The organism is Capnocytophaga granulosa ATCC 51502 (genome assembly GCF_000411115.1).
GTDB classification, from domain to species: Bacteria; Bacteroidota; Bacteroidia; order Flavobacteriales; family Flavobacteriaceae; genus Capnocytophaga; species Capnocytophaga granulosa.
In genome coordinates this window covers 518,368-564,152 of sequence record NZ_KE150253.1, presented here as the reverse complement: position 1 = coordinate 564,152, position 45,785 = coordinate 518,368, and the positions used below count along the sequence as shown (strand labels likewise).

Annotated in this window: 40 protein-coding genes (1 of these 40 running past the window's edge); 16 read left to right on the top strand and 24 right to left on the bottom strand. The window is 43.0% G+C overall.

The window, feature by feature from the left end:
* The 5 genes from HMPREF9331_RS13210 to HMPREF9331_RS07480 all read right to left on the bottom strand — a co-directional run.
* On the bottom strand, positions 1 to 297 hold a 297-nt coding region (locus HMPREF9331_RS13210; RefSeq protein ID WP_016420389.1), incomplete at its 3' end, for a hypothetical protein.
* The gene (locus HMPREF9331_RS07495; RefSeq protein ID WP_016420388.1) at positions 281 to 904 is read right to left on the bottom strand and encodes a ribonuclease H1 domain-containing protein; all 624 of its coding nucleotides are present in this window, start codon (positions 902 to 904) and stop codon (positions 281 to 283) included. The genes HMPREF9331_RS07495 and HMPREF9331_RS13210, both read right to left, overlap by 17 nt.
* A gap of 2 nt (positions 905 to 906) precedes the next feature.
* Entirely contained in the window at positions 907 to 1,566 is a 660-nt protein-coding gene (locus HMPREF9331_RS07490) for a TrmH family RNA methyltransferase (RefSeq protein WP_016420387.1), read from the bottom strand.
* A 4-nt stretch (positions 1,567 to 1,570) separates the two neighbouring features.
* Entirely contained in the window at positions 1,571 to 2,722 is a 1,152-nt protein-coding gene (locus tag HMPREF9331_RS07485) for a heparan-alpha-glucosaminide N-acetyltransferase domain-containing protein (RefSeq protein ID WP_016420386.1), read from the bottom strand.
* 1 nt (position 2,723) lies between these two features.
* Entirely contained in the window at positions 2,724 to 3,368 is a 645-nt protein-coding gene (locus HMPREF9331_RS07480; RefSeq protein ID WP_040357162.1) for an MBL fold metallo-hydrolase, read from the bottom strand.
* Positions 3,369 to 3,530: 162 nt separating this feature from the next.
* On the opposite strand from HMPREF9331_RS07480, the gene darH reads away from it, so the two are divergent.
* The 9 genes from darH to HMPREF9331_RS07435 all read left to right on the top strand — a co-directional run bounded on the left by darH (position 3,531) and on the right by HMPREF9331_RS07435 (position 14,942).
* Positions 3,531 to 4,535, top strand: a complete 1,005-nt coding sequence (darH, locus tag HMPREF9331_RS07475; RefSeq protein WP_016420384.1) for a BtrH-related acyltransferase DarH — start codon at positions 3,531 to 3,533, stop codon at positions 4,533 to 4,535.
* A 41-nt stretch (positions 4,536 to 4,576) separates the two neighbouring features.
* Positions 4,577 to 6,592: a hypothetical protein gene (locus HMPREF9331_RS07470; RefSeq protein WP_016420383.1), complete on the top strand. Its 2,016-nt coding sequence runs from the start codon at positions 4,577 to 4,579 to the stop codon at positions 6,590 to 6,592.
* Positions 6,593 to 6,650: 58 nt separating this feature from the next.
* Complete coding sequence (gene lpxK / locus HMPREF9331_RS07465; protein ID WP_016420382.1) at positions 6,651 to 7,637, top strand: tetraacyldisaccharide 4'-kinase; 987 nt, start codon at positions 6,651 to 6,653, stop codon at positions 7,635 to 7,637.
* 523 nt (positions 7,638 to 8,160) lie between these two features.
* Positions 8,161 to 9,423 (top strand): SPFH domain-containing protein, encoded by a 1,263-nt coding sequence (locus HMPREF9331_RS07460; protein ID WP_016420381.1) that lies wholly within the window; start codon positions 8,161 to 8,163, stop codon positions 9,421 to 9,423.
* Positions 9,424 to 9,437: 14 nt separating this feature from the next.
* Complete coding sequence (locus tag HMPREF9331_RS07455) at positions 9,438 to 10,148, top strand: hypothetical protein (protein ID WP_016420380.1); 711 nt, start codon at positions 9,438 to 9,440, stop codon at positions 10,146 to 10,148.
* A 5-nt stretch (positions 10,149 to 10,153) separates the two neighbouring features.
* Entirely contained in the window at positions 10,154 to 12,016 is a 1,863-nt protein-coding gene (locus HMPREF9331_RS07450; protein ID WP_016420379.1) for a hypothetical protein, read from the top strand.
* Between the two features lie 12 nt (positions 12,017 to 12,028).
* Complete coding sequence (locus HMPREF9331_RS07445) at positions 12,029 to 12,946, top strand: hypothetical protein (protein ID WP_016420378.1); 918 nt, start codon at positions 12,029 to 12,031, stop codon at positions 12,944 to 12,946.
* Positions 12,947 to 12,948: 2 nt separating this feature from the next.
* The gene (locus HMPREF9331_RS07440; RefSeq protein ID WP_016420377.1) at positions 12,949 to 13,971 is read left to right on the top strand and encodes a hypothetical protein; all 1,023 of its coding nucleotides are present in this window, start codon (positions 12,949 to 12,951) and stop codon (positions 13,969 to 13,971) included.
* Positions 13,972 to 13,973: 2 nt separating this feature from the next.
* Positions 13,974 to 14,942 (top strand): hypothetical protein, encoded by a 969-nt coding sequence (locus tag HMPREF9331_RS07435; protein ID WP_016420376.1) that lies wholly within the window; start codon positions 13,974 to 13,976, stop codon positions 14,940 to 14,942.
* A 65-nt stretch (positions 14,943 to 15,007) separates the two neighbouring features.
* Here the strand turns inward: HMPREF9331_RS07435 and nqrF are convergent, their stop codons facing one another.
* From nqrF to HMPREF9331_RS07400, 7 genes are read right to left on the bottom strand one after another with little or no spacing between them, the layout of a single operon-like run.
* Complete coding sequence (nqrF, locus tag HMPREF9331_RS07430; protein WP_016420375.1) at positions 15,008 to 16,321, bottom strand: NADH:ubiquinone reductase (Na(+)-transporting) subunit F; 1,314 nt, start codon at positions 16,319 to 16,321, stop codon at positions 15,008 to 15,010.
* The gene (gene nqrE, locus HMPREF9331_RS07425; protein WP_009642965.1) at positions 16,305 to 17,042 is read right to left on the bottom strand and encodes an NADH:ubiquinone reductase (Na(+)-transporting) subunit E; all 738 of its coding nucleotides are present in this window, start codon (positions 17,040 to 17,042) and stop codon (positions 16,305 to 16,307) included. Before nqrE ends, nqrF begins: the two co-directional genes overlap by 17 nt.
* Before the next feature lie 20 nt (positions 17,043 to 17,062).
* Positions 17,063 to 17,710, bottom strand: coding sequence for an NADH:ubiquinone reductase (Na(+)-transporting) subunit D (locus HMPREF9331_RS07420; RefSeq protein WP_009642966.1), 648 nt, complete (start codon positions 17,708 to 17,710; stop codon positions 17,063 to 17,065).
* A 4-nt stretch (positions 17,711 to 17,714) separates the two neighbouring features.
* On the bottom strand, positions 17,715 to 18,458 hold the full coding sequence (locus HMPREF9331_RS07415) for a Na(+)-translocating NADH-quinone reductase subunit C (protein WP_009642984.1): 744 nt from the start codon (positions 18,456 to 18,458) through the stop codon (positions 17,715 to 17,717).
* A gap of 2 nt (positions 18,459 to 18,460) precedes the next feature.
* On the bottom strand, positions 18,461 to 19,687 hold the full coding sequence (locus HMPREF9331_RS07410) for an NADH:ubiquinone reductase (Na(+)-transporting) subunit B (RefSeq protein WP_016420374.1): 1,227 nt from the start codon (positions 19,685 to 19,687) through the stop codon (positions 18,461 to 18,463).
* A gap of 19 nt (positions 19,688 to 19,706) precedes the next feature.
* The gene (locus tag HMPREF9331_RS07405; RefSeq protein WP_016420373.1) at positions 19,707 to 20,210 is read right to left on the bottom strand and encodes a DinB family protein; all 504 of its coding nucleotides are present in this window, start codon (positions 20,208 to 20,210) and stop codon (positions 19,707 to 19,709) included.
* Positions 20,211 to 20,222: 12 nt separating this feature from the next.
* The gene (locus HMPREF9331_RS07400; RefSeq protein WP_016420372.1) at positions 20,223 to 21,578 is read right to left on the bottom strand and encodes a Na(+)-translocating NADH-quinone reductase subunit A; all 1,356 of its coding nucleotides are present in this window, start codon (positions 21,576 to 21,578) and stop codon (positions 20,223 to 20,225) included.
* 331 nt (positions 21,579 to 21,909) lie between these two features.
* On the opposite strand from HMPREF9331_RS07400, the gene HMPREF9331_RS07395 reads away from it, so the two are divergent.
* Positions 21,910 to 22,563: a hypothetical protein gene (locus HMPREF9331_RS07395; protein ID WP_016420371.1), complete on the top strand. Its 654-nt coding sequence runs from the start codon at positions 21,910 to 21,912 to the stop codon at positions 22,561 to 22,563.
* A gap of 172 nt (positions 22,564 to 22,735) precedes the next feature.
* Here the strand turns inward: HMPREF9331_RS07395 and HMPREF9331_RS07390 are convergent, their stop codons facing one another.
* Positions 22,736 to 23,506, bottom strand: coding sequence for a 3'-5' exonuclease (locus tag HMPREF9331_RS07390; protein ID WP_016420370.1), 771 nt, complete (start codon positions 23,504 to 23,506; stop codon positions 22,736 to 22,738).
* 140 nt (positions 23,507 to 23,646) lie between these two features.
* Here HMPREF9331_RS07390 and HMPREF9331_RS07385 point away from each other — a divergent pair, with 140 nt between their 5' ends.
* A complete protein-coding gene (locus HMPREF9331_RS07385) occupies positions 23,647 to 25,497 on the top strand; it encodes a M1 family metallopeptidase (protein WP_016420369.1) in 1,851 nt (616 codons plus the stop codon).
* Positions 25,498 to 25,593: 96 nt separating this feature from the next.
* On the opposite strand, the gene HMPREF9331_RS07380 is transcribed toward HMPREF9331_RS07385, so the two are convergent.
* From HMPREF9331_RS07380 to HMPREF9331_RS07345, 8 genes are all read right to left on the bottom strand, one after another.
* Positions 25,594 to 26,172 carry a porin family protein gene (locus HMPREF9331_RS07380; RefSeq protein WP_016420368.1) on the bottom strand — a complete coding sequence of 193 codons (579 nt, stop codon included), beginning with the start codon at positions 26,170 to 26,172 and terminating at the stop codon, positions 25,594 to 25,596.
* 123 nt (positions 26,173 to 26,295) lie between these two features.
* Positions 26,296 to 26,877, bottom strand: coding sequence for a porin family protein (locus HMPREF9331_RS07375; RefSeq protein ID WP_016420367.1), 582 nt, complete (start codon positions 26,875 to 26,877; stop codon positions 26,296 to 26,298).
* Between the two features lie 123 nt (positions 26,878 to 27,000).
* Positions 27,001 to 27,579 (bottom strand): porin family protein, encoded by a 579-nt coding sequence (locus HMPREF9331_RS07370; RefSeq protein ID WP_016420366.1) that lies wholly within the window; start codon positions 27,577 to 27,579, stop codon positions 27,001 to 27,003.
* Positions 27,580 to 27,772: 193 nt separating this feature from the next.
* Positions 27,773 to 34,852, bottom strand: a complete 7,080-nt coding sequence (gene sov / locus HMPREF9331_RS07365) for a T9SS outer membrane translocon Sov/SprA (protein ID WP_016420365.1) — start codon at positions 34,850 to 34,852, stop codon at positions 27,773 to 27,775.
* Positions 34,853 to 34,856: 4 nt separating this feature from the next.
* Positions 34,857 to 35,444, bottom strand: a complete 588-nt coding sequence (ruvA, locus tag HMPREF9331_RS07360) for a Holliday junction branch migration protein RuvA (RefSeq protein ID WP_016420364.1) — start codon at positions 35,442 to 35,444, stop codon at positions 34,857 to 34,859.
* Between the two features lie 418 nt (positions 35,445 to 35,862).
* Positions 35,863 to 36,213, bottom strand: coding sequence for a 4Fe-4S dicluster domain-containing protein (locus HMPREF9331_RS07355; RefSeq protein ID WP_016420363.1), 351 nt, complete (start codon positions 36,211 to 36,213; stop codon positions 35,863 to 35,865).
* A gap of 353 nt (positions 36,214 to 36,566) precedes the next feature.
* Positions 36,567 to 37,049 carry a 6,7-dimethyl-8-ribityllumazine synthase gene (gene ribH, locus HMPREF9331_RS07350; protein ID WP_009642978.1) on the bottom strand — a complete coding sequence of 161 codons (483 nt, stop codon included), beginning with the start codon at positions 37,047 to 37,049 and terminating at the stop codon, positions 36,567 to 36,569.
* 1 nt (position 37,050) lies between these two features.
* Entirely contained in the window at positions 37,051 to 37,866 is an 816-nt protein-coding gene (locus HMPREF9331_RS07345; protein WP_009642971.1) for a tetratricopeptide repeat protein, read from the bottom strand.
* 113 nt (positions 37,867 to 37,979) lie between these two features.
* Here HMPREF9331_RS07345 and recF point away from each other — a divergent pair, with 113 nt between their 5' ends.
* The 3 genes from recF to rpmF all read left to right on the top strand — a co-directional run bounded on the left by recF (position 37,980) and on the right by rpmF (position 39,889).
* Complete coding sequence (gene recF, locus HMPREF9331_RS07340) at positions 37,980 to 39,059, top strand: DNA replication/repair protein RecF (RefSeq protein WP_016420362.1); 1,080 nt, start codon at positions 37,980 to 37,982, stop codon at positions 39,057 to 39,059.
* 71 nt (positions 39,060 to 39,130) lie between these two features.
* Positions 39,131 to 39,670 (top strand): YceD family protein, encoded by a 540-nt coding sequence (locus HMPREF9331_RS07335; protein WP_009642961.1) that lies wholly within the window; start codon positions 39,131 to 39,133, stop codon positions 39,668 to 39,670.
* Positions 39,671 to 39,682: 12 nt separating this feature from the next.
* Complete coding sequence (rpmF, locus tag HMPREF9331_RS07330; RefSeq protein WP_009642973.1) at positions 39,683 to 39,889, top strand: 50S ribosomal protein L32; 207 nt, start codon at positions 39,683 to 39,685, stop codon at positions 39,887 to 39,889.
* A 54-nt stretch (positions 39,890 to 39,943) separates the two neighbouring features.
* Here the strand turns inward: rpmF and HMPREF9331_RS12950 are convergent, their stop codons facing one another.
* The 3 genes from HMPREF9331_RS12950 to HMPREF9331_RS07320 form a co-directional block, all read right to left on the bottom strand.
* Positions 39,944 to 40,105 carry a hypothetical protein gene (locus tag HMPREF9331_RS12950; RefSeq protein ID WP_155848678.1) on the bottom strand — a complete coding sequence of 54 codons (162 nt, stop codon included), beginning with the start codon at positions 40,103 to 40,105 and terminating at the stop codon, positions 39,944 to 39,946.
* 155 nt (positions 40,106 to 40,260) lie between these two features.
* Positions 40,261 to 41,238, bottom strand: coding sequence for a pyruvate dehydrogenase complex E1 component subunit beta (locus HMPREF9331_RS07325; protein WP_016420361.1), 978 nt, complete (start codon positions 41,236 to 41,238; stop codon positions 40,261 to 40,263).
* Between the two features lie 108 nt (positions 41,239 to 41,346).
* Entirely contained in the window at positions 41,347 to 42,474 is a 1,128-nt protein-coding gene (locus HMPREF9331_RS07320; protein WP_016420360.1) for a DegT/DnrJ/EryC1/StrS family aminotransferase, read from the bottom strand.
* 159 nt (positions 42,475 to 42,633) lie between these two features.
* On the opposite strand from HMPREF9331_RS07320, the gene HMPREF9331_RS07315 reads away from it, so the two are divergent.
* Positions 42,634 to 42,960 carry a hypothetical protein gene (locus tag HMPREF9331_RS07315; protein WP_016420359.1) on the top strand — a complete coding sequence of 109 codons (327 nt, stop codon included), beginning with the start codon at positions 42,634 to 42,636 and terminating at the stop codon, positions 42,958 to 42,960.
* Between the two features lie 663 nt (positions 42,961 to 43,623).
* A protein-coding gene (locus HMPREF9331_RS07310; RefSeq protein ID WP_016420358.1) for a TonB-dependent receptor plug domain-containing protein crosses the window boundary here: on the top strand, positions 43,624 to 45,785 show its 5' portion. It continues 511 nt past the right edge of the window; 2,162 of the gene's 2,673 nt are visible here — the first part of the coding sequence; the start codon lies at positions 43,624 to 43,626; its stop codon lies off the right edge, out of view.

Below are 45,785 nucleotides of genomic sequence, written 5' to 3'. Positions count from 1 at the left end.
GAACTTTACTCCCTTTTTGAAAGCGGGTGCAAAATTACAACCTTTTTTCGAAACTACCAAATCTTTTTTCAAAAATATTTTTTGGCCTATTTTAATGAACTCACTCCCTTTTCGAAAGCGGGTGCAAAAGTACAACTTCTTTTTAAACTGACAAAATATTTCAATGAATTTTTTTGAATTATTTTTTAAGTGGTTGATTGTCAGTATCTCCATAACCTCCGAAGGGAGAACTAAATGGGAGAAAATTGGTAGAAAGACAGTACTTTGGCTCTTTGTCTTATTATTTTTTATTTCCATAATCGGCGGGGATTTCGCCCCAAAGTTGGGTTTCCCACTTAAGAATAGGATTGGTATAGGTATGCGTATGGAGCCACTTCTCGGCACGTTCTATCAGTTCAAAGACTTTTTGGTTGGCCGCTTCCATAGGAAGTTTGGTCTTGCACCTCTTTTGTTTTACCCATGAGATAGCAATTTTGCTATCTGAATAAATGGTACGGCTATCCCCCGATAAGGCCAGCTGTGCTAGGGCATGTACAATAGCCAAGAACTCCCCTATATTATTGGTTGCCTTGGCAAAGGGGCCTTGGGAGAAATAAATTGTTCCAGTAGAGAGGTCTATAGCACGATAGTACATAGTTCCTGGATTCCCGCTACAAGCGGCATCTACCGCAATACTGTGGGGATTGTAGGGGGGCTTTTCCCCGAAAGTAGGGGCTACGGGTGTATTTTTTTTCCCTACATGTGCCCAATAGTTCTCATGGAATGCCTTTTGTGCTGCTTCTTTAGTAGGAAAGGACTTATATTTGGCTGTAGGATAGCCCGATATATTCTTCTTACACTCCTCCCAAGAAGAAAAAACGCCTACATTATAGCCCTCCCATACGGTATAGTATTTCTTTGCCATAGTTATTTGAGCGAATAGTAACGAGATAGTACATCGGTAAGGCTACGAATGGAATTTTTCGTCCATTGTAGGCGCAAAAGCAGCTGCTCTTCTTCTGAAAGTTGCCAATTAAGCGCTGAACTACGCAGTTTGGTTGTGAGGTATTGGAGTATTATGGCCACACTAACCGAGATATTAAGGCTTTCGGTAAAGCCGACCATAGGTATAGTTAAGAAGACATCGGCCTGGGAGATCACCTGTTGGGAAAGGCCATCTCTTTCTGTACCAAAGAAAAAGGCGCTCTTGGGGGTTATATCAAACTCTTGCAGAGGTACCGCTGTAGGGGCAGGCAGAGTGGCCACAATCTGATAACCCTGTGTCTTGAGAGTATCTATACAGGGCTGTACCTGTGCATACCGATGGGTGGTCACCCATTTCTCGGCACCCATAGCGATTTTGGCATCCAAGCGTTTGCCATATTTTTCCTCTATCATATGCGCTGTCTGTACGCCAAAGACCTCACAGGTGCGAATCACTGCGCTGGCGTTGTGCATCTGGAAAATATCTTCTATGGCTACGGTAAAGTGTTGGGTTCTATTGGAGAGAATCTCAGTGAACCGCTCCTTGCGCTCCTGGGTAATAAAATCCTCTAAATAAGTGAGTAATCGCTGTTCTTCGGTCATTGTTTTAGTATTTCTGTTTGACAAAAATTGCCCCTATTCTTCTGAGAAATTGGTAGATTTTTGCTTTTATAAAGTCTATCTTTTCATCTATTAGAGCCTCTTTGCGCATGTATAAGAAAGTAATAAGTATGGTTACTATCACAAAGAGAATCGCTCCTATGATTGCCTGCCATGGGGTGAGTTGATCGTGAAAATAGCGATATAGCCCCATTCCTGTAAAGCTTCCATATAGGATTATATAATGAATCACATAGATAGAAAGGGTATTTTGTCCTATTTTCTGCAATGTTGGGGAGGTGATCACATGTCGAAGAATCATAAAGAGAGCAAAAAAGAGTAGCACATTGCCTATACGCTTTATCAGATAGTCTCCATGGGCAATCAGTTGTAAGGAATGTATCTGTAGGGTATCGGCTATTTTACCCATCCAATAGGGAAAAGTAATCAGTATCACTCCCAAAAGGATATACCATATTATCATATTGCGATACAAGTGGGGATTTTCTCGATTTTTATAGAAGAGAAAGCCCATAAAGCCTCCTAAGGAAGCATAACCAAACCAAGGAAATATGGTAAATACCGAGTCATTTTCCTTGGTAAAATAGTTAGCCAAGGCCATTGGCAAATATTCGTAGGTTAGGTGACTATAGATTGGTTCAAAGAAAAAGGCCACAAAGGTTGTCCCCAGCAGCATGATCGACATACGCAATCGGTTTTTCCTTCGGTAGGTGAGCAGATAAAAGGCAATAAGAAAGAGCAGGGAAAGGCCTATGCAGTGGAGCACATCTACTCGCCTGACATTCATATCGGTATAACCAGGGGTGAAGAGGTTAAATATATTGGCACGCAGCAGGTAGGCAATGATGATTAGGTTGATGCCTCGCCTTACCCCTTTTTGTACACGCACATGATTCCAACCCATTTTGGCTGGATTCTGTTCCTTGATCAGCAAGTAGGTAAAAATAAAGCCCGAAACAGTAAAGAACACAGGAGCCGTCATACCTCTGATATAGTGCCAAGTGGCATAGAACAAGTTATTCTCATCACGATACTCAGGTGCGAGCAAGCCGTCTATAAAATGCCCTTCGAGCATCATACAGATAGCAAAAGCCCTGATAATATCTATAAAAATCAGTCGCGAGGTGGTTTGTTTCATTTTATTGGATTTGCAAAAAAGGATTCAGGCGCTTCTCTTCTCCTATAGTAGTGGGCGCGCCATGTCCACTATGTACCTCCGTTGCATCGGGTAGGGAGAGCAGTTGGGTGCGAATACTATGTAGGAGTTGGTCATAATCCCCCTTGTAGAGGTCGGTACGGCCTATGCTTCGGCGAAAAAGCGCATCGCCTGAGATAATCTTGTGTTGGCTTTCTATATAAAAGGCTACACTCCCTGGCGAATGTCCTGGTACGAAGCGTAGCGTAATGGGCGTATCCTCCAAATGAAGGATGGTATGCTCATCTACAAACACATAATCTCCGTCAAACTCAGGAAAATCAAAACCAAAAAGGCGTGCATCCAAGGGGTTACGCTCCAAGACTTCTTGTTCGTTAGGATGCAGATGCACAGGCAAAGCAAAAGTATCACAGGCCCATTGTAGACCAAAGACATGGTCTATATGTGCATGGGTTAGTAGGATTTTCTCCACGGTAAGCCCTTTTTCCTTGATAAAATCTCGGAGCTTTACCTGCTCTGAGTGAATAGCACAACCAGGGTCTATTAGGAAAGCCTTGCCTTGTGCTCCATATAATATATAGGTGTTTTCCGAAAACGGATTGAACGTAAATGACTGTAATGTAAGCATTTTTGCAAAAGTAAAAGATACATTTTTCGAAACTGCAAAGATACTATATTTTGCAATTACAAGCAAAATCTTTGTCCTTAAAAAATTTTGCTAAAAAACCGCCTTTGCTTTTTCTCTTATCCAAGATTTTTTTTGTACTTTTGCCTTTCTTATCATCTGTATATGTCAATTGTATTCCAACATAACCAATCCGCGCATTGTGAGAACGGTACAGCTTCTAACCTATTGAATTACTATGGGTTGAAGCTCAGTGAGCCTATGATCTTCGGGATTGGCTCTGGACTATTGTTCTTTTATTTTCCTTGGCTGAAAGTCAATCAGGCGCCTGCTATCAGTTATCGCACCATGCCTGGACATATTTTTTCCAAGGTTGCCCGTAGGCTGGGGTTTCGTGTAAGGCGTGAGCGGTTCTCCTCTCCACAGAAGGCACAGCAGGCCTTAGATGAGAAACTACAGGCGGGCATGCCTGTAGGCTTACAAGTGGGAGTGTATCATCTGACCTATTTCCCTGATGCGTACCGCTTTCACTTCAATGCGCATAACTTGGTCGTATATGGTAAGGAAGCAGATACCTACCTTATCAGTGATCCTGTAATGGAAGAACCTACAAGGCTTAGCTCTCAGGAACTTGAGAAGGTACGCTTTGCCCAAGGCACCCTAGCGCCTAAAGGACATATGTATTTCCCTACACACCTGCCCAAGCAGATAGACTTAAAGGAGGCCATTGGCAAGGGTATCAAGGATACTTGCAGCCAGATGCTCGCCCCTGTACCTATTGTTGGGGTCAGGGCGATCAGGTGGGTAAGCAAAGATATATTGCGCTGGTATGACAAGCGAGGGGTCAAAATCACCAATCACTACCTTGCCCAAATGATCCGTATGCAAGAGGAAATAGGTACCGGTGGGGGTGGTTTTCGCTTTATCTATGGGGCTTTCCTTGAGGAAGCCGCCGAAGTGCTCAAGTGCGATGCCCTAAAGGAATGTTCCCAAGAGATTACGGCCATCGGTGACCTATGGCGTGATTTTGCAGTGGAGGTAGCACGCTTATATAAGAACCGCAACCAGGCGCATCGCGCCGCTTATGAGGGGCTTTCACAGAGGCTCTCTCAGATCGCTCAGCGCGAAGAGGCTTTTTATAAAAAACTTAGAAAAGTGGTGAGTCGTTAGTGATTAGTAACTCAAAATTCAAAACTTAAAACTTAAATAAGATGACAAAGAAACAATATAGTGTAAAAGAAGTATTTGACAGTCACATCAAGGATGGAGTGGTAGCCAAGCATACAGGCTTTCTCCTGCTGTATGACTTGGTGCGCTACTTCCGTCCTAAGCGTGTGAGCCATAACATTTCTCTTTTGGAACTTATCGGCTATCTGCAGGAGAACCCAGAGCAGTGCAAGATCTTAGGAGCGTATATCAAGGACTTACTCTCTGGACGACAGTTCGGCCGAATGATCTCTGAGGTGGGAATTCTACAGGATTCGAGTTTCTTTTATGAACTCAACAGGCGCTTTTCGGCCAAGATACTCCCCTTTCAGCCTGAAAAAGATACCTTACAATATATCCTCAACCAAGTGTTCTACCTACAGACAGACTATCTGTGGATCGAGCGCATAGACCGCAAGGAGTTTCGTCTGCTCTTTGAGCTTTTAGGCTTCCATGATCTTTTTGCTCAGGAAGAACATCAGCATAACAGCCTTACCCAACTCTGTGAAGCCATTGGGCTAATCACTCAGCGTATGAGTGGACGCACCTTGGAGTCGGATATTATCCATATGGTGCCTGAATACAGCTATTTGGAAAGTCCTTTTCTGAGCTTTGAACGAGAGTTTGACAGCATGCGTGAGCCTATTCTCCAAGGCGAACCCCTCAATGAGGAAAACCTTAACTACAAACAGCTGATGGTGCTCTTCCATCAGTGTCAGGATTTTGTTCAACAGGCCTACAAAAATGCTTCCAAATATGGGATCACCATGCGTGTCAATCAGGGACTCTTACGCCTCAACCAACAACTCTCACGAGTAAAAACCCTAATAGAACTACTGGTTGTCAGCAGCAAAAAGGATAAGATAGACAACACTATTTGCATGGCACTCAAGCTGATAGAATACAACTGCTATAAAAACAATATACGCACCTTTATCAAGGAAAGTACCCAAACGGTTACCTACGAGATCACCCAGTTCAACGCCTCCACAGGGGAAAAGTATATCACCGATACCCCCAAGGAGTACCTCAAGATGCTCCGAGCCAGCCTCGGTGCAGGGTTTATCGTTGGGTTTTTATGTATCTTCAAGGCGCTATTACACGAAGTACATGCCAGTGCTTTTGGTCATGCTTTCCTCTATAGCATGAACTATGCCTTTGGTTTTATCCTGATCTACCTGACAGGCTCTGCACTGGCCACCAAGCAGCCTTCTATGACCGCCACTACGGTAGCTCGTGTAGTAGAAGAGGGTATGAGAAAACAATGTAAGGAAGAGGAAAAACACAGCGAGTTTGCCATGTTCTTCGCCCGCTTGTGGCGTTCGCAATTCATTGCCTTTGTAGGGAATGTCATTATGGCCTTTGCCGTTGCCCTGCTCTTGGTATGGGGCGCGGAACGACTTTTGGGAATGAATATAGTGGCACATAGTTGGGACAAACTCCTAACAGACGCTTCCCCTATACACTCCAAACTCATCTTACATGCCGCTATTGCTGGAGTATTCCTCTTTATCTCAGGTATTATTGCAGGAAATGTCTCCAACAAGCAAAAGCACAACCAATTTGCTTACCGTATAGAGGAACATCCTATCCTAAAACGCGCCTTAGGGGTCAAGAGAACCAAAAAATTAGCTGCTTGGCTTGACCACAAGCGCCCAGGGATTCTATCCAACTTCTGGTTTGGGGTATTCATGGGGAGTACTGCCTCTATAGGAACTTTCTTTGACCTTGATTTGGATATACGCCACATCACTTTTGTAAGTGGAAACATTGCTATGGGGCTTTATGGCGCTGCTTTCCACCTAGTCTGGAGCATGTGGATATGGATTTTCGTTGGCTTAGTTATCGTAGGGTTTATCAACTTTATTGTAAGCTTTGGCCTCTCTCTTTGGGTGGCTTTCCGCTCTAGAAATATCCCTGATTCGGAGATCTTCGCCCTTATCAAGGCTGTATGGAGACACTTCAAAAAGGCGCCTATGAGCTTTGTACTCCCTAAACGGTCGTCAGTGGTTAGTGGTTAGTAGTTAGAGATTAGTGGTTAGTGGTTAGTAACTTAAAACTTAAAACTCAAAACTCCCCATGCGTTTCCTTCTTTTTCCTTTTGCTATTCTTTATGGAATAGCGGTGCGTTTACGGCACTTCTTATATGATAGGGGGTGGCTTTACTCGAAACAGTACCCCTTCCCTACCCTATGTGTGGGCAACTTGGCTGTAGGGGGTACGGGAAAGACCCCTATGGTGGAGTACTTAGTACGCCTTTGGGGAGAGGAGCAAGTGGCTATTCTTAGCCGTGGATATAGGCGTAAAACAAAAGGCTTTGTTCTTGCCGACGCTTTGTCTACAGCCCTTACCCTAGGCGATGAGCCTTTCCAGTACCACCGCAAATTCCCCAAGGCAACCGTGGCAGTATGCGAAAGTCGCCAAGAGGGTATCGAGCGACTGCTCCAAAACCCTCACTTTCGGGTGATCCTCTTGGACGATGCTTTCCAACACCGCAAGGTACAGGCTGGGCTAAACTTGCTACTGACTTCCTACGACAAGCTCTATACCAAGGACTTTCTACTGCCCGTAGGCTCGCTTAGGGACATCCGCTCCCGTGCACGCAAAGCACAGATTATTTTGGTTACCAAGTGCCCAGAACTATCTGAAGAAGCACAACAAAAAATCATACAACAGCTCCACCCCCTACCCCATCAGCAGGTATTCTTTACCCGCATTGCCTATGCTACAAAGGTATGTCGGGACGGAGACAGCCTACCTTTGGAAGATTTCCTTTCTGCACCCTTTACTCTTGTAACAGGTATTGCCAAACCTACTCCCTTGGTTACTTTCTTGCAAAGCAAAGGAGCTCACTTCACACACTTATCCTATGGTGATCACCATCATTTTTCAACAAAAGAAATCGCTTTCTTAAGCCAACAAGGACGCCTGCTCACCACAGAGAAAGATTATGTACGCTTGGGCTTTGCGCTCCCCCAACTCTACTACCTCCCCATAGAAACCCAATTCCTCAACGAGAAAGACAAGGAAATGTTTGACAAAATAGTTTTGAGCTTTGAGCTTTGAGCTTTGAGTATTCCTTGGGGCCTTATAAAAACATAATTTAAGTTTCGCAAGTCGTTTTTAGGCTATTATTGCAATTATAAATAACTAATAATCAATTATTTGTAAAAACCTCCCCCTTGCCCCCTCCGAGAGGGGGAATAAATTTGTTGAAAAAGATAAAAATTGTCTATCAATCTGGAAAATGTCCTCTCTCTAACTTCTTGAGAATCATAAACTATCTCATTCCCCCTTTGGAGGGGAAAGCCAGCGAGTGTTCACAGCTGGGTATGTGAGGGAGTGAATATCAATAAGTTACAGAACTTGCGAAACTTAAAAACATAATTATCAAAGGAGTAGAGACAATTGTATCTCCCTATTCTTCAAGAAACAACAAATTGAGTATTAGAAAGTTAGTGAATAACATTTAACTATTGATTCGTATTACTTATGCTCCATTTCAAAAAATACAAATAACTCTTTTAAAAATTAAAAAAAAATCTTATTTTTGCCATGTAATAAACCCAGATTCAATAATCACTTTATTATGGCAATAATAGACTTAGTCAGTTGGTCTCCACAAGGGAATAAAACTATATATGCTTGGCGATTTCCTCAAACCAACTTATCTACTTATACACAGCTAATTGTACAAGAATCACAAGAAGCTGTTCTATTCTCCAAGGGGCAAATTGTAGGCAAGTTTGGCCCTGGTAGGCATACCCTCAACACAGAAAACCTTCCTATTCTCAGGAGTTTATACGGAATCCCTTTTGGAGGAAAGAATCCTTTTACTGCTGAAGTTTGGTTTGTAAACAAGGTTCAAACCTTCAGTATTGATTGGGCTGTAAGCCAAATGCCGATTCATGATCCTGACTATAACACCCAACTTCCTTTGGTAGCTGGGGGGCGTTATGGGTTAAAGGTCAATGATGCTGAAAAATTCTTGATACGCGCCGTTGGGGCTAAATCAGAATATACACAAGATGACCTTACTGAACAGTTTTTCGGTGAGTTCTCCACTAAAACCAAATCCCAAATTGCTCAGTACGTCATCAAACATCGTGTGGGTTTCAAGTACTTATCCGCTTTTTTAGATGAGATTTCCGACTATCTGAAAAATGTACTCAATCCTTTTTGGGATAACTTGGGCTTAGAACTCTTACAGTTCAATATCACCTCTATCGATATAGACAAAACCACTGAAGAGGGGCGCAAAGTAGCCGAAGCTATTGCAACTCAGGCCTCTATGTCTATCACAGGACATACTTGGCAACAAGAACAGATGTTCAATACGGCTAACAATGCCATTGATGGTTTCGGTAGTGGCAATGGAGGACTCCTAGGAGGACTTATGGCCATGAGTATGATGGGGGGAATGGGCGGCAATGGAGCCGTGGGAGGCAGCATGATGCAACCCCAATACAACCAACCCAATTTCCAAGGAGGAACAGGAAATATCCAAGGACAGGAACAGGAACAAGGACAAGTCAAGATGGTTTATTGTTCCAACTGTGCCAAGAAGTTCCCAAGCACTTCACGCTTTTGTCCACATTGTGGCGATCCCTATAATCCCTGCCCCAAGTGTGGAACTGACAATGACCTCTCAGCCAAACGCTGTGTGAGTTGTGGCACCCTACTGCAACAGGGCAATAGTACTTGCCCTCATTGTAATGCCCCCTTAGCCGAAGGGGCTACTTTCTGTGGAAACTGTGGCAAGCAAGTACAATCCAGTGATACTTGTAGCCGTTGTGGTACACCCCTTCCGCCTCATGTGAAGTTCTGCCCTAAGTGTGGTAACAAACGATAATAATCACTATAATTATGGATACAAAAAAAACACTTACCCTTTTGGTGCTGCTCATCGGTGAGGCTATCATCATAGCGGGATTTGTGCTATTCGCTGGGCACTGGGAGAATAGTATTCTAGTACTAAACATCTTAGTAGCCTCCCTTATCTACGGGCTTTGCTTTGCAGAGGTGTTATCACCTTGGGGCAATTTTTCCAATCCCTCTCAGCAGAAGGTAGGCTCCTTAGGACTGCGTTGGTTCTCTATTGGCCTCTATGCTATCTGTGCTATAGGGGTCATGGTCGCGGCTAATCTCTTTTTCTTATGGACTTTCTTCCTACAATTGTTAGTACAAGGAGGGCTTATCTCACTGCTACTGTTGAGTGTTGTAAGTTTCCTGTTGGCCTCTGACAAGGTAGCCGAGGTACATACTCAACAAGCCCTACAACGCAATGGTATTTCGAATATGAAAAAGGCGATCCAAGCGCTAAAAAATAGCACTGAAAAGGTAGCAAACCTGCCTGAATCTCTTAGCAAGCGTATCCTTTCCCTTGAGGAAAACCTGCGTTTCCTCTCCCCTGCCCATACAGCCGAGGCTCAAGAGACAGAACAACTTTTTATGCAAACCGCCGAAGATATGCTACTTGCTATGCCCAACTATGCTCTCAATAAGGATACTATAGAAGGCCAACTCCTAAAGCTCGAACGCTTATTCCAAGATAGAAAAAAACTTTATTCAAATTAACATATATGACTGGCAAAATTTTTCCCGAATCCAACAATATCTACCAAGATCAAGCTAAGATATTATTCAATTATTACAGCCAAGTGGCTGAAAAAATCGTTGCAGAAGAGGAACGAATAGAAAAACAAATCGCTATCCTAGAAGAAGAAAAAGCAGCCCTACAACAGAAAATAGCTGGCCTATGGGTATGGTTTCTCTCCATCATCCTATTCTTTGTCTATTTTATTAAGAAAAATGCCTTTGAAAAGGAAATTGCGGAAAAGGATAGCCGTATCGCTGAGTTCCAAAAGCAGCATAAGGAGATCTTCCGTGACTATAAGGTAAGCAAGTTGGGTGTGGCTTATGTACCCGTGGCTGACCAGATTAAGTATGAGGACAAGAGTTTTATCGTAGATTATACCGGCCGTGTAGCCGAATCGGAAGTAACCCTACAGATACCTCGCCAAAATGACCTCTTGATAGAGACCATCGGTACGCTAAATAACCTCTCCTCCGAGGCTCCTATTGTGGAAACTTCCGCTGATACTGAGACTATAGAAACCGATGCTTATTCTACTTCCCTACAACAGCTCAACCAGTATGATTATTTCGGAAAGTTAGAGCGCTCCCTTAGAACCATCTCTTATTGTATGGATGAGCTGGACACCTCTTCTGTATCCCTACCTTTGGTAGCCGACAAAAGCGAATACCTACAACAGCTCAACGAATTTACTACCGATAATATCCCGCCGAGCTCCCCTGTCATCGAGGTATTCAATAAGGAAAAATACACTCAGAGCGTAAACAAATTCCAGGAAATCAACAAATTAAAAGATTCTCTTTCTACCAAAACACAACAATTCGAGGAAGTCCTCAAGAACCTAATGATGACCATGGCCAATTCTGTACAGGCTATCTCCGCCCTTAAGGTAGCCTCAACCGATAAGGTGATCAATGAATCCAATAGAATACTATACCAAATTCTTAAGTCTCCCTACAACCACTATTCGCCTATTTTAGAACATGAGGAGATTGAGCGTATCCGTCAGGAAAAATTCGACTATAGCGATTCTATGCAGGGTTATCAGCCTTTCCAGCTCAAGCCTAGTTCACGTGTACACTACAACCTGCTTACAGGTATGTGGACAGCCGAGGATGGTAGTACCACTCATATGCCCTTCGGAGTTCACCAAATCTACGAGGAGATTGTCGCTCCCATAGTACAAAATCTTATGCAAGAGAACCGCATAGAGCGCCTTAAGATATACAACCATATCAAAGACCAAAAAATGAGCTACCTCAATAAGTGGCATCAGGATGTAGAGGCCTTCTATAGGGCAAGCCGTGCCGAAAGCTCCGATATTATCAACCTTATGCAGGAAAGTCTCCGTGAATATGTAGCCGCCTACAATGCCTTGACTAGCCTACAACGTACTGAAGATAGTATGGTTCAGTCCAATGATAACAATCTGGACACTACCATTGTCAATGTAGCTGATAATTCCGCCGAGACTGTTGCTGCCTTTACACTACAATCCGAAGAGTTTGCCAAAGTACAAACCGATTTTGAAGACTATATGGAACGTCTCAATGAGGATATTAAGCGAAGAGCCGAACGATTTAACCATATAGAATACTATGATGCCAAGTTGCGCGACGGCCATTCCAACGAAATTGCAGTAGCTACTGATGAAGTACGCCTCTTAGACAAACGACGCAAACCGCTCGCCCTTGTCAATCCGCTTTTTGCCAAGACTTCCGAGCTGCCACCAGTTCCCAAAGTGGAGGAAATCACCTACGAGCATATCTCATTGAACCTTCCTGTCATTGCTAAGAATGCTTTGGAAACCCTTGAGAAAAAACAAGAAAATAAAACAACTAACTCCTAAACAGCTAAATATATGGCACATATAGATTTTGTATTAGATACCAAGCCTATGGCTCAGGAGATAAGCTCTATCTCCAATCATATCAAAGGTACCACGGCTGCCGTTGCAGCCATGCAGACTGCCGTTGTTTTAGCTGAGCAAAAGGCCGCAGATCAGGTATGTAGCAACGTCAACAAAGGATTCTATACCATGATGCGTTCCCAAATTTCTCAGAAAATAGCTACGCTACAGAGTCAAGTGGATTCTTTCCTTATGCAGCTCAATGCACAACGTAAACAGCTCTTGGCTATCAAAAAACAAATGGAACGCGATTATAACATGCTCTGTAGCCGATACCTGAAACTCTTCAATGGACTCAATCAAAACCTCCATCAGCGTGTCTTTGAATTGGACAAGCCTACCATCAACTTTGCTGTACGCGAAGTGGAGCGTATCTCCAACAGAACCAAATACCTCACCGCTACCGTTCCGCTCTCTCAGGTGGAATCCTTGTCTGATAGCCAAAAAATATTGGCCTCCAATGTAAAATACCGTGGTGCTAAGGTGATAGAGTCCATGAAGAATTTTCTATCAAGCTCCATCGAACAGAAAAAAATAACGGATAAAGTACTGCTCGAAGGCAATACCCAATCCGAGAACCTTGTAACACCCGTACTCATAAGCGAATACTGTTTTGATAAGTATGGCACTAAGAATCTCACTATATGGATAAGTAACACCTTATTAAGTCCTCAAGCACAGACTGCTGTAAAAAACACATTAGGCCAGCAGTTAGAAACCCTCTCGTGGGTAAATCATACCGAGACTGATAAGGAAATAAAGAGCGAATTTAGCAAACTCGTATCAAAGAGTACTTCTTCCCAACGAGTGAAAGATATGACCCTCAAGCTGTTTGCTGATACCTCTTTCCAAACCATTAAAAAACAATAGCTATGAGTTATACAAGAAATTTTACAAAGAAGATAGATGTCCATTATTCATGTGATGTAGATTATCCAGCTTCAGAACATGGAGGTACAACTACCTATCATGGTATCGCCACCGAGATTGTATCTATAGAGGTAACGGTAGATACCAACCCTTTCGATCAGAGTGTTATCAGCTGTAACAATATGGTCAATACCCTCACCTCCTCGGTGGCTGCTACCGAAGCTGCTCAGATTGTGTCCATCAACAAGAATGCCGAAAAAGTGGGGAACACTATCATCAACGGCTTTTTCAATACCATTCGCTTAGAGATAGACCAGCAAATCGTACAACTCAATAACCATATTAAGTCAACTCTCTTACACCTACGCGAATTTAAAAAACGCTGTATCGAGAAACAAAAGCAGATGGAACGAGATTATCACAATATAACCAGCCGCTATTTGAAAATCTTTGAAGATCTCAACCATGAGCTTTCTAACCGTATCCACCAAATTGACAAACCTGTTTTTTCCTTTGCTGAACAATGTCAACAACAGCAAAATCGTACCATAGGGAACGACATGGTCAGTACAGTGGCTGTCTTTGGTAATGAAACAGGAGAATTACAAGCACGTATCAGTGCCTCTGTAACTAAGAAGCGCACCCTCGATGCTATCGGAAAAGCAAATACTTTCTTACTCAAACAAAAACAGTTGGAGCATACAGTCAATAAAAATATCCTCAAAGAAAATATTGATGCCATACAATATGCCCCTATCTGTCTCGTAGAAACACATGACGCTCAAAACCAAATAGATAAAAAAATATACACCTCTGACCTGCTTGCCAATATCCCCCCACAAGAACTCACAAATGGCTTTCAGCACAAAGCTTGGGGAACCTTATCTGATAAAGAAAGTAGCCAGATAAGCAGATACTTCAATGCAGAACTCAACCAACAATACTCCGATACAGATACACATACCTCACGTATAAGAGAGAATATTCTCAAATTGCTAAACTTCAATCATATAAAAAGTCTATAATTATGGAATTAAAAGAAATTCGTTTCAATGAAAGTAATATACAACTAAAAGATAACTTAGTCAAAGGAAGTATCTTACCTGAAAAGGTGGCTGAACTCACTCGTACCATTACCATACAAGGCAATACCCTCATAGAAGGCCCTGTATATGCACATAAGTTAGAGATACAAAATGGCGACTTAGAGATACAAGGAGCCGTCTTTACCCAATTGGAACTCTACATCAATAGTGAGGCCAAGGGGAATATCTCTTTTGCTAAAAGTGTTGGCTCCGCCAATTCCATTGTATCACGAGCCTCTAATGTCAAATTGATTTTTCATTCGGATATCAATGCCAAGAGCGTCACCCTCTACAATGCTTTTGTGGCAGGAAGTATCTATGCCGATGAGGTTATCTTGGAAAACTCTGTTGTATGTGGCGGGGTATTCTCTACCCAAGAGATAGACTTAAAGAACTGTATTGTAGGCACTTTCAATGCTCCTTCGGTACGAGTAGAAGGGCTGTTATACCTGTTGCTTCCTAGTGCTTTTTCTATAGAAAAGATGCTTACCACTGCTGATACGAGACTTTATAACCTAAGCCTAGCCGACCTCGGCGCCCTATACAGAGGACTCGAACAAGCGCCTAATTCAGGAAAAATAGCCATGGATACCGAAACAGATGAAATAAAATCTCATCTAGCTGATGAGCATGTACAGAAAACACTACGTAGCTATACCGTAATTGGTAAGGTATTGGCGGCTGACCTACTTGATACCGATAAGTTCCAAAACCATTTCCTCCTTACGGCTGCCAGCCTCGGAAGTCAATTGCTCAAAACCTATGACTTAGGCCCTAACAAAGAGGGAGAACCCTCCCTGCTGACTATAGAAAACATTCGAGATTTCTTCTTTGATATCCTCAATGGAAAAATTGATATCCAAGAGATCAATAGCAAGTTCAATATCTCTGATATAACAGGCAAATTCTAACTTGAATAATGCAAAAAATCCGACCCATTGCTGAGTCGGATTTTTTTATTATGAAAAAAATAGTTTTAACCTCCAAAGTCATCAAAACGAATGTTTTCGTCAGGCATACCGAAGTCTTGCCCCATTTTCTGAACGGCCTTGTTCATCATCGGAGGACCACAGAAGTACAATTCTATATCTTCTGGTGCTTCGTGTTTGCTCAAGTATTGTTCTATTACAGCGTTGTGAACAAATCCTAAGAAACCATCGCCTTCTTTGTCATTGATGTCTTTCTTCACTTTCCAGTTGTCTTCTGGTAGTGGTTCAGAAAGCACGATAAAGAACCTGAAGTTAGGGAACTCACGCTCTAGTTCACGGAAGTGCTCTACATAGAAGAGTTCTCGCTTAGAACGACCTCCGTACCAGTAAGTTACGGTACGTTTTGTCTTCAAGGTTTTGAACAAGTGGTATAGGTGCGAACGCATAGGCGCCATACCTGCTCCCCCACCTACGTACAACATCTCAGCATCGGAGTCATTGATAAAGAACTCTCCATAAGGCCCTGAAATGGTTACCTTGTCTCCTGGTTTGCGAGAGAAGATGTAAGAAGAGGCTACCCCTGGATTTACATCCATCCAGCCGCCTTTAGCTCTATCAAAAGGAGGAGTGGCGATACGTACGTTAAGCATGATTTCTCGTCCTTCGGCAGGGTAAGAGGCCATAGAGTAAGCACGCTCTGCTGGTTCTGGGTTTTTCATCACCAGTGGCCATAGCTTGAACTTATCCCATTCCATCTTGAACTTCTCAGGCTCACCTGGGTGTTCTACTGGGTGTGCAGTAATGTCAATATCGGAGTATTTTACCTCGCAAGGAGGGATTTCTATCTGGATATATCCCCCTGGTTTGTAGTCCATATCTTCTGGGATTTCCACTACAAACTCTTTGATAAAGGAGGCCACATTGTAGTTTCTCACTACAGTTGCTTCCCACTTCTTGATACCAAACACTTGTTCAGGTACCCCGATTTTCATATCTTGTTTTACTTTCACTTGGCAGGCGAGGCGTACCCCCTCTTTGAGTTCTTTTTTCGTAAAGTGAGGAGTTTCGGTAGGGAGTGCTTCTCCCCCACCCTCATACACGTGGCATTCGCACTGCAAGCAAGATCCCTTACCCCCACAAGCAGATGGAAGGAAGATCTTCTCATTACCCAAGGTAGAAAGCAAGGAACCACCTATGGGAACTTCTATTACCTTATCATTGTTGATGGTAATCTTCACTGGCCCCGATGGGGTTAGTTTTTGTTTTACATAAAGCAAAATCGCCACTAACAAGAGGATTATCACTAATAATCCTACCACCGTTACCGTAATAGTTGTTAATATTTCACTTACTAAAATCATTACTTAAGTCTTTTGTGTTATTGGCTAATTTATCAGTTTTTACTTCTTGTTGAACGGTTGTAGTCTCTTTCTTAGGTTCTTCCTTCTTGCTGCTACCACCGGTGAGCATACCACCAAAGCTCATAAAGCCAATGGCCATAAGCCCTGTGGTAATGAAGGTAATCCCTAAGCCTCGCAAAGGTGCTGGTACATGAGAATAACGTATTTTCTCACGAATGGCAGCCAAAGCCAAGATCGCAATAGCCCAACCCAATCCTGAGCTGAATCCGTAGGCTACAGATAGTCCAAAGGAGTGGATAGTTTCCTCACGAGATTGCATAAAGAGTGATCCCCCTAAGATCGCACAGTTTACCGCAATAAGTGGCAAGAAAATACCCAAGGAGTTATACAAGGAAGGAGAGAACTTCTCTACGATGATCTCAACCAACTGTACCATGGTAGCTACCGTTGCGATAAAGAGGATGTAAGTGAGGAAGCTCAAGTCATAAGAGGCATATTCCGCTCCGAGCCATGATAAGGCACCTTCTTTGAGAATATACTGGTTAAGCAAGTAGTTCATAGGCACGGTAAGAGTTTGTACGAAAACTACAGCCGCTCCCAAGCCTATAGCGGTAGATACCTTTTTGGATACCGCCAAGAACGAACACATACCCAAGAAGGTAGCGAAAACCATATTCTCTGAGAATATAGATTTAAATATCAGTGTTAAATATTCTAACATTTTCTTTTCGTTTTAAGTGATTAATGACCTTCTTCTATAAGGGCTTTGTTACGTGAACGCTGTACCCATACTACAATACCATAGGTTACCAAGGCCATAGGGGCCAAAAGCATAAAGCCGTTGTTTTCATAACCCAAGGCATACACTCCTGTCTTCTTGATAGGGTCGCCTAATACTTGGAAACCAAGTATAGTACCAGAACCTAAGAGTTCTCTGAAGAATGCTACGATAAGCAAGGCGATAGAGTATCCTCCTGCGTTTCCAAGAGCGTCAAGGAAAGACTTCCCTGGAGGATTCCCCAAGGCAAAAGCCTCAAAACGTCCCATCAAAATACAGTTGGTGATGATAAGCCCCACATATACCGATAGCTGTTTGCTTAGGTCATATACATAGGCTTTGAGCACGAAATCCACCACAATTACCAAGGCAGCCGCTACGATGAGCTGGGCGATGATACGAATCTTAGGTGGTATCACATTTCTAAGCAAAGAAATGGCTACGTTCCCCATGGCCAATACGAAGGTAAAAGAAAGGCTCATCACGATTGCCGCTTTGAGCTGTGCGGTAATGGCCAGCGCGGAGCAGATCCCCAATACCTGTACCGTTACGGGGTTATTATCCCATAGGGGATCAGTTACTAATTTAATATCTTTTTTTGTTAGTCCCATAGTCTTATTGGTTTAAACTTTTAATATAGGCTACATAAGGGGAAAGTCCGTGTGCGATCATCTCTGCTACCCCGTTTCCGGTAAGGGTGGCTCCAGCGATAGCATCTACCTTTCCGTCCTCTTTACGTTTGTTTTCTGGGTCTGCGTTGCTCTTTGAGATCTGAACACTCTGGAAGGCGCCATTGGCATCCAAGACATGCTCTCCTATGAAGTCATCCATGAAGAAGCGTTCCTTGATATTGGCTCCCAAACCGGCAGTCTCTCCTTTGTGGTCAAAGAACACCCCTTGTATCACAAAGTCCTTATCTACGGCTATATAGCCCCAGATAGCATCCCACAATCCACGCCCATTTACAGGAATGATATAGAGGGTCTTTCCGTCTTTTTCTCCTACATAGAGGGGAAGTCCTGAGCGGTGTCCGTTGAAGTTGATAAGGTCTTCAGCTCCTTTTACTTCCTTAGCAGTATTGCTCTGAGGATCTATAAGGTACTGTGCCTTTACATATTTGTCAAACTCAGTATTGGCCTCTGCGGTAGTGAGGAAAACTACTTTACCTTCCCCAAGGGCGCCTTCGTTATGATTCACACCCATGGCATAAAGGATATTTTGCTTTTTCTCCAATTTCTTGTTTTCACTGATCTGGCCGCTAAGTGCGGAAGAAATTCCCGCTAGCAAAGCCCCTACGATTACCACCATGACAATGGCGAAAATCACTGTATATGAATTACTTTCTGTCTTGACTGCCATAATTATGCGGTTTTAGTAGTTAGTTTTAAGCGTTTTTTACGGCGAGACACATTGGCCTGTACCACAAAGTGGTCTATAGTTGGAGCCAATACGTTCATCAGCAAGATAGCGAGCATCACCCCTTCTGGATAAGCTGGGTTGAAGCAACGTATCATAATGGCAAAGAAGCCTGCGAAGAAGCCGTAAATGTATTTCCCTGTATTGGTCTGTGCAGCAGTTACTGGGTCTGTAGCCATAAATACTGCTCCGAAAGCCAAACCTCCGATAAGCAAGTGCTCATAAGCTGGTAAGCTCCACAAAGCGTAGAACTGGGTGCCTTCCATGCTTGGTGCCAAGCAGTTAAAGATACTTCCCATTACAAAAGCCCCTACAAAGGTACTGAGGATAATACGCCAAGAAGCAATCTTGGTATAGATAAGGAACAAAGCACCTAAGAGGATAAGCAGTGTAGAGGTCTCCCCTACCGAACCTGGGATAAACCCATAGAAGAGGTCAGATAGCTGGTAAGTACCTGTCTGCCCTTGGGCTAAGTTTCCTAAGATAGTCTCTCCTGATACGGCATCAAGTTGTGCGCCACCTGCAATTTCCTTGGCTCTACCTAAAGCTCCTTCTACCCATACCTTGTCTCCTGTCATATAAGTAGGATAAGCGAAGAAAAGGAAGGCACGGATCGTAAGGGCAGGGTTTAGGATATTCATACCTGTACCACCGAATACTTCCTTACCAATAATTACTCCGAAAGCTACTGCTACAGCAAGCATCCAAAGAGGAATGTCTATAGGTACGATAAGGGGTACGAGCATCCCTGTTACTAGATAACCTTCCTCTACTTCGTGCTTGCGAATGGTTGCAAAAATAAACTCAATTCCCAAACCTACAAGGTAGGAAACAATTACCAAGGGAAGTACTTTCATCGCCCCTATACAGAAGTTTGCCCCACTCCAGAAGTCTCCACTGAAAAAGGACATACCTGCCTGAGGTTCTAGCGTACCAAAAGCCACTTGGTGTTGGTATCCTGCATTGAAAATACCAAAAATCAAGCAGGGAATCAGCGCCATAATCACGGTGTTCATAGTCCGCTTTAGGTCATCTGCTGCCTTAATGTGGGTACCCCCGTGGGTTACCTCATTAGGCGTATAAAGGAAAGTGTGGAGCGCATTGAAGGTCGTTTCCCACTTGGTTCCCTTATACTTTTCTTTTAGTGTATGTAATTTACTTTTTAAACTCATTTTATTATGAATAAGTTAATTATTTCTTTTTTATGGATTTGCGAATTAGTTTTAAAGCCCAATCATAATGACTTGATGTTGCCGAAACTAAGTAAGAGCCTAAGGAAGTACTCCCCGTCCAGTGATACTTTTTCTTAGTGAAAAGCTCCTCATCTGTGTGTTTCTGTATAAGTTGAAACACTTTGTTATGAGTGGCTTCAAAAAGTGAGCGTATCTCAGTAAGTGACACTCCTTGACACTGCTCCCATATCTCTCGGTTGAGCTTAGGGGTGTCAGAAAAAGTATAGCCTTCTTTGGGTATTTTGGGTTTCTCACCTCTCATCCCTACCTCATACCAGTTTAAGAATAATAAATGCCAATGATACAAGTGACCTATGACATCACGAATATTCCTATTCATAGTACCTTCGGGAAATTCTTTTTCTCGCTCTTTGTCAGATAGTGCTTCTATCAAAGAAACTAACTTTTGGTAGTTTTCTTTGGCTAAAGCCTCTAAATCTTGCTTCGTTGTAGGTCTTGCCATATATAGTAACTTTTATCCCAATTCGTCCATCATCAAATCCAAACCGTTTCTAATGATTTGCTGGTGTGGCTGTTTGGACACACATACAAACTCGGTCAAGGCAAAATCCTCAGGGGCTACTTCATAAGCTCCTAAGTTTTCCAATTCGTCCAAATCCTTATACAAACAGGCTTTGAGCAGCTGCATAGGGTAAATATCTAGTGGGAATACCTCCTCATACATACCTGTTACTACAAAGGCACGTTGCTCCCCGTTGGTATTGGTGTTGAGGTTGTATTCCTTATCTGGGTGTAGCCAAGAGAAGGTCAAAGCACGAGTGAGGGAAATCTTGTTAGAGATTGGTTTTGCCCAACCCAATAGGTCGTAGTCATTACCTTCTGGAATAGCTGTAATCTGGTCATCATAGAAGCCTAAGTAAGTGTTTTCACACACCTTTCGACCGGTAAGCACATCTCCGCTGATGATACGGGTAGCGGCAGGATCTTTTACCCCTGCTCCTACTACACTCTTGATTTGTGCCCCTGCAATAGCCGTTACATAGTGAGGACTTTCCATAGAAGCCCCTGTAAGCGCTACTGTACGGGTAAGGTTTAGGTGTCCTGTAAGGAAAAGCTCGCCTATAACTACCAAGTCCTGAGGAGCAATCACCCATACTACTTCTCCCTTGTTGATAGGGCTAATTTTTGCAATTTGGGTGCTGACATTACCTGCTGGGTGTGGCCCTGAGACGTTGTGCAATACGATATCCTTAAGACTGCGGAAAGGAGAAAGAGAACTGTCCTTGAAGACAGATACATGCACCTTACCAGTGGTAAGTTTGGAAAGGGCAGTAAGAGCCGCCTGCAATTCCTTTTCCTTGCCCTTGAGCACATAGTCATAATCAGGGGCTAGCGGATTGGTCTTGCAAGCCGAGATGAAAATCTCCTTAGGTTGGCTGTCAGGGCTAGCAATCACGTCGTACGGACGTTGCTTAATCAGCGGCCAAGCACCTGACTCGAGCAAGTGTTCCTTGATTTGCTCTGGTGAGAGTGAGTTTACCTCCTTCTTTCCAAAATCCTGGAAAGACTGAGTAGCATCGGGAGTAATTCTGATTTCCAGAATTTTACGGCGTTCTCCACGGATAATCTCCGTGATAGTACCACTAACGGGAGAAGGGAAGAGTACCCTTTCATCTCTTTTGTCGTAGAAAACGGCGTCTCCGGCTTTGAGTGTTGCCCCTTCGCGTGCGATGAGCTTAGGGATGACGCGGTGGAATTCAGCAGGCTTAATACCATACACAGCCGCCAGTGGAGCAGGTTTCGTAATGGCATCAGCTTTTCCTTTCAGCTGAATATCCAATCCTTTTCGAATACGGATGTCGCTTGACATAGGATATAAATTAGTTAGTTTCTTAAAAAGTCGTGCAAAAGTATTATTTTTTTTTGAATTAATTAGTATGGAAACCAACTTTTAACAGCCATGTTTTGTTATTTATACTCTTTATAAATTAGTAAAGAATGAAGCGTGAAGAGCGAATAGTTTTTTCTCTCTTTACTTTTCATTCTTCACTAATCTCTGTTATTGTTTTCTTAAATTCAATCCCTCACAACCCATTGAAAACAAATGTGTTACATATAAAACCCAAAAAAAGATGTAATCCATACCTTCTTGTTTGAAAAAAAAACCTATCTTTGCCCCGAAATTTAAAATACATTTTAAGATGAAAAAAATTATTTTATCAGCTTTAGCTGTATTTGCATTTGGCGTTGCCAATGCTCAAGAACTTACTTCTTCTAAAGGAGAAAACTACTTACCAAAACAAGGTGATTGGTCTATCGGATTTAATGCCAATAGTGCTTTGGAATTTGTAGGAAATGCTTTCAATGGTAGTACTGGTAACAAAGTAGCTTTCAACAGCAATGATGCTACTCAACTTCCAGGATTCGATAAAAGTGTTAGCTTCGTAGGAAGAAATTTCACGTCTGATACTACTGCAGATCGTTACACTGCTAACCTTCTTTTCTCTTTTGAAAAACAAAAAGATGTAGATGCAACTAATGCATTTGGTCTTTTGGTAGGTTATGGTAAAGAATGGAGAAAAGGCTCTACTCGCCTACAAGGTTTCTATGGAGTTGATGGTCTTGTTGGTTTTGGTTCTCCTGCTAAAAAGAACACTAGCTTCCTTATTGGTGCACAAGGTTTTGCTGGTGCTGAATACTTTGTATTCCCTAAAGTAGCTTTAGGAGCACAATACTCATACGGAGTATTCTTCAAATACAAATCAGTAAACGATGCTTCTACTATTAACTTCAACATCGGTACTCCTGATAGTGGTTTCGGAACAGCTTCTGTACTCCTAAACCTTTATTTCTAAGAATTAGTTTTTTCTTTATAGAAATTAGGAAAACCGCTTCCCAAAAGGAAGCGGTTTTTTTATTCGTCTTGTGAATCAAGGATTAAAATCCCTATATAATCTCATTGATCCATTGTGTCTTAGAAAGTCTGTGAGTAAATTTCAACTATTGATTAGTGGCATTAATCATTAATCATTGCCCCATTTTCCTAAGTCGTATTGCTGTGAGTACTTTCTTGGTATAGAGAGGAAAATCGGCATTGAGCATCCAGCCAAAATAGCCTGGTTCTTCCTCCAGGATTTCCTCTACCTTGCGCCCTTTGTGTTTGCCAAAAGTAAATATCTCTTCTCCTTTTTCATTATAGGCAATAAAGCCCGCAAAATCAGCTATTTGCTTTCGGGTAGTGAAGTCACTGAGCTGTTTGATGTCATTGGGCAGGGTATCGGCATAGGTATCAAGTTGTGCCTTGAGAATCTCATAGGTCGCTGTAGTGTCGGCCTCGGCAGAGTGGGCATTGTCCAAGGATTTCTTGCAATAGAACTTATAAGCGGCAGAAAGGGTGCGCTGTTCCATTTTGTGGAAGATCGTTTGTACATCTACCGTTACACGGTTCTTGAGGTCAAAATCTACCCCTGCACGCAATAGCTCCTCGGCCAGTAGGGGTATATCAAAGCGATCGGAGTTATAGCCCGCTAAATCGGAGTCTTTGATCATTGTATGTATCTGCTTGGCCAGCTCCTTGAAGGTCGGGGCTTGGGCGACCATAGCATCGCTGATCCCATGAATATCGGTAGAGGCAGGCGGAATGGGTACGGTAGGATTCACCAGCCATGTCTTACTCTCTCTATTACCATTAGGATATACCTTAAGTACAGAGATTTCTACGATACGATCGCGGGATACATCGGTGCCTGTAGTCTCTAAATCAAAGAAACAAATCGGGCGGGTAAGGTTCAGTTCCATTAGAATGTTTTTACAAGATAAGAGAGTACAAAAGTAAGGAAAAAAAATCACATATACACCCTTAAGTTTTTTATTTTTCACTTTAAAATGTGCTATAAAATTCGTAACTTTGTGTCCATAATTGCAAAACTGTATAAGTGATGAATTACCAACGCATGCTCTCCCTTGTGGCGCTTTCTTTTGTAGGCACCCTCCAAGGGCAAAACGCTCCCTATTGGCAACAACATGTAGACTACAAAATGGAGGTCAATATGGACGTAAAAAACTACCAATACACGGGAAAACAAGAACTCACCTACACGAACAATTCCCCTGATACGCTCAAGGTGGTTTTCTATCATCTTTTCCTAAATGCTTTCCAACCCGATAGCGAGATGGACGCCCGCCTCAGGACTATCCGCGACCCTGATAGTCGTATGGCTATTAACAAAGGCACTAAGGAAAACCCTCAATATGAAAGCCGTATTGCCTCCCTTAAGCCCGATGAGATTGGTTATCTAAAGGTAAGTAACCTCACTCAAGATGGCTCCCCTGTCAAGTATCACACTGAGGGGACTATTCTAAAGGTAGAACTCAACAAACCTATTGCTCCACACAAAAGCACTACCTTCAAGATGGACTTCGCAGGACAAGCCCCTGTGATGATTCGCCGTACTGGTAGAAACAGCCCCGACGGAGTAGCACTCTCCATGAGCCAATGGTATCCTAAAATAGCCGAATACGACTACCGCGGCTGGGATACTACCGAATATATCGCTCGTGAGTTCTATGGCGTATGGGGTAACTTTGATGTGAAAATTACCCTTGATAAGGACTATATCGTAGGTGGCTCTGGCTACTTGCAGAACAACAATGAGATTGGTTTTGGCTACGAAGATACTGGAGTGAAGGTTCCCAAAGTAAAGGGCAAAACCCGTACTTGGCACTTCTATGCGCCTCAGGTACATGACTTTACTTGGGCAGCTGACCCTCAGTTTATCCATGACAAGCACGATGCTGGCAATGGCATCACCCTACACTTCCTATACAAGAAATACCCCGAAGTGTGGAAGCGTATCCAGCCCGATATGCTCAAGACCTTTGACTTCTATAATAAGTTTGTCGGCAAATATCCTTGGCGCCAGTACTCCTTTATCCAAGGAGGTGATGGAGGTATGGAATACGCCATGTGCACCCTTATAGAAGGAGAAGAGGCATACGAAAGTCTTCTTAGCACTGCCGTACATGAGTTAGGTCACGCTTGGTTCCAGCACATTTTGGCCTCTGACGAGACACACTACCCATGGTTGGACGAAGGCTTCACCTCTTATATTCAGGACTTAGCCTTGAGCCGTATCACTGGAGTGGCACCTTTCACTAGCTTTTATAGGTCTTATGATAGGTATGTCAAGTCTAAGTTTGAAGAAACTCCTACCCATCACTCCGACCGCTTCGATACCAATTATGCTTATTCGATTACCGCTTATGTGAAGGGAGCACTTTTCCTCCGCCAATTGGAGTATATCATAGGAGAAAAGAATGTAGAGAAAACCCTTCAGCTTTATTACAAGAGATTTGCCTTCAAGCACCCACAACCTCATGACTTTATCCGTTGTGCAGAAGAGGTTTCAGGCATGCAATTGGATTGGTACCTCAATGAGTTCATGCAAACCCCTGATCATGTGGATTATGCAGTAGAGAAAGTGGAAGCTAAGGGACAACAAACCCAAATCACTCTACGCCGCGTGGATCGTATGCCCCTCCCTGCCGATGTATTTGTAGTAGATAAGAGCGGTAATACACATTACTATTACATTCCGCTACGTATGCAATTTGGTGAAAAGGAAAATCCTTATAGTTATGAACGCAAAGTGCTTCCTGCTTGGGGTTGGGCTTATCCTACCTATAGCTTTGAGGTAGCTATTCCTTTTGAAAATATACAAAAAGTAGTGATTGACCCCTATAATATCACCACTGATATCAATAGAGACAACAATACTTTCCAACCATAGTAAGGGTATTAGTTTTTATATTACAAAAGAGAAGCCGTTCCTGATTTTTGGAACGGCTTCTTGTATTTCTGCCCCCCTTCGGGGGTCAGGGGGATATTAGAACTTATACCCTACCCCTACTTGGATTACACGGTTGTTAGCATAGTTTTTGGAATCTCCATTTTTTTCCAAATTCGCCAACCCCCAGTTATAAGAGGCTTCAAAGAACAAACCATTGTTTGGCAAGTTGTATTCTACGCCTAAACCAATACCATAATCAAAATGTTTATAATCATCTTTATCTACAGTGGTTATCTCATTTCCTGTTTTTAATTGTTGGCTAAGGATATAACCTGCATAGAGTCCTGCTTTAGGGCGAAAACCAGCAAAGTCGTACTTAAACCATACAGGGAGGTTGAGAGCATGTTGTCTAAGTGCACCATCTCCTTCTTTGGCTTTAGCTCCTTGGTTAGAGTAAGTAAGTCCTGCATCCATAAGGACTACATCGTTAAAGGCAAATTCTGCCAAACCTCCTACATAGAAAGCAGGGCGAATTTTAGATTCTTGCTTTACATCCCCTGATTTAAGAGCTACATCAGCAAGGTTAAGCCCTGCACGAACGCCAAATTTTGTTTGTGCGTTAGCTCCTGCTATGGCAAGGGCTGCAAACGCTACAGTCATTAAAATTTTTTTCATTATTTTAAGTATTATAGGATTTTAGAAATATAGAGTTATTAGCTATATTTCAATCCTTGATTAACTGACACTAATGTCTCAAAAACCATGCCAAAGTCACTTTTCTCTCTTCCCAATAAGGAATTAGAACTTATACCCTACCCCTACTTGAATCACACGATTGTTCTCATAGTTCTTAGCATCTCCATTTTTTTTAAGATTCGCCAAGCCCCAGTTATAAGAGGCTTCAAAGAACAAACCATTGTTAGGGAGGTTATACTCAGCACCTAGACCTATACCATAGTCAAAGTGGTTGTAATCCTCATCTTTTATGGAATAAGAAGAGCTTGTATTACCTTTTAATTCATGATTAAGAATATAACCTGCATAGAGTCCTGCTTTAGGACGGAAACCAGCAAAGTCGTACTTGAACCATACAGGGAGGTTAAGGGTATGGTCTATAACTTTTCCGTCTCCTATTTTTGTCTTATATCCTTGATTAGAGTAGGTAAGACCTGCATCCATAAGGACAACATCATTAAAGGCATACTCTGCCAAGCCACCTACATAAAAAGAAATACGAGGTACTGTTTCCTGCTTGATATCATATTCTTTAACAGCCTGATCCGTGTGGTTAAGCCCTGCACGAACGCCAAATTTTACTTGTGCATTAGCTCCTGCTATGGCAAGGGCTGCAAACACTACAGTTATTAAAATTTTTTTCATCTTTTTAAAGGTTATGGGATTTTAGAAATATAGAGTTATTAGCTATATTTCAATCCTTGATTAACTGACACTAATGTTTCAAAAAACATGCCAAAGTCACTTTTCTCTCTTCCCAATAAGGAATTAGAACTTATACCCTACCCCTACTTGAATTACACGATTGTTAATGTAATTTTTAGCGTCTCCATTCTTTCGGAGATTCGCCAAGCCCCAGTTATAAGAGGCTTCAAAGAACAAACCATTGTTAGGCAAGTTGTATTCTGCTCCTAAGCTGATACCATAGTCAAAGTAGTTGTAAGCACCTCTATCTCTTATTACTGTCCTACCTCCCCATTCTGCTTTACGCTCAACAATATAACCTGCATAGAGTCCTGCTTTAGGACGGAAGCCTGCAAAATCATACTTAACCCATATAGGAAGGTTAAGGGTGTATTGCATATCCTTATCGTTACCTTCTTTAGCCTTATACCCTTGGTTAGAATAAGTAAGACCTGCCTCCATAAGAACGACATCGTTAAAGGCAAATTCTGCCAAACCTCCCACATAGAAAGAAGGACGAATTTTTGTCTCATCTTTTACACCATCTGTTTTAGAAGCTACATCAGCAAGGTTAAGCCCTGCACGAACGCCAAATTTTACTTGTGCGTTAGCGCCTGCTATGGTAAGAGCAGCAAACGCTATAGTCATTAATATTTTTTTCATTTTTTTAAGTATTATAGTATTTTAAAAATATAAGGTTAATACCATTAATGCAAATCAATAGTTAAAATACTATTCACTAACTATCTAAGACGCAATAAATTGCGTCTTAACGAATTAGATTATACAAATATTTTTCAACTATTGATTTGCATTTATCATTAGTCACTTGTCATTTGTCACTCGTCACTTGTCACTAATTAAACGTATATCTCACTGTAATTCCCGTACGTATGGTCGTCATTGGGAAAGAGGTAGAGATGGCGTATTTAGAGAAGGAATAATCAAAATAGAAGATTCCTGACAGGTTCTTAGAGAACGAGTAATCTGCCGTGAAACGACCTAGCCAAGAGGTTTGCCCGTTGGTTACTTGGTTATCATTGAGTTCCATATTGCGGATCACGGTAAAGTCACGACGTAGGGCAATATCGGCCTTGAGGTTCAGGTCACTCTTGATAATCACATCGTGCCCATTGAAGCGGGAGGCAAAGCTGATATCCTTGATACGATAACCCAAGCCCAATCGGTATTCTCGGCGCATAAGCTCGGTGAGATAGTTGTTATCCAAGCTGATAGAGATGGTACGGTCGCGACGTATTTCTCCCATTACACTCAGAGAGTTCTGCAATTCGGCATCTATACGAATCAGCGGAGAGAACTGCTCTACGAGGTTCACATTGGTAAAGAGCTTTTCGTTGCGGAAATTACCTCCTTGGTCTAACTGGTCTGGATTCTTGACATATTCCAGATTGGTACGGAAATCACTCAAGGCATAGCTGGCACGATAGCCATGGGTGAGGGAGAAGCGGCGGAAAGTATTCTTGAAGCTCTCAAGGCGCATCAGTCCTGAATAACGCACTGTCCAAGCAGGAATTGGGAAGCTGCGGAAAGCACCCAAGGTTACCCCTTCGGCATCTCGCCCGGTATAAGCGGCATAGAAAGCAGGCATCAGCACTGCTTGGTTGTTCTTGCCATAGCCCTTAGGAAAGCCATCGGCATCAAGGTTGTTAGGGTCAGAAAGGTTGATACCTCGCTGTGCGGCTAAGCGCCTTGCAATGACGATTCTATTATCCTTGAACTTCTCAAAGGCCTTAGAGCTATACTCATCCGATGCCATGAAAGAGGTCAATATCATATTATCGGAGATCATAAAGTTCCCCGTAGTATTGCCTATTAGCGGATTATAATACCCTGGTACGGCATTGAAGGTCTCTTCAAAGTTGTCTATATACTCACGATCGGCCTTCAGGTCTATTTGCAAATCATTGGCGGGCTGCAAACTGGCCGTTAGGTTAAGGGTCTTGTTGGTAGAGCGGATAAACTGTTCGTTGAAATCATCAAAACGAGTGAGCCAACCGCGACGACCTGCTTCGTAGCGAATGTCATCTTGCCAACCGAAAACAAACGGCAACGAAGGTTGGGAGGTACCAAAGAAGCCTACCTGTGGCAAATACCCTGGGAGCATAGAGCCGTTAGTCTCGGTATAGCTTACCCCAATACGCTTGATCATGGTAGCCAAGCGCAAGAGGTGATCCTTACCGGTAGATTTCTGGCCAAGTCCCTTGTTCTTCACTCCTAAAGAGGAATAGAAGCGGTCAAAAGTCATATTGGCCGTTAGGTTGTGGGTATTGGCATTCTGTACTTTATTGATCTGATGTCCCGCCACTTGGGTCAAGGCCTCAGAGCCTCGTTGCCAATCAAAGTCTCCTGTATAAGAATAGGAGGCCTTAACAAAAGATAAGTAAGGTAGCTTATCCAACGGCAATTCGTAATTGACCTTGAAAGCCGACATGAAGTGGTTCGGTGTTCCCTGATTCCAGAAGTCATGCCATAGGGTGAGTTCCTTGTTCAGCTCTCGCTCACCTATATTATTATAGCGGTAATAATTACGTACTATATTGCTATTGGTAGCATCATAGCTTACCTTGAGTGACTTGGTCAGTGAATAGTTGATACCATATTGCCAATCAAATAGGTAGTTGCGCTGTTGCAACTCAGGAAGCGGCACCTGATTATCAGGATTCACGCCTAGTGGATACACCTCACGGAAACGCTGACGTGCAAAGGCACGAGTAATGGTAGGCCCTATATAGATATTATTCGGCAAGAAATTGAAATTCACCTCCGATAGCCACTTGAGGTACTTGCTGGCGCTTACCTGCTGGTTGCCTTTGAAGGGTTCCCATTTCTTCTGTTCGAAGGCATGGGCATAGAGCGCCCCTGTACGTACATTTTGTTCTCTTTGGCTTTCTATCTCAAAATCATGGTGATCCATTTGGTTATAGGCATAGTTAAGCGTAAAGTTCTCTATGGAATACACTTTGGCCTTTTCGCCTTCACCGAGGTTCTTCTTCACCCCGATAAGGCTGATACCACGCCTTAGGGTATAGTCCTCGGCTTGTTCTTTGATAAGATCTTTTTGAGCTTGGGTCTGTGCGGCAGCTATGCGGTCTTTGAGCTTGATATCCTCATACTGAGGATCATACTCAGGAGTAGCCACAGAGGAAGAACGGTTAAGCCCTACAGGCATCTGTACATTCCACTTCTTAGGGAAGAGCTTACCTGCATTGATATTCATCATAGCATCAAGCTGTTTTACTTCCTCACGGCTGCGCTCATTAGGCTTCTGCTCTACAGTACCAAAGCCTACAGTACTGATTTTCCCCGTAACAGACATATCCATAAAGTCGGCTGCATTGAGATCCACAGCGGCAATACCTGCCCAACCGCCTTTGTTCTCGAGCTCGGCCATACGTAATTCATTGAACCATACTTCTCCACAGACGTGGTTGCTCGTTGCGTTCTTAATCCCTACCATGATGATTTGCACATCGGCCAAGGAGGGATTCCCCTTGATCGCATAGCGGTTTTGCCCCATTACATGAGGAGTGGTCGTAGGTGAGGCGATATGGTTCAGTGCCGCATCATAATAAGTAAGGTTGGCCAAGTTACCGCTATTGATACCTTTAGCCTTCATCTGGGTGAGGGCATCCATAGGAATATCAAAGCTATTGGCAGCAGGCCATATACCTTCGGCCAAGTAGGCTCCTGCGGGGGTTACCTGCAATGGTAATTCCACCTGATAGAAGTTTTCCGATAGGTCTGAACCCAAGCGAACGAAAGCCACCAACTCGCCATCGGCAAGGGGTTGGTTCTTATAGCGCTCGGCATGGACAAACATTTTGATACGCTTGTACTGGCGCAAGTCGGCATGGAGGTTCTTATACACTCCACGAGCATCGCGTGGCGATAAGTCACATACGGTATAGGAAAGTGATTGCTCGTTTTGGCTGACAATCGTATTGTTCTGGTTGATTTGCTCGCGATATACCCCAGGAGGCATACGGTAAGGTATCGGCTGACGAGTACCATTCTCTATGAGATTCACCGAACCTATTTCAGTGCTGGCACCAGCATCAGGAGCCGAAAGGTCGTCCTTGAGCGATTTGGTATAGTGTCGCCAGTCGCCTCTCACCAAGTCCAAAGTACCAAAGCGGAGTACTACATCGGAGGCAAAGCCTGTGAGGTACATACGGATATGGGTTACTGAGCGTAAGTCTCCCCCGCCACCATACTCACGGCGATTGGCGTCCTTGATAGGAATCTTATATTGTATCCATCGGGCAAAAACAGGCTGACCATCAGGGGTTTCTGCATATACTTCCTTGATATCACTCACATAGCGGTCTGTACGCTGTACATTGCCATGGATAGGCACGCGGTACTCATAATAGCTATTGACAGTACTCATGGTGTTATCCTTGTTCACGTCCTCCGTATCTGGGTTGAGGGAGGCAGCTTGGCTATTGCCAGCCACTGGGGAGTTGCCTTGTGTACCATTATAATTATAGTATCGGTTAAGCACCCCACCTGAGCGGGAAAGATAATACTCATAGTTATCCAAGGCTGGGTCAGTAGGCGAATCCACCAAGTTATTGGCATAGATGGCGCGTTCCTGCTCATCGGTAAGTCCGTCCAAACCTATATCCTGCAAGGCGCGGTTTTCTTGGTTGCTATCAAAAGCATAAAGCAATGACTGGGATACAGGTGTTTTCCCCCAAGCGGTAGTATAGGTAGGTGACTGTATAGAGAGCCCTGGCAAACCATTCTCATACTGCTTGCGGCCGTCCTTGAGGATATCCTCGGAGATATTTCCTAAGTCAAACACCAATTCTCCTGAAGCAGAAGGGGTAAACTCGCCTGAGGTATAAGGGTCTAGCACCCAGAATTGTATATATTCTATATTATTCTCTTCAAAGTTGGTAGCCGAGATACCACGCATGATACCTCCCCACTTGTCAGAGGCCGCTAGGCTGCTCATCGCTTGTGGGTTGTTGTTGTAAGAGCCTTTGGCATTGGGGTAGTAGGCCAAGTCCAAAGTGTTCTGTACCAGCAAGTCTCCCTGAGCCAATTCTCGCTCTGGGAAGATTTCCTTAACATAGACACGGCGGGTGCTGTTCTTAGAAATCTCCGAAGCATTCACATCGCCTGGCTTGTTGTTGCCGTAGAAAACAGGGTCTATACTATACCAAGCCAACTTAGCGCGTCCGTAGCCGTTCTTAAGGTTGTCCACATCTTCAGGGGCATTCCCATAGAGGGTCTGGTTCGGGTAGCTGCCTTGACCAAACCTCAGTGGCGTGCTGGCCAATGACCACGAACGCATACCGCGAATATCCACTGTAGTCTGAGCGGCCTCAAAGTCGTCTAAGTAAGCCGTTGCCTCTCCATCAAAGTCGGAACTGCGAGGGCTGCTAGGGTGCAAGAAGGCCATCTCTCCACGAACGGAGAGGTTGGAAGCCACATCGCTCTGCAAGGAGGGTACCTTATTGAGCAAGCGAGTAAGGAAAGGCAGTTCCGTAGAATAGCTTCCTCCAAAACCAAAAATGGTGTTATTCACTGGCTCCTGTCCATAATTGGCCTTGCGGGTGTAGGGGCGCTCGTGCATGTTGATCAGCGAGGTTCCCACTACAAACTTATCACTGAACTTATGCTCCACATTCACTCCCATAAAGCGGCGACTCTGTCCGCCGAAGATAAGATTATTCTCCACTGATACCTGTATCGGTAAGTTAGAGTTTTCTATCGTTGGGTCTATGATCTGTACAGTACCTTGTTGGTAATTAACGGTATAGTCTATACCCTCCTGTAGGATACGCCCACCCACGGTTACACGTACCGAACCACGAGGGACATTGTAGGCACCCAAGGAAATACCACGGCCTCCCTTGGACTTATAGCGTCCCTTAAGAGTAAATTTGTTGCGCTCGGCATCCTCCAAGGCCTTAGCCTTTATATCGGTATAGAGGGAACGGAACACATATTTCTTTTGGTTGGCATTCCATGCGGTAGAAGTAGACTGATAGGCAGTAGGGTCATTATAGCGACTGCCCCCGCCCAATTTGTCATAGAGATATTTCCCGAAAGGCTCTACCTTGGTGAAGATGATTTTCCCATATTCGGGGTCTATGGTGATACCATCGACAAAGTCAAAGAAACCATCTCCCCCATTTTCAGGGTCATTGTAAGCATTGAGCCTATCAAAGTTAAAGAGTTGAAGTAGTATCTTGCGGGTGAGCTCTCTGTTCCAAGTAGCTTCATCTACAGGGGCTATGTAGTTCACTGGCGAAGGGTCATTGTAGAAGATGTTCATGCGGAAGTTATCAGGGTTGATCTGCACCGCATTGAGCGAATATACGTTTTTCATCATCAGGTTCCAGATAGGATCACCTGTAACCAAACGATTACTCTTGAGCATCTTCAGCACCAAACAGTTATTGGTGATCTTGTTCTGCCCCGCTATATAAGCATTGGTTGTAGCCGAGATCCCATCGTTGGCAAACTCCCCTACCTGATATACATTTCCTTCGTAGGTGTATTGGTAGGCAACAGCCAATATTTCATCGTTATTAAGTCGCTGACTCAGAGAGATATACCCCAATTGCTTATTAACCTTGAAGTCGCGACCTTCTTCCAATTTCTGAGCATTTTCCAAAACCGCATAGTCAAAGCCCTCATTGACCAAGGACGACATAGTGCCAAATCCCGAACGAATAGTCGCTACATCGCGAATCTCCTTGGTAAGTACTGATTGAGGAGAGTCTATACGAGTAGGGTCGTACTTATTGGCCTCATTGGTAGGCCTATCCCCTATGGAACCACGGAAGAAACCTACAGGCGCATTGCCCGCTATACGGGTATTCTCTGCCTTGGCTTCCCCTAAGTCCTGCAAAGCTACTATGTTACGAATGTTAGAGGTACGATTGGAGCGGTTGGTTGCCCATACCTCCACACGTACGATTTGCACCTTGCTACGTATATAAGGATAGTTCTCCAAAGCACGGTCATACTGGTCTCTGAAGAACTGGGAAAGGAAGTAGTTGCGATTCTCATCATAGTCAAGCGCACGGATTTCAAAATCCTGCATAGTACCGCCCCCTTGAGCTGTAACTGTCTGGGACTGAGAGCGCTGTTCGGAAAACACCCCTGTTATGGTAGTACGGCCAAACTGGAGTTCGGTCTTCACCCCAAAGAGGCTCTGCGCTCCTGTGATAAGGGAGCTATTCAGTGGCAAACTCACATTCCCCAGTTCCACCTTGCGTACTATATCGTCCTCATTGGGCGTATATTCCAGCTTGAAGACATTCTGAAAGTCAAATGTCGCTTGGGTGTCATACATCGCATTGATAGAGAGGCGGGTACCTACCTTCCCTTGTATGCCCAAGCTGATACGCTGGTCAAAATCAATCCCATAGGAACTGCGATATTCAGGACTTATAGAAGGGTTATCGTTCTTGGTATAGCGCAAACCCAAATCAAAGGCAACATTCCCCTGCGGGATAATATCTATATTATTCCCCCCGAAGATAGATTCGAAAAGCTCCGACTTCACATAGAACTCAGGGAGCAAATCCCGCTGGGCATTATTGGGTGTTTGTCCTTGAGCGGTAGGCTGCATAGCCCTACTTTTCTCCCTGAAATACAAGCCCATACGCTCACGCATCACAAGGCTCTCGTACTCTTGGGGTGTTAGGAAAATAGGGGTAGAGATGTCATACTCCCCTACCTTCTCGCTATACACATATTTGTCCAAAGCCGCATTGTACTTATACTTGCGAGAGATTCTGTCGGAATCCTTCAATAACAAACGGCGCAGGGAGCGACTGGTTTTGATCGTATCCTTTTTCTTTTCTGTGGTATCTTTCTCTTGAGCAAAAGCCTCAAAAGCATGAAGCATGAAGAAAAAGAAAAATAACTTTATAAATAATTTCCCGTTCATCTTGTTACAATTGTTTTAAGGCTTGTTTGATAAGCTGTTCTACAGAAAGTTCTTCGCTGGATTGTGAGAGGATTTTTCCTACTACCCCTTCGGCTGTTTTTCTTGGATAGCCCAATACTTCCAAGGCTGCCAAAGCCTCTTCCTTATGGGGTTGTCCCTGTGGTAATGTAGGTAAGGAGGGATCTTCAGAAAGCTTGAGTACCTTCTCCCTGAGATCCAATATAATACGTTGTGCCGTCTTAGCCCCTATCCCCTTAGCCGACTGTATAGTGCGCACCTCATTGTTGATAATGGCACTGCGCAACTGTGTAGGCGAAAGCGAAGAGAGCATCACCCGTGCCGTAGCAGCTCCCACCCCCGATACGGAGATAAGCAGGGTAAAAAGTTCCCTCTCACTCTTGTCAAAGAAGCCAAAAAGAGTATGAGCATCTTCCTTCACCTGTAGGTAGGTATACACCTTAACCCGCTCCGAATCAGGAAGTTGCGAGAAAGTATTCAAAGAAATGTTCACCCAGTAGCCCACGCCATTACAGTCTATGACTATATAAGTAGGCGTTTTCTCCACCAAGCGACCTTCAAGGTGTGTTATCATAGTTTTTTTGCGTTGTTTATTTCTCTGCGTTTAGCAAGCAATATTCGTCATTTTTCTTGAGACTAAGAATAGTTTTAGGAAAAAAATAACAAGATAATGATTAATGCCAGCAATGATTAATGATTAATTTAAGTTTCGCAAGCTCTGTAACTCACTGATTTTCAAAACCTCCCCCCTACCCCCCTCCAAAGGGGGATTTACTAAACAGTGGATTTTCAGAGAGTTAGACAATAGAAAACTCTTCATTTTGACTAACAAATTTATCCTTTTCCAACGTGCTTACTCCCCCTTTGGAGGGGGCGGGGGGAGGTTTGTTCTGTTGAATATTGATTTACAATTAATTACAAAACTAATTATAATTCAAAAATAACTTGCGAAACTTAAGTCATTAACCATTATTGGCATTAATCATTAACCATTATTCATTATGTAAAAACGCTTTTTTCTGCAAGAGTTCTTCCTCGGTTTCTTTATAGTTTTCGTCGGGAATACAGCAATCCACAGGGCATACGGCGGCACACTGTGGTTCCTCGTGGAAGCCCAAGCATTCGGTACATTTGTCGGGGACTATATAGTAATAGTCATCGCTAATGGGTTTTTGCACCTCATCGGCATTGACATGTTTTCCATTAGGCAGGACGATATTCCCTCTAAGGGTCGTCCCATCGCTATAGCGCCAGTCATCAGCGCCCTCGTATATAGCATTGTTAGGGCATTCAGGTTCGCAAGCCCCACAATTGATACAGTTATCAGTAATAATAATAGCCATTTTTTTATTTTTTAGTAATAAATTAATGTTCAATCATTCTCCCCCTCTTTTTCTATATCTATGATGGAAACCTCCCCAAGGGGGCAGAGGGAAGTTCCCTATCCAAAAAAATCACAAGAGCAAGACGCCCTTACCTTTTTCAGGGGCAAAGATACGATTTTTCTATGAGTTTTGAATTTTGAGTTTTGAATTTTAAGTGAATCTCCATTAGTCACTTGTCACTCGTCATTAGTCACTCGTCATTAGTCACTCGTCATTAGTCACTTGTCATTGGTCATTGGTCATTAAAAAAGTGGGTTACAGGATTCAGTTAAAACCCTATAACCCTTTTTTTATCTATAACCCTTTATCCTTTATTTCTCTAAATCAATCATTTGGATAGCTGTAATAGCGGCTTCTATGCCTTTATTGCCATGCTTGCCGCCACTTCTGTCTATGGATTGTTGCAGCGTATTATCGGTCAGCAAGCAAAAAATCACAGGAACAGGTTGGGTAGCATTCAGGTAAGCGATCCCTTGAGTCACCCCTTGGCAGACGAAGTCAAAGTGCTTGGTCTCCCCTTGTATCACACAGCCTATAACAATGACAGCATCTACACTTTTGCTAAGGAGCATACGCTTAGCACCATTGACCAGTTCAAAGGCGCCTGGCACCTGCCACTGAAGGATATCCTCTGGCAATATACCACAATCCAAGAGGGTCTCTACGGCTCCCTTGCGCATGTTTTCGGTAATCTCTCCATTCCATCGAGAGGTGATAACCCCGATAGATTTGCCCTTCACCTGTGGAAGAGCAGCCTTATCATAGGTAGATAAGTTCTTGTTCTCTGTCGCCATATTATAGGTTCGTAAGTGCCTCTACTTGGCTGATTTGCACATCTACAGAAGCTGCCTCTTCAGAGTTAGGATAATCAGTCTTGATGCGTTCCAAATAGGTTAAGGCCTCTTTGTAGTTCTTTTGATCTTGCGCCACTTGTGCTGCCTTACTTAGATAGATAGGTGCCGTAAGGGCATTATCGCTCTTATCTATTGCCTTTTTATAATAATCCATAGCATCTTTAGGTTGGTTAAGAGCTACAAAAGCATCTCCTATATTACCCAAAGCCAAAGCACTAAGGATCGGATCGGAAGAGGAGAACTTGTCCAAATGGGTTACCGCTTCCTTATATTTGTTCAGTTGCAGATAAGCCATACCTGCTGCATAGTTAGCCACATTGCCCGCTTTGCTAGAGCCATGATCCTTGATAATCTTCAAAAAGCCTGCATGGGTCTTATCTCCATTGAGCGAAAGGGTAAAGAGAGAATCACGGGTAGCAGTGGTATTGGCATCAAGCGCCTGGTTGAATACACTCTGAGCAAAAGAGAGTTGTTCGGAGATTTCTCGCTCGCGAGGTTCGCTTACAAACTGTTTGTAAAACATATAACCTAACCCCACTACCACTACAGCAACGATTGTAAAGAGAATGGTACGCTGATGCTGGATCACCCATGCCTCAGTCTTGCCTGCCTTTTCGTCTAAGGTATCGAAGACCTCCGCAGTGGTACTTTCATGTGATAATTGTTCGCTACTAACCTCATTAGCAGCCTCTTCCTGTTGTCTTTCTTTCTTTGTTTGTCGGCCTGGACGATAGTTATTCTTCTTGTAAACTGACATAAAATTTTTGCATTAAAAAGATTTTGCAAAAATAAAATTTTTATTTGTAATAGAGGGTGTTTTTCTCAAGAATTTTTAATAATTTGCGCATGTTTTTGTAAGCCCCTTTTTTGATGTACCTAAAACGACTTTACATACTGAATTTCAAAAACATAGAAAGCAAAGAGTTCTCTTTTTCTCCTCAGCTAAATTGCTTTGTGGGCGACAATGGAATCGGAAAAACCAATTCTTTGGACGCAATTTACCACTTAGGAATGACCAAAAGCTACTTTTCTTCGAGCACTTTACACAACATTCGCTTAGGAGAAGATTTTTATCTGATAGAGGGTACTTTCCTTAGAGAGGGACGAGAGGAACAAGTGGTCTGTAGCGTCAAGAAAGGACAGAAAAAAGTGGTCAAGCGCAACGGCAAGCTCTATGACAGACTCTCCGAGCATATCGGCACGTTCCCTATCGTGATGGTCTCCCCTTCTGACCGTGACCTCATTCACGAGGGCAGCGAAGCCAGGCGCAAGTTCCTCGATGGCATGCTCTCTCAGGTACGACCCCTCTATCTGCAAACCCTACTGAGATACAACCAAGCCCTCACCCAGCGCAATAGCCTGCTTAAGCTCATGCACGAACGGGCATATTTTGACCCCGATACCGTAGCCATCTACGATGACCAACTCTCTCTATATGGCCAAGAACTCTTCAAGGAACGCAAGGCTTTTTTAGAGGAATTCCTCCCTATTTTCCAAAAGCAATACCAGAGCATCTCCCAAGGGAAAGAACAAGTAAGCGTTAGCTATCTTAGCCCGCTGGAGGGGCAGGATTTCAAGCAGTTACTCTCTCAGAGTATCTCCCAAGACAGGGCTGCCCAATACACTACTATTGGGGTACATAAGGACGATTTGGTCTTTACCATAGAGGAACAGCCCGTTAAGAAATTCGCCAGCCAAGGCCAACAGAAATCTTTCCTTATCGCCCTGAAGTTTGCCCAATTCCTTAGTATCTATGAGCATACCAAGGTCGCTCCTATACTGCTATTGGACGATATTTTTGACAAACTTGATAGCAAGCGTGTAGGACAGCTCCTTCGAATGGTTACCCTCCCTCCCTTCTCTCAGGTGTTTCTCAGCGATACCGACAAGGAGCGCACCGAACAGATGGTCAAGGAGATTACCACAGAATATCAGATTTTTACACTCTAAAAATTTATCCACAATTATTTTTGGATAATTAAAAAAATTCCTATCTTTGCACCCTCAAACTGCATATAAGAATGAAAGATAAAAAACGCGACTTAAAAGCGTATGATATTCACTTTGCAGGACTAAAAGATGGAGAACATCTCTTTGAATATCAGATAGATAACCACTTTTTTGAGTTGTTTGACTATCATGAGTTCAACCAGGTGAACCAGAGAGTAAGTGTACACTTAAAGAAGAAAAGTACCCTCTTGGAACTACACTTCTTAAGCCAAGGCACTGTTAATGTCAATTGTGACATCACTGATGAGCCTTTTGACCTCCCTACTGAGGGTGCTTTAGACTTAGTGGTGAAGTTTGGGGATAGCTACAATGATGATAATGATGAGTTGCTTATCCTTCCCCAAGGCGAACACACCCTTTCGGTAGCCCAGTACATCTATGAAATGATTGTGCTCTCGGTACCTGCCAAGCGTATCAATTCGCAGGCTGAGAACCTCGCCGAAGTGTTAGACACCATAGATGCTTTTAGCCCCAAAGAGCTTGAAGAAGCAGCAGATGATTCCCAGACAGACCCACGCTGGGACGAATTAAAAAAATTGTTGAACAAATAAAAAAATAAGAAAATGGCACATCCCAAACGAAGACAATCCTCTACCCGAAGAGACAAAAGAAGAACTCATGACACAGCTGTAGTTCCTCAAATAGCTAAGGACCCAACAACTGGCGAACTACACCTTTACCACAGAGCACACTGGTTTGAAGGCAAGCTCTACTATCGTGGCCAAGTCCTTATAGACGCTACCGCTGGCAACGAAGCTGCTGCAAGCTAAAAATATAAGTAAAAGATAAAAGGTAAAAAGTAAAACAATACTTTTTACCTTTTTTTATTCTTCAAAAGAATCAAATCCTACCAATACGCAATACATCTCCACATTAAGAAAATAACACATCTCCACATTAAGAAAATAACACATCTCCACATTAAGAAAATAACACATCTCCACATTAAGAGACAATACACCTCCCCACATTAAGAGTCTGTACATTTCTATATTAATACGCAATAAATTGCGTCTCTACACAAGCGCCAGCCAAGACAATTCCTTCTTTAGCATAGTCTTCCGTAGAGACGCAATTTATTGCGTCTTATCGTTTATCACTAATCACTAGTCATTTGTCACTAGTCACTAGTCGTTTGTCACTATTTATAAAGTACCTTCTTCACTGCTTTGATTACGTCCTGAGCGTTAGGCAACCATTCTTGTAGAAGGGCTGGTGAATAAGGAGCAGGGGTATCAGCAGTAGTGATACGTTGGATAGGTGCATCTAAGTAGTCAAAGATATGTTCTTGTACTTGGTAAGTAATTTCAGAAGATACACAGCCAAAAGGCCATGCTTCTTCAAGGATTACCAAGCGGTTGGTTTTCTTCACTGAAGCAAAGATAGTCTCCCAGTCCATAGGACGAATGGTACGAATATCTATAATCTCACACTCTATACCTTCCTTAGCAAGCGCATCGGCAGCAGCGAAAGCCTCTTTGATAATCTTTCCGAAAGAAACAATAGTTACATCTTTCCCAGCACGCTTAACATCGGCTACGCCTAGTGGAATGGTATATTCCTCTTCTGGCACTTCACCTTTGTCCCCGTACATCTGTTCGGATTCCATGAAGATTACAGGGTCATTATCACGAATGGCTGATTTGAGCAAGCCTTTGGCATCATAAGGCGTAGAAGGTACTACCACTTTAAGACCTGGACAGTTAGCAAACCAATTCTCAAAAGCCTGTGAGTGCGTAGCTCCCAATTGTCCAGCAGAGGCAGTAGGCCCACGGAATACAATAGGAATATTGATCTGTCCGCCTGACATTTGGCGCATCTTAGCTGCATTGGAGATGATTTGGTCCATGGCAACCAAGGAGAAGTTAAAGGTCATGTACTCAATGATAGGACGGCAACCATTCATAGCCGAACCTACTCCGATCCCAGAGAAACCACTCTCTGCAATAGGTGTATCTATGATTCGCTTAGGGCCGAACTCGTCCAACATTCCCTTGGAGGCTTTGTAGGCACCATTGTACTCGGCTACCTCTTCTCCCATCAAATAAATAGAAGGATCACGACGCATTTCTTCACTCATCGCTTCGCAAACAGCTTCTCTGAATTGTATTGTTCTCATTACTTTTATTTTTAGTTCTTAGCAATTAGTGGTTAGTGGTTAGCCACTATTCACTTTTCACTATTCTTTCTTCTGTTAACTAGCTGCAAAATTACGTATTTTTTTACTTTATACAAAATCAATAATCAACTTTGTGATAAAATTTATTTGTTCTTCGTCCAATTCCGTGTGCATAGGCAAGGAAAGTACTTCCTGTACTAGGAGATTGGTCACGGGAAAGTCTGCCTCCTTATAGCGAGGATCTGTATAGGCTTTTTGCTGATGCAGTGGTATAGGATAGTAAATTCCAAAAGGTACACCATGGGCAGATAAGTGCTCAGCTAAGGCATCACGCTTACCATTGGTAATACGTATGGTGTATTGGTGAAACACATGGGCAGTATCCCCTTCGGGAATCTCTGGAGTGATGATATTGGGGTTGGCTGCCAACCTTTCAGAATACATACGGGCAAAGCTACGGCGCTTCTTATTATAGGTATCTAGGTGAGGCAGTTTGGCTCGCAATACACATGCTTGCAAGGAGTCCAAACGAGAATTGACCCCTACCACATCGTGGTGATAACGCACGTACATACCATGATTTACAATACCTCGCAGGGTATGCGCCAGCGCATCATCATTGGTAAAGATAGCCCCGCCATCGCCATAGCAACCCAAGTTCTTGGAGGGGAAGAAACTTGTAGCCCCTACCTGCCCTATAGTACCGAGCTTCTGTTTGTGGCCATCACTCCAAGTGTAGTCCGCCCCTATACCTTGTGCATTGTCCTCTATCACAAAGAGGTTATGCTCTTTAGCTATCTGCATAATCACCTCCATATTGGCAGGGCGACCATATAGGTGCACAGGAACGATGGCTTTGGTTTTAGGAGTAATCGCTTTCTTAATAGCCTCTATATCTATATTGAACGTATTGGGTTCCACATCTACCAGTACAGGCGTAAGCCCTAGAAGAGCTATCACCTCCACAGTAGCGGCAAAAGTAAAGTCGGCTGTGATGACTTCATCACCAGGTTTAAGGCCTAAGCCCATCATAGCTATCTGGAGAGCATCAGTACCATTGGCGCAAGGAATCACATGTTTTACCTGTAAGTATTGTTCCAATTCCTTCTGTAGCGCTTGCACCTGAGGGCCATTGATAAAGGCCGCACTGGAGAGCACCTCATCAAAGGATTGCTGTATTTGTGCTTTCAAGGGTTCATATTGCCCTTGCAAATCTACCATTTGAATTTTCTTCATGGTCTTGGTTGTTTATCGCCCGCAAAGATACGAAATAATGATTAATGTATGAAATTAATGATTAATTTTTTTGTGTTAAGGATTATAGGGATTTGGTATAATTTTTGTGGTCTAGTATGGGGAATAATTTGTACCTTTGTACTCAAAAACAAATAACTTATGGCTTACATAATCACCATAGACAGTAACAGCAACATCGCAAAAAATCTTATACAGTATATAAAAACATTTGATTTTGTTACTGTTACAGACGAATCTACTAAGAAAGCCCCTACCAAAACAAAAGCTAAAACAGGACTTAAAAAAACTGCTTTTTCCCAAGAGGTTTTGGAAGCTGCTGAAAAACTCAAAATGACCCCAGCTGAAATTGTAGAAGCTGCTAAAAAATACCGTATGACTCCTGATGATTATGCACTTAGTATGGTACTTTCTGATGAAATTAATGGTAATATATCACAGCATTTGAGAGAAAAATTTAATCTTTAATTCTTTGTTTCAGAAGAAGAAATGATTGCCAATACCTACAAGAAAAAACCTAAGAAATAACCTACTCCCTCGTAAGGTTATTTTTTTATTCCTCGATCTCTTACGAAAACCTCTATCTGATTATCCATACAAAGAGCCCCTCCCGAACACAATAAAACAACTACAACAAAGACAGCACTTTCTTCTAAAAAAAGAAAACAATAGAAGAATTGGCTGAAAGAGCCCAATCTATCATAAGCAAGTATGATATACCTTACACTAAGAACAATCAATAATACGAATCCTTAGTTAAATATTATCCGCTAACTATCTAAGGCGCAATAAAATGCGTCTCTACACATGCGCTGGCTAAGACAATTACATAATAGATATAGTTTTCCGTAGAGACGCAATAAATTGCGTCTTAATGAATTGGACTATACGATTGCCTTTCTACTGATTCGTATTAATAACTAAGGAATAAAGAATTATAGGGTTTTAGCTGAAATCCCTCACCTTTATAACCTTTTATTTATCAATTTATACAGCGATTTACAAAAGAATATAATTTAACTACACAAATTCCTCTTCTGCTAATTATAAAATACTGAATATTTAATAAAAAGTTAAAAAATGATTTAGACCGATTTAAAATAATATCTTTGCTCCCGAAATTTTTACTTCATGAAGTATCTGATTTGGAGCTTTTTAGCATTATTTTCCGTTACATTATACGGCCAACAGCAGTTGCTCTCTGGCATCGTACAAGACGAGCGGAAGGAACCTCTTCTAGGGGTGAGTGTTGTGGATAAAAACACCAAAAAATGGGCTATCACGGATGAAAACGGTAAGTTTTCCCTCCCTTTCCTTAAGGAATACGACTTGGACATACAATTCTTAGGTATGGAAAGACGTACAATCAAAGGGAGTGATATCTCTATTACTATTACCCTAAGAGAAGAATCTCTCTCCTTAAAAGAAGTAGTGGTTACTGCCGACAAGGTCAAGGACAAAACCAGCTCAGCTATCACTCTTGACAAATATGCCATTAGTCAGTTCCAATCGCTCTCCCTATCCGATGTGCTGCAACAACTCCCTGGGCAACCTATCAAGAATATTGCGCTGGAGAGTCCCAAAGATATCCAACTGCGTACTGCCCTCAAAAACCAGAATAACGCTTTTGGAATAGGCTTCATTATGGATGATATGTATATCTCCAACGATGAGAATATGCAGACCTATGCTTATACTCAAAAAGGAGGAAGCAATAACGCTGCTTTTTCTCATGCCAATAGCTCCATTGACCTACGTACCATCCCTTCTTCCAATATAGAAAAGGTAGAAGTGATCAGTGGTATTGCCGATGCTAAATATGGTAATGCGACTTCGGGCTTGATTATCGTAGAGCGCAAGGCGGGGGTATCTCCCCTACAGCTCTCTGCTTCTATGGTAGGGGGAGGTAATACCCTGAGTGCACTAAAGGGCTTCAAATTGCCTAGAAACTGGGGTAACCTGAGTCTATCCTTAGACTATCTCAACTCTAACAGCGATCCTCGTAATGATCTGATGTCCTTCAACCGCCTCACCACCACAGCAATATGGAGTACTTATAACTCCTCTCAACGCTTAAAAAATACACTAACCCTCTCGGCAAGAAGTAACTTGGACGGCAGCAAGCAGTACAAAGAATTGGACGAGATGTTCCGAAATGGCTCCTCTAAAAAAGAATACGGCTATACACTAAGTAACCGCACTACCTTGCAGCTAGAAAGCTCTTGGATAGACCAACTAACAAGCTCTGTAAGCTTCTCTTATACAAAAACAGATTCTACCAAGGAATACTATGTCAATGGAATAGGTAATGTAGTTCCCTTGGCTGACCATACCTCTTTCCACCAAGGAGCCTATACGCCTGTCTCCTATATGTCCAAGGAGCGCACCATAGGCGAACCTATTAATGGTGCTCTAAGCCTGAATGCTTCCAAAGATTTCTTCTATCATAATTTCCGTCATCTCGTATCGGCAGGAACGGGCTTCACCTATAGTGATAATATAGGCGAAGGAAAGATCTTTGATACCAATTCTGCTTCTATGCTCTCTTCTCTAAACCCTAACAAAGGAGGCACAGATAGCGGACAAGGTGTACGCCCGCTGAACTTTAATCGTTATGTGATAGCCAATAAGCTCTTCCACTTCTATGTGCAAGACAATATCACCTATACCTTCAACAACCGCCAATGCTTAGCAACTAATATAGGACTAAGATATGAGAACCAAAATGGGTTTTCTTCACTTAGCCCCCGCTTGAACATGGCATTCACCCTCTCCCCCTCCGTAAAATTAAGAGCAGGAGCAGGACTAGCCACCAAGGCTCCTTCCTTACAAAACCGCTTCCCTGGCAATGTATTTTTTGACATCTTAGTCAAAGACTTGCGTACTGGTGACTATGCCGTCAATTATATACAAACCCATGTCATAGAACGTCCTGAAGTGTCCCTCAAGCCTGCCAAAGCTTGGAAATATGAAGTAGGTACTGACCTTACCTTGCCTTTTGCGCGCCTTAACCTTACAGGATTCCTTAACTATAACTACGATAGCTTTGAGAACAACCCTCACTTAGGCCTTTATCCCATTCCTGAGCTGAGGTTCACCCCCAATACGAACCCTAAATTACCGCCTTCCTATACCATTATAGGTTACAAAGATATGCTCTTGGAGTACCAAAGCACCTCAAATACTGCCAAAAATACAGATATAGGAGTAGAGATAATGGTACATTTTAATAAGATTGAAGCTATCAATACCCAATTTACCCTTTCTGGAAGCTATATATATTCCGAATCTGA

Coding starts and splice junctions, on each gene's coding strand:
- HMPREF9331_RS07370 (WP_016420366.1), bottom strand. CDS start 27,579: ATGAAAAAAATATTAATGACTATAGCGTTTGCTGCTCTTACCATAGCA.
- HMPREF9331_RS07410 (WP_016420374.1), bottom strand. CDS start 19,687: ATGAGTTTAAAAAGTAAATTACATACACTAAAAGAAAAGTATAAGGGA.
- lpxK (WP_016420382.1), top strand. CDS start 6,651: ATGCGTTTCCTTCTTTTTCCTTTTGCTATTCTTTATGGAATAGCGGTG.
- HMPREF9331_RS07395 (WP_016420371.1), top strand. CDS start 21,910: ATGAAAAAAATTATTTTATCAGCTTTAGCTGTATTTGCATTTGGCGTT.
- HMPREF9331_RS07335 (WP_009642961.1), top strand. CDS start 39,131: ATGAAAGATAAAAAACGCGACTTAAAAGCGTATGATATTCACTTTGCA.
- recF (WP_016420362.1), top strand. CDS start 37,980: ATGTACCTAAAACGACTTTACATACTGAATTTCAAAAACATAGAAAGC.
- ribH (WP_009642978.1), bottom strand. CDS start 37,049: ATGGCGACAGAGAACAAGAACTTATCTACCTATGATAAGGCTGCTCTT.
- nqrE (WP_009642965.1), bottom strand. CDS start 17,042: ATGTTAGAATATTTAACACTGATATTTAAATCTATATTCTCAGAGAAT.
- HMPREF9331_RS07435 (WP_016420376.1), top strand. CDS start 13,974: ATGGAATTAAAAGAAATTCGTTTCAATGAAAGTAATATACAACTAAAA.
- HMPREF9331_RS07455 (WP_016420380.1), top strand. CDS start 9,438: ATGGATACAAAAAAAACACTTACCCTTTTGGTGCTGCTCATCGGTGAG.
- HMPREF9331_RS07325 (WP_016420361.1), bottom strand. CDS start 41,238: ATGAGAACAATACAATTCAGAGAAGCTGTTTGCGAAGCGATGAGTGAA.
- HMPREF9331_RS07495 (WP_016420388.1), bottom strand. CDS start 904: ATGGCAAAGAAATACTATACCGTATGGGAGGGCTATAATGTAGGCGTT.
- HMPREF9331_RS07315 (WP_016420359.1), top strand. CDS start 42,634: ATGGCTTACATAATCACCATAGACAGTAACAGCAACATCGCAAAAAAT.
- darH (WP_016420384.1), top strand. CDS start 3,531: ATGTCAATTGTATTCCAACATAACCAATCCGCGCATTGTGAGAACGGT.
- HMPREF9331_RS07420 (WP_009642966.1), bottom strand. CDS start 17,710: ATGGGACTAACAAAAAAAGATATTAAATTAGTAACTGATCCCCTATGG.
- HMPREF9331_RS07345 (WP_009642971.1), bottom strand. CDS start 37,866: ATGTCAGTTTACAAGAAGAATAACTATCGTCCAGGCCGACAAACAAAG.
- HMPREF9331_RS07460 (WP_016420381.1), top strand. CDS start 8,161: ATGGCAATAATAGACTTAGTCAGTTGGTCTCCACAAGGGAATAAAACT.
- HMPREF9331_RS12950 (WP_155848678.1), bottom strand. CDS start 40,105: ATGTACAGACTCTTAATGTGGGGAGGTGTATTGTCTCTTAATGTGGAG.
- rpmF (WP_009642973.1), top strand. CDS start 39,683: ATGGCACATCCCAAACGAAGACAATCCTCTACCCGAAGAGACAAAAGA.
- HMPREF9331_RS07390 (WP_016420370.1), bottom strand. CDS start 23,506: ATGGAACTGAACCTTACCCGCCCGATTTGTTTCTTTGATTTAGAGACT.
- HMPREF9331_RS07485 (WP_016420386.1), bottom strand. CDS start 2,722: ATGAAACAAACCACCTCGCGACTGATTTTTATAGATATTATCAGGGCT.
- HMPREF9331_RS07320 (WP_016420360.1), bottom strand. CDS start 42,474: ATGAAGAAAATTCAAATGGTAGATTTGCAAGGGCAATATGAACCCTTG.
- HMPREF9331_RS07415 (WP_009642984.1), bottom strand. CDS start 18,458: ATGGCAGTCAAGACAGAAAGTAATTCATATACAGTGATTTTCGCCATT.
- HMPREF9331_RS07400 (WP_016420372.1), bottom strand. CDS start 21,578: ATGTCAAGCGACATCCGTATTCGAAAAGGATTGGATATTCAGCTGAAA.
- ruvA (WP_016420364.1), bottom strand. CDS start 35,444: ATGATAACACACCTTGAAGGTCGCTTGGTGGAGAAAACGCCTACTTAT.
- sov (WP_016420365.1), bottom strand. CDS start 34,852: ATGAACGGGAAATTATTTATAAAGTTATTTTTCTTTTTCTTCATGCTT.
- HMPREF9331_RS07480 (WP_040357162.1), bottom strand. CDS start 3,368: ATGCTTACATTACAGTCATTTACGTTCAATCCGTTTTCGGAAAACACC.
- nqrF (WP_016420375.1), bottom strand. CDS start 16,321: ATGATTTTAGTAAGTGAAATATTAACAACTATTACGGTAACGGTGGTA.
- HMPREF9331_RS07380 (WP_016420368.1), bottom strand. CDS start 26,172: ATGAAAAAAATTTTAATGACTGTAGCGTTTGCAGCCCTTGCCATAGCA.
- HMPREF9331_RS07440 (WP_016420377.1), top strand. CDS start 12,949: ATGAGTTATACAAGAAATTTTACAAAGAAGATAGATGTCCATTATTCA.
- HMPREF9331_RS07445 (WP_016420378.1), top strand. CDS start 12,029: ATGGCACATATAGATTTTGTATTAGATACCAAGCCTATGGCTCAGGAG.
- HMPREF9331_RS07450 (WP_016420379.1), top strand. CDS start 10,154: ATGACTGGCAAAATTTTTCCCGAATCCAACAATATCTACCAAGATCAA.
- HMPREF9331_RS07405 (WP_016420373.1), bottom strand. CDS start 20,210: ATGGCAAGACCTACAACGAAGCAAGATTTAGAGGCTTTAGCCAAAGAA.
- HMPREF9331_RS07490 (WP_016420387.1), bottom strand. CDS start 1,566: ATGACCGAAGAACAGCGATTACTCACTTATTTAGAGGATTTTATTACC.
- HMPREF9331_RS07470 (WP_016420383.1), top strand. CDS start 4,577: ATGACAAAGAAACAATATAGTGTAAAAGAAGTATTTGACAGTCACATC.
- HMPREF9331_RS07355 (WP_016420363.1), bottom strand. CDS start 36,213: ATGGCTATTATTATTACTGATAACTGTATCAATTGTGGGGCTTGCGAA.
- HMPREF9331_RS07375 (WP_016420367.1), bottom strand. CDS start 26,877: ATGAAAAAAATTTTAATAACTGTAGTGTTTGCAGCCCTTGCCATAGCA.
- HMPREF9331_RS07385 (WP_016420369.1), top strand. CDS start 23,647: ATGAATTACCAACGCATGCTCTCCCTTGTGGCGCTTTCTTTTGTAGGC.